Here is a 46738-nt window from a genome sequence, read left to right on the forward strand (position 1 = left end):
TTTCCAGCCTTGCATCTACAATGGGCATGGACTCGTTGACAACCCGGTTACAGCGCCCTACGATCTGCTGGATCACATCCTCCAGCTTCTCTTCTGACGTGAAGACCTTATTCCATCTGGTCAGTTTTCCTCCACGTTCCACAAAAATATGATCCGGACCATTTACCATGATCTCCGTAACACTTTCATCATCGATCAGTTCCTGCAGAACATCCAGCTTGCGCACAGAACAGAACAGCTCCTGTCTGAGCTCTACTTTCTCCTTCAGTGAAAGAAACAGTTCCCTTGCCTGAGTTAATATCAGTTCATCGATCACCCCCAGGATCTCATCATCGGACAGCTCTCTGGAAACATCCAGCTGTTCCATGAGCAGATCATACATTTTCCGGAATTTTTCTCTGTTCATGACCGCTCCTTTCTCAAAAGTTCACGGATATAATCTCCCAGTTCACTCCAGACCAGCTGTTCTACGTAAGCGTCAGAAGAGATCCTATCCATATGAAAGGGCAGATGCACCTTTTCTGTTTTTTCCAGGATCTTTTCTTTATTCCAGATACGCAGAAGATTTTCGAATTGTGTCACCTTACAGACAGAAAGTGTGTCATTCAAAACCGGCATATAGATTTTTCTGCACATTTCCAGAAGCCGGAAATCCTCATCTCCATTTTCTCCCATATCCAGGATCAGCACTTCATAGGAACTGTGAAGTACGATCTCCTGCAACAGCCGCTCCCAGTCTTCCCAGTCCACGGTCCGGATATCTGAAGGTGTTCTTACAGGCGGTATAAAATCCAGATTGTTTACTGTCTGGATCATTCCGTTCATTCTATGGATCAGGTTTTCATTTCCCTGGCGAACATAATAAAACAGATCACTCAGATTAGCCGGAAATTTTTTCCCAAGAAGTTCTTCAAAACCAGAATAGGATTCCAGATTCAGATAAAGAACGGCACGTTCTTTCGCCAGTATCTGTCCCAGCGCAAGTGCAAAGGATGTCTTCAGACACCTGCCAAGAGGAGAAAAAACACCGATGATCTCCATTGTCTTTTTCAACACAGGAAAAGTTACCGGATCAAGAGACTTCTCTTCTCCATAGCAGGCCATCACCTCCCTTATCACATCTGAGGAAGATTGATATTTATACACACTTGAATACTGATCCAGTTCCGGAGGATGCACACCCTCTGAAAGAATGATGATCTTTCCGATACCAAGGTCACGGACTTCTTTTCGCATTGCTTTATCGGAAATCAGCAGCAACTCAATATGATTTTCTTTTCCGTAGGCAATGAGACTTTCCGCCGTGGTAAATGCCTGGATCTCAAACGGAAGATTCTTTTTCTGGTTCAGATAATCCATAAAATTGAAAGCATAATCCACCTCCAGATCACAGACCGCAAATATGTTTTTCTTCAATACACACCTCCTGCATAAAGCACCGCACTCAAAAATATGGGTACCGTAAAATGAAAGTTCTCCGGAAAGCTCATCCCCTTTCTGTAATAAGGACGTATCTCACCGGTACAGTAAAACTCATTCATATACTGATATAAATAAAGGAATCGTCGGCGGATACCGCCTGTAGAAATAAGAATTGCCAGAGAAATGCCTGCACCTGCAAGCAAAGAATAAACAATACATTCCATAACTGTCCGCGGCCCCATGATCCCGCCAAGTGCGCACAGAAGCTTGATATCTCCGGCGCCGATCATATGGAATATAAAAAGGATTCCCAAAAGAAGCACCGGCACGGCCACTCCTGCCAGAAAGATCACTCCACCTTTCGGCCCGTTTTCTGTGATCTGGATCAGGAAACCGATCATAAAAGAAAAAAGGATCCATCCATTGTCTACAGATGCATCTTTAAGATCCATCCAGACCGCCATCGCAGATATCACCACGGATAATTCTCCATAAAGAAACATACACGCCCCCTTTCCTTCTTAAAATATATGTTTATTCAGTTATGATAAAAATGGGATTTCCCGCCTGACCTGGCGGTGATCGATACCAGAAGATCTCTGGTGAAATTAATTATAGAATTTCAGGAGCATTTTGTCCAGCATTTTCGTTCGACAAATTCTGACACGAATTTTGCTGTCATCTGCTCCTGAAATTCTTTTTATTTTTTATCGTTTTATCTTCTATGATCCTATCGAATCTTTACTCCGTCCTTGATCACTGCTTTCAGTTCCAGATCCTGATCCAGCAGTACCACATGAGCTTTTTTACCTGCTTCCAGAGATCCGTACTGTTCTTCCACACCAAGGCTTCTGGCCGGATTTATGGTCGCGCAGGCCACGGCTGTTTCCAGCGGAAGCTCCATCTTTTTAACAACTGTACGCATACAGTCCATCAGATTTGTGGCAGATCCTGCGATCGCACCGTCAGATACCAGCGTGGCAAGTCTTCCCACAACCTTAACATCCAGTCCGCCCAGTGTATACTGACCGTCCGGCATACCGGTAGCTCTCATACTGTCGCTGATCAGGATCATCCTGTCAGCTCCCATCATCTGAAAGGTAGCTCGAACAACAGACGGATGGATATGGATCCCGTCACAGATGATCTCTGCCATAACATCCTTACTATCAAAAACAGCACCTACGACACCTGGTGCACGATGCGTAAACGTAGGCATTGCGTTATACAGATGGACTGCATGGTTTGCCCCTGCTCTGCATGCTTCCATTGCTGTATCGTAATCTGCATTGGTATGTGCCAGAGAAACATTGACCCTTTCATGAACTTCTCGGATAAATTCTGCTGCATGCTCACTTTCTTCAGGTGCAATCCCTATAAATTTTACCAGACCTTCCGAGGCCTTTAAAAAACGGTCACAGATTTCCACATTACATGGCAGGATATTCCTCGCGTCCTGTGCCCCTTTTTTCGCCGGGCTGATAAAAGGCCCTTCCATATTGATCCCCAGAAAATCCGCCTTACGGCAGTCCTTTGTTTCTTTTTTATATTCTGCTGCTGTATGGAGGATCTGCTCCAGTTCCTCTACCGGTAAAGTCATAGTAGCCGGCGCGATCGCTGTAACTCCTACCGATGCCTCATATTCCGCGATCCTTCCGATCGCAGCCTTGTCTCCGTCGCAGAAATCATCTCCCTTGCATCCATGAAAATGCAGATCGATCAGTCCCGGAATGGCGTAGCAGCCTTTTCCGTCCAGAACATCCCCGTTAAGCTGCGGCGCATCCTTTTCTTCATAAACCTGTCGGATCTTATCCCCATCCAGGATAATCCCGCCTTTTACAAATGCTTTGTCCGGTGTAAAAACATACACATTATCAATGATCATAGTAAAACCTCCCAAAATCCCCATTTGTGATCATAAACAAAAAAGCAACCAGAAACATGTTCTGATTGCTTTCAGTTAATAGCCAGTACGGGAATCGAACCCGTGTTTCCGCCGTGAGAGGGCGGCGTCTTAGCCCCTTGACCAACTGGCCATATTCTTTTGTTTCTGCCGTTTGATTTCGTTTTTTGTTGTTTCCCTCAACCGACTTCGTTAGTATATAACACTTTCTTTCAAAATGCAAGTACTTTTTTTAATTTTTTTAAAAAATTTTCATGTTTTTCACGTTTATTCGTTTTTTACCCATTTTCCGGTATTTCGTACGCTTGACCACTGCTGGTGTAAGTGCTACTATCAAAGCACCAATACGAAAATAATCGACTGCGGATAATTATCCGCCCGGTATAACAGAAAGAAGGAATTGGATGACTCGCATTTTGTGTCTCGGAGACAGTATCACAGATTGCGGACGGCTTTTCTCCGCAGATCCTCTTGGAAAAGGATATGTGAAGCAGCTCTCCTGTCTGCTTCATAACACAGATCACCGATTTTCCATTGAAAACAGAGGTATTGATGGTTTCACCCTGGAACGGCTTCTTCAGAACACAGATTTCTGGCTGGAAAGCTCTGATCCGGATATTGTTACCGTCCTGATCGGGATCAATGATGTGGGGATCATGATGAACACCCGCCGTTCATCTGCACAACAGCAGGATCTGATGAACAAATTTGTCACCCGTTATGAGCTCCTTGCAAAAAAGCTATCCTGCACAAACTCCCGGAAACGAAAGCTCTATTTCCTGGAACCCTTTGTTTTTCCATGGCCACGCTGCTACGCTTCCTGGGCTCCCCTTCTTTCACAGATGTCCGTGCATATTAAAAAGATCAGTCAGGATCATGGAGCCGTTTTTCTCCCGCTGCAGAACGATCTGGATCAGGAAGCTGCACGGTCCGGGCCTGCATCAATAACTTCTGACGGTATCCATCTCACACCACAGGGGCATCAGATCCTGGCAGATAAACTTTATAAATTGATCATATCAGAAAGGTAATACTATGGAAACAACGATCAAAAAAATCGAAGATATGTCACTGAACGCATGGCCTTCCCATAAAATGGAACTTTATGACGGATGGATCTTACGTTTTTCTTATTTCTATACGCACAGGACCAACAGTGTGGAACAGTTCGGAACCTCCACACTTCCATGGCGCGAAAAAATCCCCTACTGCGAACAGGTCTATAAGCGTCTGGGAACTCCTGCGATCTTTAAGATCAGCCCCCTTGTATCCCCGGATTTTGACTATATGCTGGAAAACAGGGGCTATTCCGTTCAGCACATAACAAATGTTATGACTGTAGACCTGGATAGTGCCGTTCTGGATGCGCCTGTCACTGATGTGCTTTTTTCCGATGAAATTCCGGATTTCTGGATTCACAGCCTTTTTGACCTGAAAAGAACTACAAATCCGATTCATCGAAGCGTCGTTCCTTCCATGTACCGTGCCATTCTTAAGGAAACTGTCTGCGCTTCCATAACAAAAAACGGCGAGATCATTGCCACGGGTCTTGGAATCCTGGATCGCGACTACATCGGCATCTATGCCATTCATGTGCGTGAAGATTATCGCCGCAGAGGATATGCCCGTCAGATCTGTACCGGTCTTCTCAATGAGGGCAAAAAAAGAGGCGCCAGCCACGCCTATCTTCAAGTGGTAAAAAACAATGCTTCCGCAGAAAAGCTTTACAGCTCTCTTGGATTTCAGTATTTCTATACCTACTGGTTCCGTGTTCAGCCTGTAGGAACACGTTTTCAGTAAATGCATGGATTTTCCGTAAATCCCTGTAGAAATCAAAAAATCTTTTTGCTATAATACCCTTAATATGTATAAAATCTTTCCTGCCTTCATATACTGATCCTTATCAATCGATAAGGAGACTGATCCGATGAACGATCCGCAGGAAAAAAACACCCAAAATCCCTATCATATTTATTACGATAATTATCTGGATACCAATGCCTGTACTGAATGCACGGGTCTGATCAACCATGGAATCGACAGCCGTGAGCAATGGGATTCTTTCCGCCAGATTTTTAACTTTATACCGGCGTTGAAAAACCATGATCTTACAGATAAACAGGACTGACCGTTATCCCGGGTCGGAGGACACAAATGAAAAAAATGTCTGCTGCATGTATGATTCTCGGCCTTTCCCTTTTTGCGGGAGGCTGCAGCAATGATCAGATCGATGATCATATTATTTCTCTTCAGGATAAAATTTCAGACGTTACTGCTTCAGATTCCACAGAACAGGAAGATCAGGAGCCTTCCACGGAAGAACGTGTTTATATGGATGAGCTTACCGGCACACTGCTGGATTTTGACGGTACACACCTGACGATTTCCAGCAATGGAGAAACCTATGTATTTGATGTTTCCCAGACAAGACTTGAATGCAAATACGGCGTTGTATCCAGTGATCAGGTCAGTGTGATCTACCAGGGACAGCTTTCCGGAACTGATATCAGCACCATTTCCCCCATCAAAATAACCGACAAATATCATAATGAAACTCCTCTGGAGGACCGCACTTTAAAGGGCAAAGTGAAATCACTCACCTCCAATGCCCTTGTGATAGTCACAGAAAAGGGAAATACTGTAACCTTCCCTGTCACCGGTGTCAGACAATACTACAAAAAAGGCTTCAAGGCCGGCAAGTGGGTCTATGTCCATTTTCGCGGTAAATTCATCAACGAAACCCTCGTGGGTGACAAGCAGTATGACGGCAGTTTCACAAAAGTGATCAGTGTCTCCGATACGGATCCACTGAAAGTACCTGCAGCAACTCCTACTCCTTCCCCCGAACCGAAGAAAAAAGAGCAGCATCTCCGTGCAAAGATCGTAAATGTCAGCACCGGCACAATGACTGTCATTCCGCAGACCACAGGCTCGGAACTGACTGTTTCACTTTCCTCCGTTCCTGTATATTTCAAAGGAGGAATGGCTCCTGGATCTTATGTAAACATTATCTATACCGGTAAATTTAATGGTGAATCCACCAGCGGCATGAAGATCCGGGGAATCACCGGGGAGGATCCAGACATACTTTCAGTACGCAACATTACTTCTACTGTAACCGGCACGATCCTGGGCACAACCGCCAATACCGTGCTGCTCCAGACATACGACGGCGTAAAGATCCTCTGCAGCCGTGAAAACGTTCCGGACCTTTCCTCAAGCGGAATGGAAGAAGGTGCCGATCTCCGGGTTACTTTCAACCCTGCGAAATCACGCACCTCCAATATTTATACCTGTATTAAATTCGAAGACCCGTGACGGAAGATGGTACGGATCCTTTTTTCTCCATCTTCCATCCAGCTTCGTACTGCCTGCGTATCACCCAGTATATCAAAAAAAGCTCTGCTTTCATCCTGTACACCCTGGCCGTGAAGAACCTGATATGCACCGGCATCGCTTCCTACTGCCACATGAACCTTATTTTCAAAAGCTTTCTTCAGATTCTGCTCGCCTGTCTTTATAATAGATGCAAGGATCGTATCTTCAAATCTTCCGCAGCCTTTAAGATTCCGCACAGTTACAAGTGTCGGAACCCACACGCTTTCACTGTCTGCCAGTATGGAAATCGTCTCATCATCCATATAGTTTCCATGCTCAATACTGTCAACACCAGCCTCCACTGCTGCCTGTACGCCATAGCATCCATTTGTATGGCTCATCACGGCAAAGCCCTCTTCATGAGCAATATGTACCATTTCTTTCACATCCGTTGCTGAAAGCGGCGTTCCCGTAATTTTCCCGTGATCTGCAAAATCCAGAAGCCCTGTAGTCATGATCTTGATAAAATCCGCACCTTCAGCGGCAGCTTCCAGAACTCTTCTGTGATATTCCTTCATGTCTGAGAAGCTTTTTCCAACGATCTTCCCATAATGGCCTTCTTTATAAATAGCAAAAACCGGTGTGCGATAGTCAATTTCATATTCCGGAGCCAGTCTGGCAGCCCGTTTTGACACACCGTAATGATCTCCTCCGTCTCTCACAAAACGGATTCCTCTTTTCCGGTATTCCTCAAGATGAGCACGGATCAGAGCATCCCGGGGTCCGTTTTTCTGTGTCTCAACGGCTTTCCGGTAATCATAGCCATTGAGAAATATATGTGCATGACATTCTCCAAACATTTTCATCACTGCTCAAAAAAGTTTCGGATCTCTTTCTCAGATGCCTGCACCGACCCCTGTACAAAAAACGGCTTCCCGCCTCCGCGTCCATTTAATTTCTCATTCATTTCCTTTGTAAATCGGCGAAGATCTCCGTCTTTTTCACCCATTGCATACTTATAGCTTCCATCTGCATTTCTGGAAAAAACCGCACAGCAGCCCTGGCAGGTCTGCGTCACCGCATCTGCAAGCTTCCGCACACTGTCTGCATCCATTCCATCCATAAAGATGAGAACGCTTCCGCTTCCTGCATAACGCTCTGCCTCTTTCCGGCACATGTCGTCTACCAGCTGACCAACCTGTCCTTTCAAGCGGAAATTCTCTTCCTGAAGGCGTTCCACTGCCTGCGCAGTCTTATCCATTTTTGCAGAAAGCTTTACAGAAATCTGATGGTTCTGCTCGTTGATCATATTCAGATAATCCAGAACACGTTTTCCGCAGATCATCTCAATACGGACACCTTCACGGAATTTTTCCACGGAAAGGAGCTTCACCATTCCGATCTCTCCGGTATGTGTCACATGAGTTCCGCAGCAGGCACAGATATCCACCCCTGGAAATTCTACGATCCGCACCTGACCGGTAAGCTCTTTTTTGCTTCGGTAGTCGATTTTTTCCAGTTCCTCCGCTGTAGGATATATGATCTTTATCTGCGTATCTTCCCATATCTTTTGGTTTGTTTTCCGCTCGATCTCGGCAAGCTGTACCTCATCCAACGGGCCGTTCAGATCTATGGTAATGGTATCGCTCCCCATATGAAAGCCTACATTATCATATCCATAAGCCTCATGGATCAGTCCGCTCACCATGTGCTCACCGGAATGCTGCTGCATCAGATCAAACCTTCTTGCCCAGTCAATGCGTCCCTGTACTTCTGTTCCGGCTTCCATCGGCTGATCTGTATAATGGAGAAGTTCTCCCTCCTTTTCATGCACTTCCTTTACTTTCACATCGTTGAGATATCCGGTATCGCTTGGCTGTCCGCCGCCCTCCGGGTAAAAAGCACTCTCATCCAGAATGATATGAAAGCCTTTTTTGGCGTCTCTGCACTCCAGGACTTTGGCTGTAAATTCTTTTTTATATACATCTTCATAATATAAGCGTTTCGTCTCTGTCATTTGTCTCATCCTTTCTGCATTTCTGCTTTGACGACTTATAGTATAGACCAAATTTTCTCTCCCCGCTATATAAAAACGGCATTTATCCAATGATTTACATATTTTTCCATAAAAGCTGAAGTCTTTCCTTCAGGTTCCGCGTTATAATAAATGAAACGGGAAGAGAAGGGAGCTGATTGCATCACACGGGAAGAATATCTGGAATATCTGATACATACATACCAAAATTTAATATTTTCCATTTGTCTGAAATCGGTGGGCAATCCCTTTGACGCCGAGGATCTGACACAGGATGTTTTTCTTTCCGCCTACAAAAATCTCTCCCGTTTTGATGGCACCTACGAAAAAGCCTGGCTCAGCAAGATCGCAGTCAGAAAATGTCTGGATCATCTGAAAGCAGCCGGCAGACGTACCATTCCCACAGAGGATACCTATTTTGAACAGCTCCATGATAAAGAGTTTTCCCCGGAGGAGGCATTTCTGGACAAAGATTTCAAGGATAGGATCCGACATTTATGTTCAGCGCTGAAGAGTCCCTACAGGGAGGTTGCCATTGAGCATTTCTGCGAAGAAAAAACCGCCGCAGAAATTGCAAAGGCGCAGAATAAAAATATCAAAACAGTCCAGACGCAGATCTACCGGTCCAGATCTATGCTGAAGGCACTGCTGGAAAGGAGTGATTAGATGCACATACCACAGGATGAATTCCAGAAATTCCAGGACGGAACCATGAATACGGATGAAATGATCCGTTTTCTGGAGCATATGGATCAATGTGATTTCTGTCTGGATGAACTTCTTCAGAATGAGGATGCCGCTTCTGAGTATGCTCCATCCTATCTGAAGGATGAAATTCTGAAAAAGGCAGCTTCTCCGGAAGTTCAGGCTTCCAGAAAAATACATGAAACTGCTTATTGGATGAAGCTTCTCTGTGCAGGCTTACGGACTGCCGTAGGTATGGGTGTTGCGCTGATCATGCTTTTTTCTGTATCGCAGACAGATTTTACGGCTCTTCATCCTTCACCGGAAACAAAAGTTAAGATTTCTTCATCCCTTGACATTGGTTCCGGCCTGAATCAGCTTTCCAGAGAGGTAGGTTCCCAGCTCAGTGAACATTCTCAGAAGATCAGTAATAATCTGAATGATCTTACGAATAAAATTATAAACGGAGGCAAGTAAATTTATGAAAAAACAAAAACATGGTTTCTGGGTATTTATCTTTTCCCTGATCCCCGGTGCCGGGGAAATGTACATGGGATTTAAAAAACAGGGACTCAGCATTATGCTGCTGTTCTGGGGATCGATCGCACTGGCATCCATAACCGGCCTTGGATGGCTGGCCATGTTTCTCCCGGTAATATGGTTCTATAGTTTTTTTAATGTCCATAATCTGAAATCCCTGTCAGAAGAAGAATTCTACTCTGTAGAGGATAATTACATTCTTCACATGGATCAGTTTTCCGGTGATATGGGAAAATTCTTACAAAAGCATCAAAGTGCAGCTGCATGGGTCCTGATCCTGTTTGGTATCTGCATCCTGTGGAGTCGTTTCACAAGTCTTTTGTACCTCATTGTACCGACTAATATGGTCGACTATGTATACAATATCTGCAACAGCCTTCCGCAGATCGTCATTGCTGCAGGTATCATTGCTGCAGGTATTTATATTCTTACTCAGCAGAAAAAGAAACTGAAACAGGAAACCGAAACAAAAGAAGAGCATTACTGGGAACCCTATCGTCCATATCAGCAGCTGACAGAAAAGCCTGTTCATACTTCTGATAACTCCGACAAAGATACAGCATCTGAAGCTTCTTCCATTGCTGATCCGGAAAATACCGATTCTGATTCTGATTCATCCACAAAATAACAGAGAAAAAAAGATCCACTGTCAGCTTCCTGACAATGGATCTTTTTATATGATTTAAATTTACTGCTTATGTGTTACCTTAAGACGTGTCATTGCTCTCGCAAGAGCCAGCTGACTCCTGTGGTATTCCATAATACTCTGTTTCTGGCGAAGCTGCTCCTCTGCACGATCCTTCGCTTCCTGCGCACGACGGATATCGATTTCCTCGGGGCTTTCTACACTGAGACAGAACAGCTTGGCACGGTTATTGATCATCTCAACAAATCCGCTGCTCACAGCAAAAACATGTGTATTTCCATCTGCATCCTCAAAACGCATCTCACCTGGAATAATGGTTGCTACCACATTCGCATGATGAGCAAGAAATCCCTGCTCACCATCCACTGCCGGGATAATAAGCTTCTGAGCACGTCCTGCATAAGCCAGTTTATTGCTGGCATATATTTCCAGGCCAAATGTCTCACTCATAGCCGCTCCTTACTGCCGGTTCTCCTCGGCTTTTGCTTTTGCAATTACATCATCAATGGTTCCAACATTAAAGAATGCGTTCTCCGGATACTCATCCATTTCACCGTCAATGATTGCCTTGAAGCCACGGATCGTCTCTTTCAGCGGTACATATTTACCTTTGATACCGGTGAAGTTCTCAGCTACATGGAACGGCTGTGAAAGGAACTTCTGGATCTTTCTTGCACGAAATACTGTCTGCTTATCTTCCTCTGAGAGCTCCTCCATACCAAGAATAGCAATGATGTCCTGCAGCTCTTTATATTTCTGAAGAATCTCCTGTACTCTACGTGCAACCTCGTAATGTTCCTCACCAACAATATCTGCCTCCAGGATACGGGAAGTAGACTCAAGCGGATCTACAGCCGGATAAATACCCTGCTCAACGATCTTACGGGAAAGAACCGTTGTCGCATCCAGATGAGCAAATGTTGTTGCCGGAGCCGGGTCAGTCAGGTCATCGGCCGGTACATATACGGCCTGTACGGATGTAACGGATCCTTCCTTGGTAGATGCGATCCTCTCCTGAAGCTCACCCATCTCAGTTGCCAGTGTAGGCTGGTATCCTACTGCGGACGGCATACGTCCAAGCAGAGCGGAAACCTCAGATCCTGCCTGTACAAAACGGAAGATATTATCAATAAAAAGAAGTACGTCTCTGTGCTCCTGATCACGGAAATACTCTGCCATAGTAAGTCCGGTCTCCGCAACACGCATACGTGCTCCGGGCGGCTCGTTCATCTGTCCGAACACTAAGGCTGTCTTCTCAAGAACACCTGATTCCTTCATTTCTGTCCAAAGGTCATTACCCTCACGGGAACGCTCACCGACACCGGTGAAAATAGAATATCCACCATGCTCGGTAGCGATATTCTGGATCAGCTCCTGGATAAGGACTGTCTTACCAACACCGGCACCACCGAACAGACCGATCTTACCACCTTTTGCATATGGAGCAAGAAGATCGATAACCTTGATACCTGTTTCCAGGATCTCAACTGCCGGTTTCTGCTCTTCAAATGAAGGCGGATCACGATGGATGACCCAATGCTCCTCACCGTCCAGGGAATCACCGCCATCTACGGTATCTCCAAGAACGTTGAACAGACGACCAAGTGTTTTATCTCCAACCGGAACCTTGATACCGCTTCCGGTAGCTGTTACTTCTCTGTCTCGCTGCAGGCCCTCGCTGGCTCCCAGCATGATGCAGCGCACGATATTATTTCCAAGGTGCTGGGACACCTCCATAACGCATCTCTTACCGTTGTTCTCGACTTCAAGGGCATCCTTGATATCCGGAAGCTGTCCGTCTTCAAAAACAACGTCTACAACAGGTCCCATAACCTGTACGATCTTACCTTTATTCATAGTCATCACTTCCTTTTTTGTGCTTTAGCACCGCTGATAACCTCTGTGATCTCCTGCGTGATCGCAGCCTGACGTGCTCGATTATACTGAATGGAAAGATCCTTCAGCATCGCCCTCGCACTATCTGTAGAGGACTGCATTGCTGTCATTCTCGCACTGTTCTCACTGGCATATGCCTCTACAAGACATCCATAGATCACACCTGTAAGGTAGTTGGGGATCATAGTATCCAGAAGTACATCTGCAGACGGAGATAACACGATCTCCTCCTGATAAATATCTGCCGGAATCTGACCCACTTTAAAATCAGCCTTTTTCAGCGGTAAAAGCTGCATATTCACATTTTCCATTGCCATCGCATTCAGCATCTGTGTATAGACAATGTGAATTTCATCCAGCTCTCTTTCCAAAAACGCACGTACGATCTCATCTGTGATAAGGCGTGCTCTGTGCATAGTCGGCTTCTGCACGGTATAATGAAAACTGCCGTCCATATCCACATCTCTCTTGCCGAAATACTGACGCCCTACCATACCAAGGACATACAGCTTGTGATGTCCCGGTACCTCTTCCATGAAATCTTCTGTCATTTTCTGTACATTATGATTGTATGCACCAGCCATACCTTTATCACCTGTAATGACAATGGTACCTACCTTTCTTTCATCCTTCGGAACAAGATGACGCTCACTGAAGAAAGGATGCTGGATATCCGGCATATGACGGAGGATCCTGGCAATGGCGGCCTGCATATTATAGAAATATGGTTCCGTATCCTGCAGGATCTTCTTGGCCTTTTGCATCTTGGAAGAAGAAATCATGTACATCGCATTGGTGATCTTCATGGTGTCCTGAATGCTTTTCATACGAGTCTGTATTTCTTTTGCATTTGCCATATCAACACCTACCTGCTCTTATCTCTGAATTCTTCTGCCGCCTTTACGATTTTCTCTACAAGCTCATCAGAGAGCTGCTTTGTAGTCTCGATCTCTTTGCCGATCTCAGGATATACATTATCAAAGTACTCCAGAAGATCCTTCTGATATTTCTTGATCTCTTTCTTTTCTACATCTACCATCAGCTTGTGAGTCGCAACGCAGAGAGTAATTACCTGCTGATGAAGACTTAACGGGCTGCAGAGCGGCTGTTTCAGAAGCTCCATCAGACAGCTTCCGTATTTCAGCTGTGCAGTTGTAGCCTCATCCAGATCTGAACTGAACTGGGTGAACACTTCCATCTCTCTGTACTGTGCCAGGTCGATACGTACACTACCGGAAGCTTTCTTCATAGCCTTGGTCTGTGCAGCACCACCAACACGGGATACGGAAAGACCAACATTGACTGCCGGACGCATGCCTGAGAAGAACAGATCACTTTCCAGGAATATCTGACCATCTGTGATGGAAATTACGTTTGTAGGAATGTATGCAGATACATCACCGGCCTGTGTCTCGATGATCGGAAGTGCCGTAATGGATCCGCCGCCTGCCTCTTCACTCAGACGGCTGGAACGCTCCAGAAGTCTGGAATGAAGATAGAATACGTCACCAGGATATGCCTCACGTCCCGGAGAACGCTCAAGCAGAAGTGACAATGCACGATATGCCACTGCATGCTTGGAAAGATCATCATATACGATCAATACGTCTTTGCCCTGATACATGAAATACTCTGCAAGAGCAGTACCAGCGTAAGGAGCAATATACTGAAGCGGTGCACAGTCACTGGCTGTTGCGGAGAATACAGTTGTATACTCCATTGCACCGTATTTTTCAAGATTGGAAACTACCTTTGCAACGGTAGAAGCTTTCTGTCCGATGGCAACATAGATACAGATCACATCCTTACCTTTCTGGTTGATGATCGTATCTGTTGCGATGGATGTTTTACCTGTCTGTCTGTCGCCGATGATCAGCTCTCGCTGTCCACGGCCGATCGGAAACATGGAATCAATGGAAAGGATTCCTGTTTCCAGAGGTACAGTTACAGACTTACGATCGATGATTCCAGGAGCCGGGTTCTCGATCGGGCGGTATTCCTCTGCCTGGATCTCTCCCTTTCCATCAATAGGCTCACCAAGTGCGTTTACGATTCTTCCGATAAATTTATCACCTACCGGAATACCTGCCTGTTTGCCAGTTCTGGCAACCTTGGTGCCTTCCTTGATTCCTGTATCCTTTCCGAAAAGAATACATCCCATGCTGTTGGCACGGACATCCTGTACCATACCTTTCAGACCATTCTCGAAGGTCACAACCTCACCGTACATGGCATGATCGATACCATAAACAGTTGCGATGCCATCTCCCACGGAGATGACAGTGCCTACTTCCTGGTCCTTGCTGATTTCGTCATAGTTCTTTATTTCTTCCTTGAGAATCGAAATGATTTCATCTGGATTTATTGCACCCAATTCAATTTCACCTCCGGGTTAATTTCTGTTTCAGTTTCTTATAACGTCCGATGAGGCTCCAGTCGTACTCACGATCTCCTGCCCGGAGAACAAATCCACCTACAAGGCTTTTATCCTCTGTAAGGGTAAGTTCCACTTCTCTGGCAGAAAACTGGCTACGGAGAAACTCCTTCATCTTATTTTCCTGCTCTTCGGCAGGACGTGTTACATAAAGAAGCTCTGCCTTGAGAATTCCTTTCTGTTCCCGGCTGTAAGCATCATAAGCTTCAAGGATCTCTCCGATTCTGTCAATCTTCTGATACTTACACGTTACTTTAAGAAAACTCTTCATTTCCTGCGGAAAAATCCGCTCTATTACCTGTTCTTTTTCTTTGAGGGAAACAAGTGGATTTTCAAGCATTTTACCTATCTCAGGTGTATTCTTAAAAATCTTTCCTGTTTCGCAGATTGCCTCCCCCGGGACAGAAAGACCGTATAATGCTTTTGCATAATTAATGGACGTCTCTGTCATGAGGATCACCTGCTCCTTCTAAAAACTGGTCATATAGGGACATATCCTGTGCTTCGTCGTTCTTTTTTCCCATGATTCTGGATGCTGCATCCATTGCCAGCTCAGCCACTTTGCCTTCCATCGCTTTCATAGCAGCTTCCTGCTCAGTGCTGATGTCTCTTCTTGCTTTCTCAAGAATCTGGCCAGCCTGATCATTAGCTCTCTTCACGATGCTGTCTGCCTGTACTTTTGCCTCGTCCTTAGCCTGCTCTACAATACTGAAGGATTCCTCCTTCGCAGATTTCAGTGCATCCTCATACTGTCCTTTCAGCTGGTTTGCTTCAGTGGTTGTCTTCTCTGCTGAAGCAAACTGCTCATCGATCATGGCTTTTCTTTTCTCCATAACACCAATGATCGGGCCGAAAAGGAACTTCTTCATTAAAAGATAAAGAACGATCAGGTTTATAATAGTAAAGACAAGGTTGATATCAATTTTAATCACCTGGTCCACCTGCCTCTCTTAATCCTGAATTAGTATCTCGTCTTTACCTATTAGCCAAGCATGATGATGATCAGAAGACCGATTACGAAACCGTAAATAGCTGTTGCCTCTGCAAGAGCACATCCAAGAAGAAGTGCTTTACTGATCTTGCTCTCTGCCTCTGGCTGTCTTGCGATAGCTTCTACTGCTTTAGATGTTGCAAGACCGATACCAATACCTGCTCCAATACCTGTAAGAACTGCGATAGCTGCACCAATTGCGATTAACATAGTTTTTTCCTCCTGTAAAATACAATTTTTTTCATTTTTAGATCAAGCGGAGCTTCCGCTTCACTACTCAATTGCTTCCTTGATGAACAAGGATGTTAAAAATACAAATACATACGCCTGTATGAATCCATCGAAGAAATCAAAATACAGGCTGAATGGTATGGGAAGAATGGCCGGACAAACAAACTCCAGCAGCTTCATAACTACGAAGCTTCCCAGAACATTACCGAACAACCGCATGCAGAGAGATGTAGGCCTGATCGCTATTTCCAGAATGTTGATCGGAAGCATGATCGGAACCGGCTCCGCAAAGCTTTTCAGGAAACCCTTCAATCCCCTCTTATGAAAGCCTGCATACTCGATCAGAATAATGCTCATCAGCGCCAGCGCAATGGTAACATTCATGTCCTTCGTCGGTGGTGTAAAACCAAATACGCCTGCGATATTGGCTATTCCGATGTAGATTACGGTTGACATCAAATAAGGCACATACTGTTTGCCTTCTTCTCCAAGGATACCCATGAAGAAATCCTGAAGAAAACTTACCCCGGTTTCCAGAAGCAGCTGCTTCTTACCCGGATTTTCCACACTGAGATTCCGAACTAAGATCAGAGACAGAATCACAAGAACCGCCATGATGATCCATGTGACTACCACACATTCTGCAATTGGTATTCCACCAAACACCGGAATGGTAAAGGCTGTCTTACTGTTTAGCTCTTCTGCCAGTGTACTTGATAAATCTCCCGTTTTTCTCCCTCCTTTTCTCTTGGCGCTGATCGCATCTTTTTATAATTGGTATGACCACGCCTTGTAGTTGACTTTATTTTACTCCGCATTTCCAGAATGTCAATATTATTTTTGCCTGTTTTGTACAAAAAAGAATCTGTTTTTTATACAAAATACACAATTTATTTCAATTGACCTTAATCCGACTTTCTGCGTACAGATACCTCTCCATAAGAAAGCAGGGTTTCTGAACCATCCTGTTCTCTTACAAGAAGCCTTCCATCTGGTGCTATGGATTCTGCATAAGCTTCCCTTGTACACTGTCCGTCTGTGATCACGATCATGTTTCCAGGAATGATATTATTTTCTGTATATTCTCTGGAAAGTCCCGGAGTCTCCACTTCCATAAGAAGCTGATTGACGATCTCCGCCACAAGAATACTGCAGTTTATATGCTCTGCGTCCTTCCTGTTTTCAAACAATGCTCCAGCCGTTTCCTGTATATCTTCAGGAAACCCATCTTCCGGCATATACAGATTCAAACCAATTCCTACAACTGCAAACTCAATGTTCCCGCTTTCAAAGTCTGTAACAGCCTCTGTCAGTATCCCACACACTTTCTTATTATGAAGATACAGATCATTGACCCATTTGATTCCAAGGTCGATCCCGCAGATTTTCTTCACTGCACGGCACACTGCAGTTGCCGCCGCTGTAGTGATCAGGAGTCCTTCCTTCAGAGTCCGGTCCGGTCTTAGAACGATACTCATATAAAGTCCTGCATTTTCAGGAGAATAAAAACTTCGGCCTCTTCGGCCTCTTCCGCTTTTCTGTCTGCGCGCCAGTATCAGTGCACCATGACCTGCTTCTCCTGAAAATGCAGCCTCCTTGGCTGCCCGGTTTGTAGAATCCAGTTCTCTGTATATTTTTACAGGGACATCCGGATGATCGAGGTAAAGCCGTATTCCTTCTTCCGATAAACGGCTGCCTCCTCGAAGCACATAGCCTTTGTTTGGTCCAGCTTCTATGGTATATCCCTCTTCACGAAGGGATTTCACAGCTTTCCAGATGGCTGCCCTTGTGCAGTTTAGTTCTGCTGCTGCCGCCTCTCCGGATATCAGTTCATTCTCGTTCTGCTCCAGAAGCTTCAGCATTCTTGCTTTTACAGTCATATCTTCACCGTCCGTAATCTGCCTGAAATGGCAAAATTTATTCCCTCCTAAGAGTCGAAAGCATTATAGCACTTAAACATCGCAATGTCTATTATCTTTTTCACATATGCTATCTATATTATTTTTATATTTCAGTTACAGTTATTATATAATTTTTCTCATTTTTGTCTGTTTTCATTTATTTTTTTATATATTATTTCTGTTGAAAATCTGCAGACTCAGGAGTGAATTTTCCTGAATCTTTATTATATACAGATTTTCTTTATCATATATTTATCATTTGTAATTAGAAAGACTTTTCTCAAGAAATTCCCGGTACTTATCGCGAACCTCATCCGGTGACGCGATCACCGCATCCGGGCCAAGACTGGCTATCCAGCCAAAGAACTGGTCACTGATATTTACACGAACCAGTGTTTTGAAATGTTCAGGATCCTTCCTGTGTATCATAATATCTCTGCCAAACCGATCCAGCACCACCCCGACTAAGCGGTTATGTGCTTCCAGACATATGGTTTTCTCTTTTCCGCCAAACATCCCGAAGGTCCTGGATGTCAGCTCCCCTATATCATAATTCTCAAAAAATTCTCTGCCGCATCGCACTTCCTTCTCTATACGGATCTGCTGGAGCTTATCTACCAGATACTGCTTAACCCTTCCACACTTCTCGTCGTAAGTGATCAGATAATACTCCTCATTCTGCCATACAAGTCCCCAGGGACTGACCGAATATCGTTCCCCCTCATTCTCCGGATACAGCTTCTTCTCCACAGTCCATTCACAATACTGAAAAGAAATCTGCCTGTCCTCAGTTAATGCACGCTGGATCATATCAATACTGTAATACACATTCTCGTTTATAGTCCGGATACTGTTCTCTGCAAATCCCTGTCGCCGCAGCTGTCTGGACTCATAAACACTGGCAAGGCTCTCCAGCTTCCTGATCAGCTGTCGGGATTTCCCATTGGTGATACATCTGGAGGACTGTACTGCATCCACCAGAAGTCTCAGCTCCGGAAGCTCAAATTCCCGGCTGGCAAGATAAAAACCGGCCGGGTGCTCCCGCCGGTTCAGGATATCCATTCCAAAATTCCGCAGGGTTTCAATATCATCATAGACAGTCTTACGCTCTGCACTGATTCCCAGACTATTCAGATAGGAGATCAGCTCCTTCACAGACATCGGATGCTCTTCGTCCGTCTGTTCCAGAAAAATGCGCATCAGATATAAAATTTTAATCTTCTGGTTAAAGACCCTTGGCATCCTCTCTCCCTCCGTTCTATTACTTGTCTGTCAGTGATGCCACCACTGCAAAATATAATACCATGAATGACAATACAACGGCAACGATATCTGCTCCACGGAAATCAAAATTAAACAGCATTGCCCCGCCAAGCATGATCTCCATTGTAAGAAGTGCGCCCAGTACCATTGCCATTCCTGAGGAAAGCTTCTGTCTGCCGCAATGTCCGTTCTCAGCATCCACATATCTTCCTTCTGCCAATACTGCCTTCCTGCTGCTCTCTGTATTCCACATAAGATCCATCCTCCCTGTCCTATGTTCGTCTCACGATTTATCGAACATATTTTCCAAACATATTTTCTGTATGTTTGCATTATAGCTCATTTTTAGTCCAATAAAACGGTATAAATATGGTTTTTTCGAACATTTGTTTATTTTATACAAAAATATGTTCGTCTTTAAGATCCACAAAAAAGAATGTTGCATCCGGCACTTCTGTTGCATCCGAAGTAAAATCATCTCCGGTTTCCTTTTCTGTGATTATTGTTCACTCCGTTCTCAGTAACTACTTTTCGTGAACTGCCCAGGATATTCTGCCCAAAGAAAAAAGCCTGCCATATATGACAGACCTTTCACACATTTTTATTCTTCTATGGATTTAACTTTTACACCGATAAGTGAATATTCACATCATTCCAGCAAACACCGATGCGCCGACAACCGTAAGCAATCCGGCAACTGCAATGGCAAGGCTGCTCATGGCTCCTTCTACCGGTCCAAGCTCCATGGCTTTGGCAGTTCCGATGGCATGGGCAGATGTTCCAAGTCCAAGGCCCTTTGCGATCGGCTCCTCGATCTTTGCGATCTTGTAGACAACCTCTGCGATCATATTTCCCAGAACTCCTGTGATGATGATCACGGCAACGGTGATGGTCACGATACCGCCAAGCTCCTCGGAAACGCCCATTCCGATGGCAGTTGTGATAGACTTCGGAAGCATAGTGACATATTCCTGATGATCAAAGCCAAACAATTTCGCCATAAGCAGAACACTGCAAAGCCCGGCCAGCGTTCCGGAAAAGATTCCGGCAGCCACTGCCTTGAGATTTTTTTTCAGCAGATGGATCTGCTCATAAAGGGGCACTGCCAGACAGACCGTTGCCGGGGTCAGCAGATAGCTGATATATTTTCCACCTTCATTGTAATCATCATAATCAATATGGAAGAGCAAAAGAACACCGATAACACAGATGATGGAGATCAAAAGCGGATTAAAGATCGCCATTTTAAACTTTTTTTTCAGGATCAGACCGATCTCATAGGCGATCAGACTTATCATTGCTCCGAAAAATGCGGAGTTTTTTATGAATTCCATCATTTTTCAGTTCCTCTCTTTCCCATACGAATCACTCCCTGTGTTACTTTTCCTGTTACGACCATTACGATCACCGTGCTGATAAACGTCATGATGAGAACCGGTACACAGATCGGTTTCAGAGTGCTCCAGGCTGTGATCAGTCCCACACCTGCCGGTACAAACATCACCGGCATGATCTCAACCAGAAAATCTGCCGCACCTTTGACCTGATCCAGCTTCAGAATACCTGTGAGCAAAGCCACCAGCATAATGATCAGTCCATAGACACTGGCCGGTACCGGAAGTGGAAGAAAGGTTTTCAGTAATTCTCCAATGACGGAAATCAACAGGATGATGCTAAACTGCTGCACATGCTTCATGTTGCATCCCTCCTGATTCATGTAAAGCGCATATTCACACTCTGCGCTCAAACGAATTTTGCAAAAGTGGTAAGACCACTTTTGTTTTAAACGTTTTCTAATTATACGCTACAAATCCAAAATTACAAGGATTGTATCCAATAAAATACAAAAAATCCTTTTATGCATCAGCGTATTCCAGTAATCCCCAGAAACATATCCGCGCAAAAGGATCTTTAAACAAAATTTTTATCATTTTCCGGAATTCTCCGCCAAAATAATTTTTTCCACCTGATATTTTCCATCCTCTACAGTCATCACCGCCATGGTAACCTCCCCGCCAAAGCGGCTTCTTCCACAGCTTCCCGGATTCAGCCACAGTCTGTCATCGATTATCTTCTCAAAATATTTGTGAGTATGCCCGAAGATGACCACCTGGGTGTCCCCCAGCTCCCACGCAACGTCTTTTTTGTTATGGACCATAAAAAATTTCACGCCGCCAATGGTAAAGCTTAGACTGGTGCGGAGATTTTCCGCCCAGTCTTTATCATTATTTCCACGGACCACATAGAGATTCCCCATGGAACGCAGTACATCCAGGATCTCGTCTTTATTGACATCTCCGGCATGGAGGATATACTTACAGTCTTTTAAGGTTTCCAGTACCTCAGGCCGCAAAAGGCCGTGAGTGTCTGATATGATGCCTATTTTTTCTTTCATGATCTCTACCCTGCTCCAATCCTTTATCATTATCGCCTTTTACCTTTTGCAGCTCACGCTATGACCGGCAATACTCTTCACAATACATAAATATTTAACAGCTGCTTCTTTTCACACCATTTCAGAAATTTTCTTAATTGGATCAAGCCGATATTCGCAACCCCGCAGAGGACTTACCTGATTCGCTTAAAACAATTCTATTTTTCCATATTCTCCGTCAGATCCCGGTTTCCGCACCACTTCTCCTGCACGGAGCCGCCGGATGCCTTCCGCCAGAACTTCTCCGCCGGCTTTTCGGATATCTTCCGGCGGAACCTCTCTCAATATGGTAAATTCCGCACCCAGTCTTTCAAGCAGCGCCTCGTACTGTCCCTGAACTTTTTTGCTTGCCGTGGAAAATCCCATGCAGGCGGAGATCACCTCAGGCAGCGGCATCAGGCTTTCATAAGGACGGCCGCTTTCCGGCATGGCCGCTGAACTCTCATCACGGTCAGATAACTGCAGGATCCGGTGATCCACACCCATGGTCAGCTTCTTTCCGCAGACCGGGCAGATACCGTTATACATTTCTGCTTCTTTCGGGCTCAAGCACACGCCGCATTTCCGGTGCCCGTCAAAATGATACTTTCCTTCTTCCGGAAAAAATTCAATCGTCCCTTCAAGACCTTTTCCGTTCTGCACTGCATCCCACAATCCCTGATAGGAAAGCTCTATATCCAGAAGATCCGCTTCCCTTCCCAGCTTCGACGGTGAATGTGCATCCGAATGGGACACCAGCTGATAGCCATCCAGCGCCGAGATCTGCCAGTTCATCGCCGGATCTGAAGAAAGTCCTGTCTCCAGTGCATGGATGTAAGGTGTCAGTTCTTCAAAACATTCTTCTATGGTGTCAAATCCGGACTTTGCCCCAAACAGGGAAAAATGTGGGGTCCAGATATGCGCGGGGATATAGATACCCTCCTCACTGACCTCCAGCATCATTTCCAGAAGATCATGACAGGGCAGCCCCAAAATAGGACGTCCGTCTGAATGGATATTTCCAATCTTTTCCAGCCTTGCGGCAAAAGCATCTGCCTCATCGAATCCCGGAAGCAGGATCAGGCTGTGCACCTTCCTGGTTTTTCCGCCTTTTTTATAGATGGAACTGATCTCACCGGACAATACAAACCTGAGTGCTTTTCCAGGATAGCGTGCCGCCTCCGGCAAAACATATTCATCTTTCAGCCGGAACAGTCCCTGTTCCGCAGGGATCAGCTTCGTCTTCAACTCCTGCCGCCAGATGGGATGTGTCATATCTCCGGTTCCAAGGAGTGTGATCCCTTTTTTCCGCGCCCAGAGATCCAGCATCTCCGGCGTGCCATCTTTGCTGGTTGCCATGGAATATCTGGAATGTATGTGCAAGTCTGCGATCTGTTTCAAAATTTTTCCTCCTGTATTAAACCTATATTATTCACGGCATAGCCGTGAATAATATAGGTTACATTTACACAATTATTTCAATATGTGACATGTAGTATGCCTTTTTTACAGATCAGATATCTTTATAATAAGCCGGTGAGATCACGTCATACTCCCTACAGGAGCATCCGTTCTCATAGCTGTCACAGCAGTCACAGTTGGAACAATACATATGCGCGTCATTAATATAAAATAAACCGCCGTACTGCATGGAAGTGCGCTGATTCTTGGATTTCTTTTTGCTGTTGTCGTAGTAGGCTCCGTTGGGGATCATCATATTCTCCGGGGAGAAGCTGCTGAAATCAAAGAAATGGGATTCCGTACCATGATGTGGTACCTTGATACACCAGTAATGCTCATGAAGCGGAATCCTGCCATCATAGTTTTCTGCGATCATCCTCATGTACTGTGGCTGTACATCTCCGGTAAACAGAAGGTTCAGCTCTCCGTCTCCGGTATTCTGAAATGCCAGACTGATCTTGTGACGGAACTGACGCAGAAAATGCCCCTGTTTTTCCGCACTTTCCAGAAGTGCCTGAAATTCTTCGGTTGCCTGTAATTCACGGAATTTCTTTTCCAGCTTTTCCGGTTTGAGGCGACGTGCTCTCTCTTTTTCGGCCTCTTCCGGAGTCTCTGCTGTATCCTCAGCTGCTGCGCCTGTACTTTCCATTATAAGCTCCAGCTTCTCCTGCGTATATCCTTCGTTTTCCCCACCAGGCTCTGCCTGTCCTGTCAAAGAGCGCTCGGATTCCTCTGTATCCTCTTCCACCAAAGATGCCTCAGACAGTGGAGCAGATTTCGGCTCTGCTTCCGGCGTCTCCTCTGTCATGGACAAAAACAGCTGACGTACCTCCTCCGCAATGTTCACAAGCTCGGTCATTGCATTTTCATGATTCTCGATCAGGGAATTAAATACATCCTCCGTTTCCCGGCTGACTTCACTGAGATCCGGCCAGAGTGCCGTATATTTTCCCTCAAACTCTGAGCCTCTGGATAAAAGGTCGATCTTTACCTTTCTGGCGCAAAGAGCTTCTGCAAGGGCAAAAAGGCTGACACGTCTTCCGGGAAGGCTGGCCTTTTTTGTCACATCCGCAAGAAGCAGAAGCGCCAGTGTGTATTTCATTTCCGGACCGGAAAATACATCCGGAAGATAGATCTTTTCAAATTCGTAGGCATCTCTTCGATAACGCATCATATAAAGCAATCCGGAAACATGGTCCGGATGAAAATGTGTCAGAAGCAGATTTTTTTTGCGGATAGTAGTAAGGTCTGAGATGATCACATCAAAGACCTCTCTCCGTGGCCGCCCTTCGATCTTGCTGTTGGCTGCCCCGAAATCCACAAGCAGGCTGCTTTTTCTGTCACGGATACAGAAACAGTCCCCGAACCCCACATTGTACATTCGTATTCTCATTTATTTTTCCTCTGGTTTCTTATTCAGCTGACCTTTGTTTCTGCAGCTGACTCTTCTTTTTTCTTCTGTTGCTGTCTTCATTTCTCAGAACCAGATCTGCATATCATACCAGGTTGCTCCGCCATGACAGGAATCTGCCACACCCAGCTTCTTCAGTCCGTGGCTCTCATAGAATGGGATCATATGCTCCTTGCAGGTAAGGATCAGGGCTTTTTTTCCACGCTCTTTCGCAAGCTCCTTGAAATATTCCACAAGCTCTCCGGCGATCCCCTGATGACGGTATTCCGGGATCACATTCAGTCCGAATACAGTCTGGATCTCCCCGTCCTTTCTGTGAAGAGTGATATCATGATAAAATTCGTCCGGAAGTACCGGTTTATCTGTGGTTCCTCCGTTGATAAATCCTACGATCTGATCGTTCTTTACCGCTACTACAAAGTTCTCCGGGAATGCTTCCATACGGTTCACAACGTCCTCATGGCTTGCTGCTTCCGCAGGTGGGAAACAGATTGCCTCGATTTCTGCCAGACGGTCTGCCTCCTTTGGATCTGCCAGTCTGATCTGTAAATTTTCTGCCATTTTTTGTGGTCTCCTCTATATTATTTATTCCGTTTTCATTCGGTTTTGGTTCTTTTTTAATTATATCGGGTGAGGGAAAATGCGTCAACGTGTAACATACAAAAAAGCCCTCAGTATTCGCACTACTGAGGACTTCGTTCTTTTGTTTTTATCTGTCATTATCACAGCACCGACCGGATCAGCTGCTCCGTATACTCTGTCTTCGGATGCTCAATGATCTCTTCCGGTGTCCCTTCCTCTTCCACATGTCCGTCATGCATCACGATCACCCGGTCGCAGAACAGCTGGACAAGGGCCAGGTCATGGCAGATAAAAAGAAAGGATAGCTGGTTTTCTTTTTTTAACTTCTGAAGCAGCTCCATGATCTGTTTCTGCACAGTCACATCCAGGGCGCTGGTTGCTTCATCACAGATCAGCACTCTGGGTTCCACAGCCAGAGCTCTGGCAATGGCCGCTCTCTGGCACTCCCCTCCGCTGACCTGATGGGGATACCGATCTGCATATTCCGGAGTCAGTCCGCAGGTAAGCAGAAGCTTTTCCACACGGTTCCTGATTTCCTTTTTACTTATCCCCATATTCCGGAGACTTTCCCCGATTCCGTCCCCAAGAGTGCATCTGGGGTCAAAGGATTCTGCCGGTGTCTGAAAAATCATCTGCATTTCCCGGTAGATTTCCCGGAGATTTTTTCCCCTTGCATGTGTGATATCCTTTTCCATGAGAAAAATTTCTCCGGCGGTGGGTTCTGTCAGATGTGTGATCATCTTCGCCACAGTGCTTTTTCCTGAGCCGGATTCACCTACGATTCCTAATACTTCCCCCGTTTTCAGAGAAAAGCTTACGTCTTCTACAGCCGTGAAGGATTTTTTACCGGTGGTGAAGCTTTTTTTCAAATGACGTACTTCCAGAATGTTTTTATTTTCTGTCATCATCTGCCTCCATTTCCGGTACCTGTACGTTTCAGACGAGGTACCGAACTCATAAGCTCTTTTGTATAGGGATCCTCCGGATCTGTCAGAACCTGAGCTGTTTTTCCGTATTCCCTCACCTTTCCGTTTTTCAGTACCAGAACCTTATCTGCCATTTTTTCCACCACACCGATGTTGTGTGTGACAACGATCATGGCTGTTCCGTATTCCTCACGCATCAGCAGCATTTCCTCAACTACCTGTTTCTGTATGGTTACATCCAGGGCACTGGTAGGCTCATCTGCCAGAAGAAGCGACGGATTCTGCAGCATGGAAATACAGATTCCCACACGCTGATTCATACCGCCGGACAATTCAAATGGGTAGCTTTGCAAAACACGTTCCCCATCCTTGAGGCCAATCTTAGCCATCATCCGGACGGCGCGCTCCGCACACTCTTTACGACTGATCCTTTCATGCTCCCGCATACTCTCATAAATCTGATCGCCCACGGTGCGGATGGGACAAAGGGCTGCTCCTGAATCCTGAAAGACCATGGCGATCTCAGGACCCAGAAGTCTGCGTAATTCTTTTTCCGGCATATCCACCACATTTTTTCCTTTGTACCAGATATCTCCTTCTGTCACCATGCCTTCGTTTCCCAGAAGTCCCATGATTGCCTTGATGATGGTACTTTTTCCGCTTCCGGATTCACCTACCACCCCCAGGATCTCCCCTTTATTCAGTTTCAGATCCACATCATGTACAACCGGTTCTCCGTTGTAGCAGATCGTCACATGCTCAAGCTTCAACAATGATTCCATCTTATTTCACTTCCAGATCTGCCGTGATCTCGTAATAATCACATGGATGAGCAGTCAGCCCTGATACATTTGACTTTGACACAAGCCCCATGTTCAGATGAGAAACAAAGAAATACGCATCATCATCCAGAATGGTCTGCTGTGCTTCCACAGCAAGCTTACCTCTCTCATCTGTATCAAAGGTCTCATGCAGCTTCGCTACGATATCATCAAGATCCGAATTGCTGTATTTGCCATAATTTTTGGCAGCGTCAGATACAACTGTACTTGTGAAGAAATATTCCGGATCACCGGTAGGTGCAGTTGTAAGCGAGCTTACATATACATCAAATTCTCCGTTCTTCGCATACGTCGCATGATCTGCTGTATTGTTAACATTGACCTCAATTCCGATGTCCTTTAAAGTGGACTGTGCATATTCTGCAAGCTTAGGCTGTTCCAGACGGGTTGGATAGGTCAGCCATGTGATGGACAGCTTCTTTCCGTCCTTATCTGCATAGCCATCTCCATCCGTATCTGTCCATCCGGATTCTTCCAGAAGCTTTTTCGCCTCTTCCGGATCATAGGACGATGCCTTTACTGCATCGTTTCCATAGGAAAAGCTGCTTGGGAAGGCTCCCACTGCCGGAACACCTCGTCCCTCCATGATCACACTGCAGAAGCCGTCCTTATCGATTCCCATCTCAATGGCTTTTCTCACATTCTGATCCTGCATCAGTTCAGACTTCATATTAAACTGTCCGAAGAAACATCTGCTTGTTGCTACAGAGCTGATCTGATAGTCCGGATTTCCATCAAAAAGCGCATAGTTATCATACTGAAGTCCATAGGTTCCCTGTATATCGCCTGTCTGTAATGCTGCTGTCAGGGCACTTCCGTCTGAGAAGGATTTTACGATAACGTTGTCTACCTTTACATCTCCGCCCCAGTAATCCTCATTTTTTACCAGCTTAATCTCTGTTGGAGATACCTCTGTTGCAACATAAGGGCCTGTTCCTGCCACATTTGCAGAGCCGCCCTCTCCCTGTACGCCATAATCCATATCAATGATAGCACCATATGGATCACCGAGATAATTGATCAGTGCCGGACATGGTTCGGAAGTATGGATCGTTACTGTCATTCCATCTGCTTCGATCTTATCGATCTTCATATCGTAAGGTGCACGGTCATGGTTTGCGATCAGATCCTCCAGGCACTCCTTTACCGCTTCTCCGTCCATGGTTCTTCCGCTGGAAAATTTCACACCGTCACGAAGAGTGATCTTTACTGTATTGTCGTCTGTAAATTCATAGTCTGTAGCAAGCCATGGCTCTAACTCCATGTTGTCATTGTACTTAAACAGTGTTTCTCCTACGCCATAACGAAGACAGCTCCATCCGGAATAATTGTCGTGAGGGTTTAATCCTGCATCTCCCATTTCTTCACTGTATCCGGTAGTTCCGTAAACAAAGGTAGTTCCTTCACTCTTTTCTTTGCTTTTTGCTGCTGCCGGAACTCCTGTCATGCTCATGACCATTGCCGCTGCAAGCACTGCTGCCAGAATCTTTTTCTTCATAATCTCTGCTCTCACTTTCTGTGTTATGTTTATTTATAAGTGCCTGTTATCCTCTTCTCCTGTTTCGTTCTTTCGGATCCATATAATCCCGGATCGTATCTCCCAGAAGATTAAAGATCATTACCGTAATAAAAATCGCCATTCCCGGCGCAAGTACCATCCACGGTGAAATCTGCAGCATACTTCTTCCATCGTTGATCATACTTCCCCATTCTGCCATTGGAGGCTTTACCCCAAGCCCGAGAAAGGAAAGTCCTGCCAGCTCCATCATCATGGTTCCGATGTCAAGAACTGACGTAACAAGTATGGGGCCTGCAATATTTGGAAGGATATGTTTGAGCAGAAGCTTTCCTGTACTGCTTCCGGAAAGCTTTGCCGCCATAAGATATGCAGAGTCCTTCTGAGTCAGCGTAAGCCCTCTGGCAAGTCTTGCAAACTTCGGCCAGCTGATCACCGCCAGGGCAATGATCGCATTTTGGATACCGCCTCCCAGAACACCTGCTACTGCCAGGGCAAATACCAGTCCCGGGAAAGCCAGGAACAGATCGGAGATACGCATCAGAACGGTATCGGCTTTGCCGCCCTTCCAGCCACAGAAAATACCAATAGCCGTTCCCACCACAGTGATCACCGCAACCAGGAGCAGCGTTGCATAAATACTGGTCGTGCTTCCTATGATCACACGGGAAAGCATATCTCTCCCATAACGGTCTGTCCCGAGCAGATGCTCCGGTCCCGGCGGTTTCTGGGCAAGTGCCAGATCCTGGGCATAAGGATCATAAGGACAGAGATATTTTGCAAATGCCGCTACAAACAGAAGCAATGCTGTGAGCACAAGAAAAAAGACAAGCTTTGCTTTTGTATGATTTTTCCGGATCTTCTGTTTCCGGACTGTGATATTATTTTTTCCACTCATGCTCTGTCACCTCCAAGTCGTACTCTCGGATCCAGATAGTGGTAAATAATATCTGTCACCAGATTTACCAGAACATAAATGACCGCCATCCATGCCACATAGGCCTGGATGATCGGATAGTCACGCATGGTGATCGCATCTACCGCCAGTTTTCCGACACCATCCCACATAAAGATATTTTCCACAATGGCAGTTCCTCCCAGAAGATTGCCGATGGACAGCGCCAGCAGTGTGATGATCGTCAGCATGGAAGCCTTCATTACACTCTTCCAGATGATCACACGACTGCGGATCCCTCTTGCCCGGGCTCCGGTCACATAATCCTTATTCAGTTCTTCCAGAACCGTGGCACGCACCTGTCTGGTATATTTTGCAGCCATGGAGATCGCCAGTGTCAGTGTCGGCAGAATAATACTCTGTCCGAGATCTGCATTTGTGACTACCGGCAAAACGCCCAGCCTGATGGACAGAAAATACATCAGCACCATGGCAGCAAAAAAATTCGGCATGGAATTGCCGATAAAGCTTAAAAGTCTTATCAGATAATCTACCCATTTGTTGTGCTTTACTGCTGACAGGATTCCCAACGGGATCGCAAGAACAATTGTAAGAAGGATCGATGACAGAGTCAGCATCATCGTTGCCGGAAGCTTTGAAATAAAGGTTTCATAGACATCTCTGTGAGACACATAGCTCTCTCCCATATCTCCGGTTGCCATTCCCGCAAACCAGGTAGCATATTGTACAAGGAATGGTTTATCAAGGCCATATTCCGCCTTTGCATTGTCAATGACCTCCTGGGATACTGCAGAGCCTGCATTTTCATACATATAGGTTACTGCATCTCCGCCGGCAAGCCGCATCATGGCAAAAGAAAGAAATGTGATCCCGATCAGGACCGGGATCAGCTGCAGCAACCGTTTTATTATATATTTTCTCATATTTTCCTCTCCGCACTTTGTTTCTCAGTATTTCGAATAACAAAAGTTTAACAACACGGCTGTTCTGCCACAACCCCGGCGGGGGGATTTTTCACATTCCATTTTGTCATACATATGTATTCCATTATGCTCTTATATTCTCACACAGTGACATGCGGATAATTCTTTCCAGCCCTCTCCAAGCGACTGTAGCTCTTCATACTCGATCAGCCTTCGTTTTCTCTCTTCCAGCGGATCCGGGATATGGATCGCAGAAAGCAGGGACTGTGTATAAGGATGCTGCGGATTCTCAAAAAGCTCTTTTGTAGGTGCCATTTCTACCAGCTTTCCGTTTTTCATCACACCTGTTGTATCGCTTAAAAAACGTACCATTGACAGATCATGGGCAATAAAAAGAAAAGAAAATCTTTTTTCCTGCTGAAGCTTTTTAAAAAGCATGACGATCTGTGCCTGGATAGAAATATCCAACGATGCGATCGGTTCATCCGCAATGATAAGACGTGGTTCCATGAGAAGGCTTCTTCCTATGGCAACTCTCTGTCTCTGTCCGCCGGAAAGCTCTCCCGGCTTTTTCGACAGAATGCTTTCATCCAGTCCTGTCTCCTTCAGGATTTCCCGAAGCCTGTTTTCCAGCATTTCTCTGTCACGGATCCTGCGGCTGATCTTTACAGGCTCCAGCATGATCTGCCGTATGCTCATTCGGGGATTCAGTGCAGCGCCCGAATCCTGAAAGATCATCTGGATCTCAGTCTGCATTTTCTTCCGCATTCCGAAAGGATCCTTTTTATCCGGCACTCTTTCTCCCTGATAAAAGATCTCCCCGCCTGTAGGCCGGTAGATTCCTGCAAGCGTTCTGGCTGTCGTGGATTTCCCGCAGCCGGTCTCACCCACCAGCGCCATGATCTCACCTTCCCGGATACTGAAGGAAACATCATCCACTGCATGGATCGTATAATCGGAACGGATACGGAAATGCTGCTTCAGATTTCTGGCTTCGATCAGTACAGGCGCCTGTTTCTGTTCTGTTTTCTGTAAAAATGACGCTTCCTTTTTATCCGGTTTCTGTTTACGGCCGCTGTTTTCCTGTAATCTGTCCTTCAAAATGGAGGGCATTTCTATTTTTGGAGCTCTTTCATCCAGAAGCCATGTGGCTGCATAATGCGTATCACTGACTTTAAACATCGGAGGAGTCTGTTCATAATCGATTGCCAGCGCCTGGGGATTTCGAACGGCAAACGCATCTCCCGGCGGAGGATCCAAAAGAGAGGGCGGCATTCCGGGGATCGGATTCAGCTCCCCTTTTTCACCTGCAAATACAGGCAGAGAAGACAAAAGTCCCCAGGTATAAGGATGCCGGGGATCATAATAAACCTCTTCCGCTGTCCCGATCTCAATGATCTTTCCTGCATACATAACTGCAACTCTGTCTGCGATCCTTGCAACAGCTCCAAGATCATGAGATATGAACACAATACTGATCCCTGTTTTTTCTCTCAGCTCAAGAAGCAGATCCAGAATCTTTGCTTCCACGGTTGCATCCAGTGCTGTAGTCGCCTCATCGGCAAATAATATTTCCGGATCACAGGCCAGTGCAATAGCCAGAACACAACGCTGACGCATTCCACCGGAAAAAAAATGAGGCTGCAGGCCATAGCGCTGTTCTGCATCCGGAATTCCTACCAGCTTCAGCATTTCCACAGCTTTTTTTCTGGCCTCATCCCTGGATACTTTCTGATTTTTGATGATAGCCTCTGTGATCTGTTTGCCAACAGGAATCGTTGGATTCAGCGTCAGCATAGGGTCCTGGAACACCATGCTTACCTTACTTCCGCACAGCTTTTCCATTTTTTTTCTCTTATAAGCTGTGATATTCTCTCCGCAGAGACTGATCTCTCCGCTTTTTACATGTGCATTCGGTGGCAGAAGCTTCATCACACTACGGCACATAACGGTTTTTCCACATCCGGACTCACCTACGATACAAAGTATCTCTCCTTTTTTTACCGTGAGATCAACATTCCGGACGGCCTGTACCTCGCCGTCCGGTGTGTCAAAGCTTACCGAATAGTTTTTTAATTCCAAAACGGTTTCCTGCATGATCTTTTCCTTATTTTGTAATGGTCCAGTCTTCAATATTCCACATAACACCTACGGAATGATGTCCCAGAACACGTGTGGTATCCAGTCCGTCAAGTCCGGAAACGCCTACATAATCTCCCTGGAGATAAGCAACCAGAAGGATTCCAGGTGCCTCGGCGTATGCCTTTTCGAATTCACTGTAAGCCTCTTTTCTGGCTTCCTCAGTCTCACCGTGACGGCCTTCCTCAAGATATTTGTCCACATCTGCATTGGAATAATGCATGTTATTTCCACTTGCGTCGGTTACAAAGTTTACATATGCCATATCCGGGTCAAACTGTGTTGAATAACCTGCAAGGAATCCATTGTATCCTGCATCCCAGTCAAATTTGGTAACAAGCTTTACTTCCATTTCCACGCCAGCCTGCTTCAGCATATCAGACATGACATTGGCAATATCCACACGCTCTTCTTCGTAATCACGTACCTGGATGGTAAAGTGGAATTTCTGTCCGTTCCTCTCATAGATCCCATCATCACCTTTTTTCCATCCCAGCTCTTCCATCTTCTTTGCAAAGGTATCCAGATCATAGGAGTAGATATTAGCTTCCTTATCTGTTCCGAGAGGATTTCTCTGGATCGGGCTGTATGCCGCCTCTCCCTGTCCTGCAAGAACACCTGCAATAATGGAATCCTTATCCAGCGCATAATTCAGAACGCCGATGGAATCTCCGTTTTCCTTCCAGAAATCTGTGCTCATATCCATGGCAGCTCCACGGTAATCTGCTGTGGTGAACTCCCAGTAATTATATCCGTCCTTATCCTTGAACTGAGAAGCATAGTTGGAATTCAGCCATGCAAGATCCGCCTCGCCGGACTGGAGCATGGTTGCCTTTGCAGTCTCATCCGATACTGTACGGTATACAACGGTTTCAATATTCGGAACCTTTCCGTAATAATCTTCATTTCGTTTCAGTGTGATCATTCCGCCGGTAGCATCCCAGTCTTCAAATTTATAACGGCCTGTTCCCACCGGATTCTGATTAAAGGATGTAGTATTCACATCCTCTCCTTCCAGAAGATGCTCAGGAAGGATTCCCATGGTAAAGTAATCCAGCATGGCAGCATCATACTGATCCAGTGTAAAGATCACAGTCTGATCATCCGGTGCCTCAATACCTGTAATGTCCTGGTAATTGCTGGTGATGCTGGCTCCCAGAGTTTCATCCTCTGTAAGCTCCTTATAGGTGTATACAACATCCTCTGCATTGAAATCTTCTCCATCATGCCACTTAACACCATCTCGAAGCTTAAAAGTATAGGTATTGGTATCCTTGTCAAAGGTATAGCTCTCTGCAAGATCCTCTACCGGCTTTCCATTGGCATCATATTTCATCAGTCCTGAAAAAATAAGATCCGGAAGCTCATCATGGTTATTCAGAAGGGGATTGATCGTACTTTCTGACTCACCTGCATATACCAGAGTTTTGTTTTCTTCTGCCGCAGCTACGGTTACCACACTGCCTGCAGTTGCTCCTGTACATGCTGCGGTCACTGCTGCCAGTGTTATCGCCGCATATTTTCTTCCATAGTTGTTTCCTGTTCTCTTTTTCATTCTGTTTTCCTCATCTTTCCTTATTTTCAAACCGGTTATCCACACTTCGGAATGTTTTATCACGGTTTGCGTCCAAATATTTTTTCTGACTGCATCAGAGATTGCTGTAATGATTATTTACCTCACTTCTCACAAAGCTTCCCATACTGGTAATGCACATTAAAGTAATGACCAGAAAAACTCCCGGGATCACGATCACCCACCAGGTATTCATGATCAGTGCTTTATTTGCCAGCGAGAGCATACTTCCCCAGGAAACTACATCTGCCGGAAGCCCAAGGCCAAGAAAGCTTAAAGTAGATTCCATGGTAATACAGCTGCTTATCGAAGAGATCACCACAAACATGATCGCCGAAACAAAATTCGGTATCAGATGGTGATACATCACATATCCAAAACTTCCTCCGCAAAGTCTTGCATACATCACATAATCACTGTTCCTTATCTGCCGCACTTCACTTCTTACAATACGTGCCAGTGCAAACCACCCGGTAATGCCGATGATCACAGATATGCTGATCACATCATTGGCCTGAATAACCGCAGACAGGATCAGGATCAGCAGAAGGGTCGGAATACTTCCGCACATTTCCGTAAAGCGCATCATAACCGAATCCACCTTTGGACCTGCTGTTCCGCTGATGCATCCGTAGGTAACACCAACCAGGGTAATGATCGCCGCACCCAGAAGTCCGATCACCAGAGAAACCCTTCCGCCATACCAGATCAGTGAATAAATATCTCTTCCAAGCGAATCCGTTCCAAAGATAAATTCTTTTCCCGGCGGTGTATTCAGATTCTGAAGATAAAAACCTGAGGGATCATGATTTGCCACAACATTCGCAAATACACAGCCCAAAACGATCAGAAAAAGCAGGAACAGGGAAAATACCGGTTTCCCCTTCAGCCTTTCCCGAAATGTTTTTTTCCGTTTTTCAGATTCATGCTGCTTCCACCCGGCACCAACTACCTGAAAAAGCTCAGCTTCTGAAAGCTTCCGGTCAGCTACCATACCCTCACCTCCGAATCCTTCATTCTTGGATCGATCTCTTCATTGACAGTCTGTGCAACAAAGCTGCTTAAAAATACGATAAATCCCGTGATCAGCACATCGATCATCAGCAGATTATAATCATGATATTTTGCAGATTCCACTGCAAGGTTTCCAATTCCCGCATAATTGAAAACAGCCTCCACAGTTACAGTCCCACCGGTTACATGGGGTACCGAAACTGCCATGATACTCACGATCGTCGGCATTACATTTCGAAGACAATGCTTCCACAGGATCTTTCTTTTGGAAAATCCCTTGGATCTGGCAAGAAGTACATAATCCTTCCGCACCTCATCCAGGAATTTGTTGCGTATCATATATGCGTAATACCAGAGATGGCTGAAGATCATTACTACCAGCGGAAGGATCATATGCTTCATACGATTGCCGATACTATCTGACATTCCTACATCATAGGCACCGCTGCTTGGGAACCATCCAAGATTTACACTGAAGATCAGGATCAGTACCACACCAAGCCAGAAAGCCGGCACATAATAGGCTGCTGTTCCGATCTTGCAGATCAGCCGGTCGATCCACTGATCCTCATGGAGCGTACAGAATATGGCGATCAGAACTGCCAGTATAAAGATCACAATATAAGCAATTCCTCCCAGCACCAGAGTATTTCCGATCAGCGGTCTGATCACATTCATAACCGGCTGCCTGTATTTCAGCGACAATCCGAAATCACCATGGGCTACATTGGTAAACCACCTTACATACTGTACCCCGATTCCCTGATCCAGTCCTAGTCTCGTTCTGGCCGCAGCCACTTCCTCACTGGTCATCATTTCCAGGGAATCTCCGTAAAAGGACTGCAGGGGATCTCCCGGTGCCAGTCTCGCCAGCCAAAACACCACCACAGACAGCAGAAACATAACCACAGCAAGCAGAAGGATCCGTTTCAGGATCCGGATGACGAGTTTATTTTCTTTGTTCATAATTTTCCTTTCCCACTGCCCTTTACAGTTCAGACAGACATTCGCATTCCGCCCTGCTGCATTCTCATGAACACAAATCACTCCACGATTTGTGTTCATATTTCAAAAGCAGTTATGACATCCAAAATCATAACTGCTTTTGAAAGGGTCGTGTTATTATTCGACAAAACATTTGTATGCACAAATAGGAGTGCGCGGAGGTTATGTGCATCACAGTGTTTTTATATACAGCACGCGGAGTGTGCTGCTGATATTATTTTATCATTTAACAGATTTCGGACAACCCCGGTACGGGGATATTGGACAGTCGGGTTTTGCATGGATATGTATTCCATATAAAAAACGGGACTTTTCTGTATCAGGAGCCTGTGTCCCGTGCAGAAAAATCCCGTCTGGTCTTTTGCTTTATTCTTTTATCACTTCCCGGAAATCTGAAGCCTTTCCTTCACGAATCCCAGAAAATCCTTTCCCTGTTCACTGAGCTCTTCACCTCTCCGACAGATGCACCCGTAAACAAGTTTCTGGCCTTCTCCCGGAAATGTATATTTCACGGAGGAATATCCCGGATCACGGCCGGAAAGATCCGCACCACTGATATTACACAGCTCTCCGGAGCCAAGAAGACGTTCCACGATATAATCACTGTTTGTTACGACTACAGTCTCTGCCTCCACTGCGGAATGACCGTTTTCCTCTACAAGGTTCCGGTAATTATCCGGGGAAAATTCATCGGGAAATCTCTGGATCAGCCTGAGCTGGGACATATTAAAATCTCCCTCATCTGCTGTATCTGCTTTCCCTTTCCCGGTATAAATATTTACCTCGGTTTCCGTCAGCTGCTCAAATTCCAGGTAATTCCGGGAAAGAAAATACTGGAACGCTGCCAGCTGATTCTGCATCACATAGGCGAATCCCATATCATCCTGTCTGGCTTTCACACGTTTTATGATCTCATGGGTGTCTGCTGCGTAAACCTGATAATGAAGATCATCGCACTTATGTGCTTCATAATACGTTACGAAGGTATCCGCAAACCAGGAGCTGGGATGAAAGCATACACACAGGCTGCTTTTTGCAAGTGGCTGTGCCTGCATTTCCAGTTCATCTATATTTTCCAGGATCCTCTGCACATGGATAAATGCACGCTCTCCTTCCGGTGTCAGCTCTATGCCCTTTGCATGACGGACAAACAGCTGGGTACGCATATCGTCTTCCATGGAACGGATCACCTTGCTTACATTGGACTGGGTAGTAAAAAGCAGCTCTGCGGCCTGGCTGAAAGAACCTGTTTTTGCGCAGGCCGCAAAATACTGGATCTGTTTGATATTCAGCATAACCTTACCCCTGTTTCTTTGCAAAGATCAAAAACATCGGGGTCGAATTGTAAAACTCATCTTTTTCGATATAAATACGCTTACTGATTCCAAGGTCAAAGGAAAATTCTTCCACGCCCATGCGTCCCAGTGTTTCCAGATCCCAGGCCGGGCGCAGGAAAGAACTGATCGGAAGCTGACGCTTGATATCCTCGCACTCCTGCATTAGTTCATCCTGGATCTGATGATGGGCATGATTTTCCGGAAGATCTGCAGTATCCGCAAAATCTGCTGCTCCATAGTTAGCGTCCAGGTTGATCATCACTCCGCCAGATTTCAGCACACGGAACCATTCCTGGTAAGCGTGTTCCGCATCCGGCAGTGTCCAGGTAAGGTTTCGGGATACGATCACATCAAATTCCTCATCCGGAAAATCCGGAGCTTCTGCATCCATCACCATAAACCGGCAGTCTGCTTTTTCTTCCTCAGCCAGCTCCTTTGCATGAGTGATCATATCCGGCGTCAGATCGATCCCGATTACCTGATGGCCCTCCTTTGCAAGAAGAATGGTAAAAAATCCGGTTCCGCAGCCTACATCCAGGATCCTGAGATTCTTTTTCTCCGGCAGATACTTCTTAAGCTCAGCCATCCAGCGGCCTGCAAGTGCACTGTGAAGCTCTGCTCTTCTCTGTTCCAGAAAGCTGTCGCTGCGCCTGGTCCAGTACTGAGCGATCCTTGTTTTCCGCTCATCTTTTTCTCTTACGATATTTCCGTAGGTGATCACAGGGCCGCCTTCCACAACCTGAAGGCTTGATACCTGATAAAGGATCACACCATCCATGTCTGCACGACAGATTTCCTGGACATTTCCCTCATAATCACGGATCTCTCCGAGATACTCATCCTGATGAACGATATCGCCTGGTTTCTTGACCGGGTACCAGAGACCGTTGACACTGGCGCACTGATATCGGACATCATCCATTTTCAGCGGATAGTAGGTGCTGTGAGAACGGATTCCGTTGTAAGCTCCAATGCTGCAGAGAATGTTTCGCACATCGCGGCGCATGGAGTCTACTTCTTCACGCTCCCAGGTTCCCATGCAGCCACGTTCCAGAAGGACTGCCGGAATGTCACAGGTACTTGCCGCGTAATTGTAGGCGCCGCCTGTGCTTACATTTGACTGTACCATATATGGGACATCAACCTGCTCTGCCATTTTTCGGGAGGCTTCCACAATCTCCGGCTTTGCAACGCCTGCAAAATATACATACGGAGTCAGTTCCTCGTAATCGTCACCGCCGTGAAGGTCGATATAATAATCTGCTTTTTTGATCAGGGATTCTGTGATGGCTGCTGCCAGGCGCTCCATTCTTGTGCCATCTTTTTTGCCAGGGAAAACACGGTTCAGATTTTTTCCGTCTTCCCAGCTGATGCTGCCTGCTCGCTTCTCAAAGTCTTGCCTGTTCAGCACTTTTACCAGAACCAGCTGTCCGTTAACTTTTTCCGGATTCAGTTTTTTTGACAGCTCGATCAGGGTCTGGATCCCCACATATTCTCCTGCATGAAGTCCAGCTGTGACAAGGACGGTTTTTCCCGGATTTTTTCCACGGATAATGGTTGCCGGAAGAGTAAATTCTCCATCTCCGAGCTCAAGAAATCCTTCTGTTTTTTCTCCTGCCGCAACCGGAAGATTCAGGAAATGATCCGGTTTCACACCGGTTACCATAAACATTGGTGTGGACTGATAATTCAGTCTCTCTTCCTCACTCCAGACCGTTTTCCATATTTCTGTGTCTGTGCGGATTCCAAGAAGTCCTGCTTCTCTGAGAGTTTTTACGTCCCAACGGGGACGGCTGATCTTTGACAGCGGTACCTGGAGGGCAATCCGTTCCATGCGCTCAATATCTGTACAGAGATAGTGATCATCCAGGCTGTTGTTTTCCACATTTTTCCGGTCGTTTTCGTAGGCCTTACGCTGTTCTTCCTCATAAAGATAGCCGTACCAGTTGGCATCAAAATTCAGAAGCCTTCCTCCTGCCTTCAGTACACGGACCCACTCCCTGTAGGCAACATCAGGATGCTCCAGATTCCAGGTAAGATTTCGTGAAATGACCACGTCAAAGGTATTATCCTCAAAATCCAGCTTCTGTGCATCCATCCTCCAAAAACGGATGTTCCGGCAAAGGTCTCCCGCATTTTCCTTTGCCTTTTCCAGCATTCCTTCCGTATAATCTACTGCATCTACATGATATCCGGCTTCTGCCAGGATCACAGGAAAAAATCCGGGACCTGTTCCGATATCCAGGATACGGATCTCTTCCTTGGGCTTGTCCGGAAACTGACTGGTCAGTACCTTAAGCCATGCGTTTTTCTGCGTTCCCGCAAGCTCTTTATGATTCACTTCGGAGTACCCTTCTGTACGGGTGCTCCAGTAAGATTCGATTTCATCGAGAAGTTTTTCCACGTTGATTCCTCCGCACTTTTCTATTCACGTGAGGGAAATCAGGTCCCCCACAGGTCACGTTTAATGTACCAAATTGTCAGGGTATTAACAAGCCCCTGGGGGGGATTCCCCACATTGCTCTGCCGATAAAATTTCCGAATGCCAAACACTGCTTCCGTACTCCTGTCCACCTTGTAATTCTCCGAATGCTGTGGTATCATCCTGGCTGTAGTAGTTCAGTAATATAACCGAAATTGAAAGGATGGTTCATATACAAATGACAACACAGGAACTGGCCTATGAAGTTATCAGCCGTTTAAAAAAGGAATATCCTGATGCAGACTGTACACTGGATTATGATGATGCCTGGAAGCTTCTTGTAAGTGTCCGTCTGGCAGCTCAGTGTACCGATGCCCGGGTCAATGTAGTAGTTCAGGATCTCTATGCAAAATACCCGGATGTGGCAGCCCTGGCAGCTGCAGAGCCGGAAGCGATCGAAGCCATTGTACGTCCCTGCGGCCTTGGAAAAAGCAAAGCCCGGGATATCAGCGCCTGTATGCGCATTCTCCACGAACAGTATCACGACAAGGTACCAGAAGACTTTAACGCACTTCTGAAGCTTCCCGGTGTGGGCCGAAAAAGCGCAAACCTGATCATGGGTGACGTATTCGGCAGGCCTGCCATTGTAACAGATACTCACTGTATCCGCCTTTCCAACCGCATCGGCCTTGTCCATGACATGAAGGATCCGAAAAAGGTGGAAATGGCTCTCTGGAAGATCATCCCTCCGGAAGAAGGCAATGATCTCTGCCACCGTCTTGTCAATCATGGAAGAGAAGTCTGTACAGCGCGGACAAAACCTTACTGTGACCGCTGCTGTCTCAATGATATCTGCGAAAAAAATGGGATTTGAATGTATGCAGTTCAATAAACCTTCAGACCCCGGAAAGGAAAAACATAATGAATTTCAAAAAACTGGAAAATAATCTCCTGGACATGATCCAGGAACAACAGGTAAAGATCGGATACATGAGCGGAGTCACCCGTTTTTATTATCCGCTGCAGTCTCTGAACCGCCTTCTTGGCACAGAGCTTACGGAAGAAGAAATGCAGCATGCAATGGAAGAATTCTCAGATTATGCCTGTGACCGTCTTGGAAAAGTAACGGCTTCTTCCAAAAACGGACGTTTCTGCATCACCCTGCCGCCTCAGGCCTCGGACTACGTTCACGAAAACCGAAAGCCAAGTGAATTTCTGGTACGCTTTATAGGCACAGTTGCCCGTCATGGCTGTACTCTGGATGAAGTGATGGACGTTTTTCATGCTTATTCCGACCATGTACACGTGGAAAAAACAACCGGAACCGGATTTGATTATCTTGTATATTTCGAAGACGGGATCCCAGATGACTACCGGTATTGTCTGTCCCTGGAGGGTGAGCATATGATCTATCATAAGTTTACACCGGAGGACTATGAAGATTTCGGATTCTGATCTTAGAACACCGGACAAGTTTCCACCCACTGCTTATTGCTTTTCGCAACCCTGCAGGAGATTTCCTGGATTTGATTAAAAAACCGCCGGTCTGCAGACAGATCGTAAAGCGGACATTCGCAATCCGCTTCGCTACTTGCTCATGAACGCAGTCGCTTCGCGATCTGCGTTCAAAAAATCCTCTGCAGATCGACGGTTGTTTTTATTTTCTATGCCCGGAACTTCTTCTGCATCTCCCGCACCATATCTTTCCTCTTAAACAGAAACAGCCATACCAGCATCAGGAAACTGACGCATATGCAGATCAGCGACGGATACAGCACCGTCACCACACCGGCAGCCAACAGGATCACAGGAATCACTCCTCCGAAAGCTCCTGCTTCCAGAAGATAGATCATATACTCCGCCACCTCCAGCTTCTGTACCGCAGTGATCACCCACATGGAGCAGATCACAGCAAGCGCAGCCAGAGGAAGCAGATAATCCACAGACCAGCCACGCCAGCCGGTAAACACATCCCAAAGCACTCCTGCAACAGCTGCGATCACCAGCTGCCACATCTCATTCTTCAGAAGATTCCTCCGCTTCACATAAGCCACTGAAACCATCAGCCAGGTGCAGAACGCCCCTGCAGTCACAAACCAGGCCCAGCCTATATGACCATCCAGCAGATAATCGATCAGATTGCATACCACAGCCAGCACAATACACAGAAACGTAAAGCTTTCAAAAAGCTTCATCTGCTGCTTCTGCTCCTCTTTCTGTCCCGGAAGATCATTCTCCCGAATTGTACAGGACACCTGCTCATTTTTCAGTCTCTCCACAAAATTCCGCTCAATATTTCCATTGGGGATCTTGGACGTAAAACTTAAAACCATCTCATCTCCAAAAGAACAGGAACACAGCTGCAGACTATCCGTGCTTGCAAAAAGTCCGAATCTCTGAATATATTTCCGATATTCCTCCGGCATCCGGATGATCCCCACATTGGAATAGATCGCCGTGATTGACCTTCCTCCCAGAGTTGTCCCGGCAAGAAGAAACGGGGTTTTGATCTCCAGTGGTACCAGACGCAGGATCGGATTCTTCTCCAGGCTTACCAGATCATTCAGCTTTGCTTCGATCACGTCCTTACTCAGTTCCTTTGCAAACTGCTCCTTTACGGATTTCAAAATATCCTCAAAGGCTGTATCAGACTGAAAATAACAGCTGATCTCAATCCATCCGAAAAAATTTGCCATAGACCGGGATGGAAAATAATTTCTCAAATTTACCGGGATCATCAGACCAATGGGCTTTTTCGCCTGATTCTGAGGCACTTCTTCATGGATCGCCCAGATAAGCGCTGCCGTAAGAAAAACCGTGATCGACACACCGGCCGCTTTTGCACGGGCGTGGATCTCTTTTACCGGAATACAGACTTCCGTAATACTCATATCTTCCTGCCTGAGCTTCTCACCTTTTAGCTGGAAGGCAGGCTTCTTGGACTCTCTCTTTCTTGGCGCATCGGAGGAATAATACTGAGAAAAGCTGTCCTCCTCCATATCCCTGCCCGTAATGTTCTCATCCGGAAAAAGCTCCGGAAACTCTGCGGATGGGTGCGTCTCCTGAAGATAATTTTTCACCAGCTCCATCAGAAAATGCATGGCTCCCGTTCCATCCGTCAGCGCATGAAATACCTCGAAATTGATCCTGTTCTTATAGTAACTCACCCGAAAAAGAAGCGTTTTTTTGTCCGGAATATAAAGTCCGCTGCAGGGTGCACCTGCTTCTTTCTTTACCACTGCCGGAATATCACGTCTCTCGAGATAAAACCAGAACAGTCCCTTTCTTAAAACTGCACGGAAAAGAGGATATTTTTCCAGTGTCCTCTCCAGGGCTTCCTGCAGTGTTTCTTCTTTTATCTCTTCTTTCAGTTCACAGTAAAAACGAAATACCCTGGTGTCATTCTTTCCTGTCACCGCCGGGAACGCCAGCGCCGCGTTGTCAAGTTTTCTCCACTGTGCATATTCGTTCTTCATGATGCTTTCCTTCTTCCTGTTCCTCTGTTTCCAGAAAACGATTTACATATGCAAAGCTCTCCTGCACATGCAGAAATTTGATTCCCAGTGCAAAATACCCATGAAACGCACCTGCGATCCTGTGCACTTCCACACGATTTCCCGCTTCCTTCAGCTTTTCACCAAATGCCTCTCCTTCATCCCGAAGAGGATCGAACTCAGCGGTAAGTATCAGTGTATCCGGCATATTTCGAAGATCCTTCTCCAGGATCGGCGCAAAATATGGATTCCTCCTGTCTTCCGAACAACTCTCATAGAGTTTCAGATAATCTTCCATCTTCTCTGCTGTGAGAAGATAGCCGGTTCCGTTTGTTTTTACGGATTCAAAGGGAGAGTCTTCCGTATAACAGTTGTTCAGTGCCGGGTAAATAAGGATCTGTTTTTTCGGAAAAAATTCTCCGCGGTCTCTGGCCATCATACATACAGCCGCTGCCAGATTTCCGCCTGCACTATCTCCCATAATGGTGATACGATCCGGATCCGTATTCAGAAGAAAACGATTGGTGTAAAAAATCTTCGCAGCTGCATAACAATCCATCAGTCCCACCGGGAAACGGTATTCCGGTGCCAGCCTGTATTCAACAGACGCCACGATCTGACCGGTAGACTGTGCCATTCTGGCACAAACCCGCTGATAATTCTCTACACTTTCCGTAACCCAGCCACCGCCATGGAAAAACAGGATCACCGGTGGTTTTTTTCCGGAGGCGGCACCGTTTTCCATGTCCTCTTCTGTTGGAAAAAACAGACGGATCGGCACTTTATAGTCTCCGTTATAAACTTCCGCATCCAGTGTCCTGTAAAAGATCCTCATAGGATCCATCTTCTTAAGATCTGCCAGCTTTCTGGAAGCCTCCACTTCGATCCCGCCATAGGAAAGAGCATGGAGCACTGTCCGCACGGCACGTGGCATAGCAGTTTCTCTCCCGGTCGGAATGCCCGGAACTATGATCGGGCGGCTTCTTCTGTTTTCTTTTCTTGTATAGATATATTTTGTTTCTGTTCCATATCTTCCAGGAATGCAGACTTGTTTCACGCAGGTACGCCTGTAGGCAATCCTCTTCAAAATCTCATGATCTGTACGGATGATCACTTCCGTTCCCTTATAGCCCCGGATATAATATCTGTTTTCTTTCTTTTTTATACGTGGTTGTCTCAATCGCAGTAAATATTTTCTGATTACTTTTTCCTCCGTGGATTTTTCCTTTATTTTCACCTATGATAGCATCCGCAGTCTATGAGTACAAGTCATAGTAAAAAATATACTGCTGCATGATCCCACGCATTCCTCTGTATCTGCGGTTGGGAAATCCTCTTTTGTAATGCACGTCCATGACCTGACGGATGTGGGTATCTATGGGAAAAGCATCCATATGATGCAGTGCAAACAGGCAGATACACTCAGCTACCTTTTCTCCCACACCACAGAGCTTCATCAGCTCCTTCTTTGCCTGATGGTAACGCATATCATAGATTTTTTCCAGAGAGATCTGGCCGGATGCAATGGTCCTGGCCGTTACTGCGATATATTTTGCCCGGTATCCCAGACCGCATCCTCTTAACTCCTCTTCCGTTGCCTGACTCAGCGCCTCTACAGTCGGAAAAGCGTAGTATTCCACACCTGCAGATGAAATTTTCCGCTCTCCGTATTTCCGGCAGATGGTTTCGATACATTTGCGGATACGCTTGATATTGTTCTGCTGAGATATCAGAAACGTAACGATCATTTCCCAGAGATCCTGTCTTAATATCCGTATCCCGTCTCCTGCTTTTATTGCGGCGCCCAGATATTTATCCCGTGGATTAGCCGCATTCATGTAAGCTTCATAATCCGTATCCAGATCAAAATAAAGCACCCAGTAACAGATAAACTCCTCCTGAGAGCAGCAAAATTCCACCACTCCGTCTTCCTGATGCATTTCCAGATACTGGTCTCCCGCCACCATGGAAAAATGTCCGTCTCCAAGCTTTTTCATCCGGAAACACTGTCCGGAATCGCATATTTTATCAAGGCTGAAATGTTCCAGTTCTACTGTGATCATGTCTGTTCCTCTCGTAAATATTTTTCCTTATATAATGTTCTGTATTCTCTTGGTGTCATCCGGTACCGTTCCCGGAATACCCGGTTAAAAGTCCTCTGACTTTCAAATCCCGCATTCATACAGATATCCGTAATACTTTCATCACTACATTCCAGATGGATCGTCACATAATTCAGTCGCTGCTCATTGAGAAACTGATTGAAATTCCGGTGAAAGGTTCCGGAAAAAACTCTGGACAATGTGAACCTGCTGATGCCCAGATCTCTGGCCATCCGATCCAGAGACATCTCCCTCCTCCATATGATAAAGCTCCTGTCCCATACCAAGCTCCAGAGTTCCCTCTGTGATATAGATAAACTCTATGGAGTTATGAAGATGGGGTGAAGCATGGGCTGAGGTCCGCAGATGAATATGGAGATTCTTCTTTTTTTCTTCGTACACTGGAAACATAGATTTTTCTCTCCGCAATATTTGACTACTTTTTCTGTGTTTTTGGCACGTAATATTTCCGAGAGTTTATTATAATGCATTTGTAAGTTAAAGAAAAGAGGAGGAAAACAAAATGAAAAAAATCATAGAATTTATCAAATATGCGATCAAATGCTACATGGAGATCAATGCAAGAAATCCATACTTCCGCTAAGAAGATCCACAATAATATCTGAGGTCACGGATATTTTGTGTGGACCATGCGCATGAAAAAGCTGAATAAGGGTCAATAAATGACTTGTGCGAAAATAATATCACCTGGCATCATGAAGTATCTCCAAAGCCCGTTTATATCTTCCATGCAGCCGTGATATCTGTTCAGCAGACATATTTTCGCAGTCAGAAAGACGTGTTACATCAGAATTGTGGAGCAGATCAGCCTGCTTCACTTTTTTTGCGATCGGATTTTTCCGAAGATTCCGGATATAATCGAAATAATTCATATTCTTATCTCTTGTAAGACAACGTAATGCCTCCACAACCTCTTCCGGAAATTTTCCGGTAAGATCCTCAAATGTGATCTCTGTATCTTCTATCACATCGTGCAGAAGTGCCGTACATACACTGAGTTCATCATCCATTTGCTCTGCTACATGAAATGGATGAAAGATATAAGGTGTCCCGCTTCGATCTGTCTGTCCATGATGTGCCTCGTATGCCACCTTCATAGCTTTTTTCGTCAAAGCTGTATAAATCATAGCTGTGCCCCCCGTCAGGTCTTTCGAACCCCCGTTCATACTCTGTATTACACAGTATAGCATCTATATTTCCTACATACAAGGATAAAAAGTTTTATATATCTATCATTTTTACTTATATACGACAATTTTCTGATTATAATATCCTCAAAACTCTGCTGTTCTTGTTACTTTTCACTGGTAATGTTCCGCGAGGTGTTTTTTGTGAGCGAAGGTCACAGAAAACCCGAGACATACCGCGCGAATTTAT

Annotated in this window: 48 protein-coding genes, 1 tRNA gene and 1 pseudogene (1 of these 50 running past the window's edge); 9 read left to right on the forward strand and 41 right to left on the reverse strand. The window is 45.7% G+C overall.

The genetic code is table 11. The features are described 5' to 3' along the window. The 5 genes from LKD46_RS12415 to LKD46_RS12435 all read right to left on the reverse strand — a co-directional run. Positions 1–406, reverse strand: the 5' portion of a protein-coding gene (locus LKD46_RS12415; RefSeq protein ID WP_059086210.1) for a TadA family conjugal transfer-associated ATPase. Its footprint begins 785 nt before the window's first position; the window shows 406 of its 1191 coding nt (coding positions 1–406); its start codon is at positions 404–406; its stop codon lies off the left edge, out of view. Further along, complete coding sequence (locus LKD46_RS12420) at positions 403–1416, reverse strand: P-loop NTPase family protein (RefSeq protein WP_021652830.1); 1014 nt, start codon at positions 1414–1416, stop codon at positions 403–405. Before LKD46_RS12420 ends, LKD46_RS12415 begins: the two co-directional genes overlap by 4 nt. Continuing rightward, the gene (locus LKD46_RS12425) at positions 1413–1925 is read right to left on the reverse strand and encodes a prepilin peptidase (protein WP_021652829.1); all 513 of its coding nucleotides are present in this window, start codon (positions 1923–1925) and stop codon (positions 1413–1415) included. Before LKD46_RS12425 ends, LKD46_RS12420 begins: the two co-directional genes overlap by 4 nt. A gap of 227 nt (positions 1926–2152) precedes the next feature. Beyond that, positions 2153–3307 carry an N-acetylglucosamine-6-phosphate deacetylase gene (gene nagA, locus LKD46_RS12430; protein ID WP_015525592.1) on the reverse strand — a complete coding sequence of 385 codons (1155 nt, stop codon included), beginning with the start codon at positions 3305–3307 and terminating at the stop codon, positions 2153–2155. A gap of 79 nt (positions 3308–3386) precedes the next feature. Next, positions 3387–3458 (reverse strand) — tRNA-Glu (locus LKD46_RS12435). 271 nt (positions 3459–3729) lie between these two features. On the opposite strand from LKD46_RS12435, the gene LKD46_RS12440 reads away from it, so the two are divergent. The 4 genes from LKD46_RS12440 to LKD46_RS12455 all read left to right on the forward strand — a co-directional run bounded on the left by LKD46_RS12440 (position 3730) and on the right by LKD46_RS12455 (position 6643). Then, on the forward strand, positions 3730–4356 hold the full coding sequence (locus LKD46_RS12440) for an SGNH/GDSL hydrolase family protein (protein WP_021652827.1): 627 nt from the start codon (positions 3730–3732) through the stop codon (positions 4354–4356). A gap of 4 nt (positions 4357–4360) precedes the next feature. Then, positions 4361–5125 (forward strand): GNAT family N-acetyltransferase, encoded by a 765-nt coding sequence (locus LKD46_RS12445; RefSeq protein ID WP_118514048.1) that lies wholly within the window; start codon positions 4361–4363, stop codon positions 5123–5125. Between the two features lie 127 nt (positions 5126–5252). After that, on the forward strand, positions 5253–5453 hold the full coding sequence (locus LKD46_RS12450) for a hypothetical protein (protein WP_118368474.1): 201 nt from the start codon (positions 5253–5255) through the stop codon (positions 5451–5453). A gap of 26 nt (positions 5454–5479) precedes the next feature. Further along, on the forward strand, positions 5480–6643 hold the full coding sequence (locus LKD46_RS12455; protein WP_227574184.1) for a hypothetical protein: 1164 nt from the start codon (positions 5480–5482) through the stop codon (positions 6641–6643). On the opposite strand, the gene LKD46_RS12460 is transcribed toward LKD46_RS12455, so the two are convergent. Both LKD46_RS12460 and LKD46_RS12465 read right to left on the reverse strand, forming a co-directional pair. After that, entirely contained in the window at positions 6613–7503 is an 891-nt protein-coding gene (locus tag LKD46_RS12460) for an amidohydrolase family protein (RefSeq protein ID WP_138276648.1), read from the reverse strand. The two genes, LKD46_RS12455 and LKD46_RS12460, sit on opposite strands and share 31 nt — an antisense overlap. Before the next feature lie 5 nt (positions 7504–7508). Further along, positions 7509–8660, reverse strand: a complete 1152-nt coding sequence (locus LKD46_RS12465) for an alanyl-tRNA editing protein (protein WP_227574185.1) — start codon at positions 8658–8660, stop codon at positions 7509–7511. 150 nt (positions 8661–8810) lie between these two features. On the opposite strand from LKD46_RS12465, the gene LKD46_RS12470 reads away from it, so the two are divergent. The 3 genes from LKD46_RS12470 to LKD46_RS12480 are packed head-to-tail and all read left to right on the forward strand — an operon-like array spanning position 8811 to position 10530. Continuing rightward, complete coding sequence (locus LKD46_RS12470; RefSeq protein WP_118607847.1) at positions 8811–9344, forward strand: RNA polymerase sigma factor; 534 nt, start codon at positions 8811–8813, stop codon at positions 9342–9344. Next, the gene (locus LKD46_RS12475) at positions 9345–9839 is read left to right on the forward strand and encodes a hypothetical protein (RefSeq protein ID WP_227574186.1); all 495 of its coding nucleotides are present in this window, start codon (positions 9345–9347) and stop codon (positions 9837–9839) included. A gap of 4 nt (positions 9840–9843) precedes the next feature. Continuing rightward, on the forward strand, positions 9844–10530 hold the full coding sequence (locus LKD46_RS12480) for a hypothetical protein (protein ID WP_227574187.1): 687 nt from the start codon (positions 9844–9846) through the stop codon (positions 10528–10530). A 60-nt stretch (positions 10531–10590) separates the two neighbouring features. Here the strand turns inward: LKD46_RS12480 and atpC are convergent, their stop codons facing one another. The 28 genes and pseudogenes from atpC to LKD46_RS12625 form a co-directional block, all read right to left on the reverse strand. After that, the gene (gene atpC / locus LKD46_RS12485; RefSeq protein WP_118368480.1) at positions 10591–10998 is read right to left on the reverse strand and encodes an ATP synthase F1 subunit epsilon; all 408 of its coding nucleotides are present in this window, start codon (positions 10996–10998) and stop codon (positions 10591–10593) included. 9 nt (positions 10999–11007) lie between these two features. Next, positions 11008–12405, reverse strand: a complete 1398-nt coding sequence (gene atpD / locus LKD46_RS12490) for a F0F1 ATP synthase subunit beta (protein WP_118062354.1) — start codon at positions 12403–12405, stop codon at positions 11008–11010. 5 nt (positions 12406–12410) lie between these two features. Then, positions 12411–13301 (reverse strand): ATP synthase F1 subunit gamma, encoded by an 891-nt coding sequence (gene atpG / locus LKD46_RS12495; RefSeq protein WP_118368481.1) that lies wholly within the window; start codon positions 13299–13301, stop codon positions 12411–12413. A gap of 8 nt (positions 13302–13309) precedes the next feature. Continuing rightward, positions 13310–14818: a F0F1 ATP synthase subunit alpha gene (atpA, locus tag LKD46_RS12500; RefSeq protein WP_021652816.1), complete on the reverse strand. Its 1509-nt coding sequence runs from the start codon at positions 14816–14818 to the stop codon at positions 13310–13312. A 7-nt stretch (positions 14819–14825) separates the two neighbouring features. Further along, complete coding sequence (gene atpH / locus LKD46_RS12505) at positions 14826–15329, reverse strand: ATP synthase F1 subunit delta (RefSeq protein ID WP_118368482.1); 504 nt, start codon at positions 15327–15329, stop codon at positions 14826–14828. Further along, positions 15310–15810 (reverse strand): F0F1 ATP synthase subunit B, encoded by a 501-nt coding sequence (gene atpF / locus LKD46_RS12510; protein WP_022427145.1) that lies wholly within the window; start codon positions 15808–15810, stop codon positions 15310–15312. Before atpF ends, atpH begins: the two co-directional genes overlap by 20 nt. A gap of 50 nt (positions 15811–15860) precedes the next feature. Next, a complete protein-coding gene (gene atpE / locus LKD46_RS12515) occupies positions 15861–16079 on the reverse strand; it encodes an ATP synthase F0 subunit C (protein WP_021652814.1) in 219 nt (72 codons plus the stop codon). Positions 16080–16142: 63 nt separating this feature from the next. Further along, on the reverse strand, positions 16143–16808 hold the full coding sequence (locus LKD46_RS12520) for a F0F1 ATP synthase subunit A (RefSeq protein WP_227574203.1): 666 nt from the start codon (positions 16806–16808) through the stop codon (positions 16143–16145). 197 nt (positions 16809–17005) lie between these two features. Beyond that, positions 17006–17980 (reverse strand): biotin--[acetyl-CoA-carboxylase] ligase, encoded by a 975-nt coding sequence (locus LKD46_RS12525; protein ID WP_227574188.1) that lies wholly within the window; start codon positions 17978–17980, stop codon positions 17006–17008. A gap of 276 nt (positions 17981–18256) precedes the next feature. Then, a complete protein-coding gene (locus LKD46_RS12530; protein ID WP_227574189.1) occupies positions 18257–19243 on the reverse strand; it encodes a helix-turn-helix transcriptional regulator in 987 nt (328 codons plus the stop codon). 19 nt (positions 19244–19262) lie between these two features. Beyond that, a complete protein-coding gene (locus LKD46_RS12535) occupies positions 19263–19517 on the reverse strand; it encodes a hypothetical protein (RefSeq protein ID WP_118607850.1) in 255 nt (84 codons plus the stop codon). Between the two features lie 391 nt (positions 19518–19908). Then, complete coding sequence (locus LKD46_RS12540; RefSeq protein ID WP_173754011.1) at positions 19909–20601, reverse strand: LrgB family protein; 693 nt, start codon at positions 20599–20601, stop codon at positions 19909–19911. Next, complete coding sequence (locus LKD46_RS12545) at positions 20598–20960, reverse strand: CidA/LrgA family protein (protein ID WP_118514074.1); 363 nt, start codon at positions 20958–20960, stop codon at positions 20598–20600. Before LKD46_RS12545 ends, LKD46_RS12540 begins: the two co-directional genes overlap by 4 nt. A gap of 231 nt (positions 20961–21191) precedes the next feature. Beyond that, complete coding sequence (locus LKD46_RS12550; RefSeq protein ID WP_227574190.1) at positions 21192–21659, reverse strand: metallophosphoesterase family protein; 468 nt, start codon at positions 21657–21659, stop codon at positions 21192–21194. A gap of 189 nt (positions 21660–21848) precedes the next feature. Then, positions 21849–23036: pseudogene (locus tag LKD46_RS12555) on the reverse strand (endonuclease Q family protein); the annotation flags it as partial. A 154-nt stretch (positions 23037–23190) separates the two neighbouring features. Further along, positions 23191–24531 (reverse strand): MBL fold metallo-hydrolase, encoded by a 1341-nt coding sequence (locus LKD46_RS12560; RefSeq protein WP_227574191.1) that lies wholly within the window; start codon positions 24529–24531, stop codon positions 23191–23193. A gap of 84 nt (positions 24532–24615) precedes the next feature. After that, positions 24616–25110, reverse strand: a complete 495-nt coding sequence (locus LKD46_RS12565) for a GNAT family N-acetyltransferase (protein ID WP_227574192.1) — start codon at positions 25108–25110, stop codon at positions 24616–24618. A 161-nt stretch (positions 25111–25271) separates the two neighbouring features. Then, entirely contained in the window at positions 25272–26036 is a 765-nt protein-coding gene (locus LKD46_RS12570) for an ABC transporter ATP-binding protein (protein WP_227574193.1), read from the reverse strand. Further along, positions 26036–26839 (reverse strand): ABC transporter ATP-binding protein, encoded by an 804-nt coding sequence (locus tag LKD46_RS12575; RefSeq protein WP_227574194.1) that lies wholly within the window; start codon positions 26837–26839, stop codon positions 26036–26038. The genes LKD46_RS12570 and LKD46_RS12575 overlap by 1 nt, the downstream gene beginning before the upstream one ends. Before the next feature lies 1 nt (position 26840). Then, positions 26841–28397 (reverse strand): ABC transporter substrate-binding protein, encoded by a 1557-nt coding sequence (locus tag LKD46_RS12580; protein ID WP_227574195.1) that lies wholly within the window; start codon positions 28395–28397, stop codon positions 26841–26843. Positions 28398–28443: 46 nt separating this feature from the next. Next, a complete protein-coding gene (nikC, locus tag LKD46_RS12585) occupies positions 28444–29313 on the reverse strand; it encodes a nickel transporter permease (protein WP_110102741.1) in 870 nt (289 codons plus the stop codon). After that, on the reverse strand, positions 29310–30254 hold the full coding sequence (gene nikB / locus LKD46_RS12590; RefSeq protein WP_118607856.1) for a nickel ABC transporter permease: 945 nt from the start codon (positions 30252–30254) through the stop codon (positions 29310–29312). The genes nikC and nikB overlap by 4 nt, the downstream gene beginning before the upstream one ends. A gap of 132 nt (positions 30255–30386) precedes the next feature. Further along, positions 30387–32336, reverse strand: coding sequence for a dipeptide ABC transporter ATP-binding protein (locus LKD46_RS16605; protein WP_270485909.1), 1950 nt, complete (start codon positions 32334–32336; stop codon positions 30387–30389). A gap of 25 nt (positions 32337–32361) precedes the next feature. Then, on the reverse strand, positions 32362–33948 hold the full coding sequence (locus tag LKD46_RS12605) for an ABC transporter substrate-binding protein (protein WP_227574196.1): 1587 nt from the start codon (positions 33946–33948) through the stop codon (positions 32362–32364). Positions 33949–34042: 94 nt separating this feature from the next. Then, positions 34043–34960, reverse strand: a complete 918-nt coding sequence (locus LKD46_RS12610) for an ABC transporter permease (RefSeq protein ID WP_227574197.1) — start codon at positions 34958–34960, stop codon at positions 34043–34045. Next, a complete protein-coding gene (locus tag LKD46_RS12615) occupies positions 34954–35946 on the reverse strand; it encodes an ABC transporter permease (RefSeq protein WP_227574198.1) in 993 nt (330 codons plus the stop codon). Before LKD46_RS12615 ends, LKD46_RS12610 begins: the two co-directional genes overlap by 7 nt. 416 nt (positions 35947–36362) lie before the next feature. Continuing rightward, positions 36363–37280, reverse strand: coding sequence for a LysR family transcriptional regulator (locus LKD46_RS12620; RefSeq protein ID WP_227574199.1), 918 nt, complete (start codon positions 37278–37280; stop codon positions 36363–36365). A 4-nt stretch (positions 37281–37284) separates the two neighbouring features. Next, positions 37285–39726: a methyltransferase domain-containing protein gene (locus LKD46_RS12625; protein ID WP_227574200.1), complete on the reverse strand. Its 2442-nt coding sequence runs from the start codon at positions 39724–39726 to the stop codon at positions 37285–37287. Between the two features lie 256 nt (positions 39727–39982). Between LKD46_RS12625 and LKD46_RS12630 the strand changes: the two genes are divergently transcribed. Together LKD46_RS12630 and LKD46_RS12635 are read left to right on the forward strand one after the other, a co-directional pair. Then, positions 39983–40618: an endonuclease III domain-containing protein gene (locus tag LKD46_RS12630; RefSeq protein ID WP_138276663.1), complete on the forward strand. Its 636-nt coding sequence runs from the start codon at positions 39983–39985 to the stop codon at positions 40616–40618. Between the two features lie 47 nt (positions 40619–40665). Continuing rightward, positions 40666–41199, forward strand: coding sequence for a DUF3877 family protein (locus LKD46_RS12635; RefSeq protein ID WP_118514100.1), 534 nt, complete (start codon positions 40666–40668; stop codon positions 41197–41199). Between the two features lie 209 nt (positions 41200–41408). Here LKD46_RS12635 and LKD46_RS12640 read toward each other — a convergent pair whose 3' ends face one another. The 6 genes from LKD46_RS12640 to LKD46_RS12660 all read right to left on the reverse strand — a co-directional run bounded on the left by LKD46_RS12640 (position 41409) and on the right by LKD46_RS12660 (position 46488). After that, entirely contained in the window at positions 41409–43220 is a 1812-nt protein-coding gene (locus LKD46_RS12640) for a DUF6320 domain-containing protein (RefSeq protein WP_227574201.1), read from the reverse strand. Continuing rightward, positions 43186–44418 (reverse strand): alpha/beta hydrolase, encoded by a 1233-nt coding sequence (locus tag LKD46_RS12645; protein WP_331465974.1) that lies wholly within the window; start codon positions 44416–44418, stop codon positions 43186–43188. Before LKD46_RS12645 ends, LKD46_RS12640 begins: the two co-directional genes overlap by 35 nt. 76 nt (positions 44419–44494) lie before the next feature. Beyond that, entirely contained in the window at positions 44495–45301 is an 807-nt protein-coding gene (locus tag LKD46_RS12650; RefSeq protein ID WP_118514104.1) for a DNA-3-methyladenine glycosylase family protein, read from the reverse strand. Further along, the gene (locus LKD46_RS16915) at positions 45298–45588 is read right to left on the reverse strand and encodes a helix-turn-helix transcriptional regulator (RefSeq protein WP_330575552.1); all 291 of its coding nucleotides are present in this window, start codon (positions 45586–45588) and stop codon (positions 45298–45300) included. The genes LKD46_RS12650 and LKD46_RS16915 overlap by 4 nt, the downstream gene beginning before the upstream one ends. Then, entirely contained in the window at positions 45485–45751 is a 267-nt protein-coding gene (locus tag LKD46_RS16920; protein WP_330612735.1) for a cupin domain-containing protein, read from the reverse strand. Before LKD46_RS16920 ends, LKD46_RS16915 begins: the two co-directional genes overlap by 104 nt. A 293-nt stretch (positions 45752–46044) precedes the next feature. After that, positions 46045–46488, reverse strand: coding sequence for an HD domain-containing protein (locus LKD46_RS12660; protein WP_227574202.1), 444 nt, complete (start codon positions 46486–46488; stop codon positions 46045–46047). Positions 46489–46738: the final 250 nt, after the last annotated feature.

Source organism: Blautia fusiformis (genome assembly GCF_020686995.1).
GTDB lineage: Bacteria > Bacillota > Clostridia > Lachnospirales > Lachnospiraceae > Blautia_A > Blautia_A fusiformis.

Bases quoted from the DNA above. Each gene is read 5' to 3' on its own strand.
- nagA (WP_015525592.1), bottom strand. From the start codon at position 3,307: ATGATCATTGATAATGTGTATGTTTTTACACCGGACAAAGCATTTGTA.
- LKD46_RS12570 (WP_227574193.1), bottom strand. From the start codon at position 26,036: ATGACAGAAAATAAAAACATTCTGGAAGTACGTCATTTGAAAAAAAGC.
- LKD46_RS12440 (WP_021652827.1), top strand. From the start codon at position 3,730: ATGACTCGCATTTTGTGTCTCGGAGACAGTATCACAGATTGCGGACGG.
- LKD46_RS12550 (WP_227574190.1), bottom strand. From the start codon at position 21,659: ATGAAAGAAAAAATAGGCATCATATCAGACACTCACGGCCTTTTGCGG.
- LKD46_RS12630 (WP_138276663.1), top strand. From the start codon at position 39,983: ATGACAACACAGGAACTGGCCTATGAAGTTATCAGCCGTTTAAAAAAG.
- atpE (WP_021652814.1), bottom strand. From the start codon at position 16,079: ATGTTAATCGCAATTGGTGCAGCTATCGCAGTTCTTACAGGTATTGGA.
- LKD46_RS12445 (WP_118514048.1), top strand. From the start codon at position 4,361: ATGGAAACAACGATCAAAAAAATCGAAGATATGTCACTGAACGCATGG.
- LKD46_RS12525 (WP_227574188.1), bottom strand. From the start codon at position 17,980: ATGACTGTAAAAGCAAGAATGCTGAAGCTTCTGGAGCAGAACGAGAAT.
- LKD46_RS12640 (WP_227574201.1), bottom strand. From the start codon at position 43,220: ATGAAGAACGAATATGCACAGTGGAGAAAACTTGACAACGCGGCGCTG.
- atpC (WP_118368480.1), bottom strand. From the start codon at position 10,998: ATGAGTGAGACATTTGGCCTGGAAATATATGCCAGCAATAAACTGGCT.
- LKD46_RS12535 (WP_118607850.1), bottom strand. From the start codon at position 19,517: ATGTGGAATACAGAGAGCAGCAGGAAGGCAGTATTGGCAGAAGGAAGA.
- LKD46_RS12475 (WP_227574186.1), top strand. From the start codon at position 9,345: ATGCACATACCACAGGATGAATTCCAGAAATTCCAGGACGGAACCATG.
- LKD46_RS12480 (WP_227574187.1), top strand. From the start codon at position 9,844: ATGAAAAAACAAAAACATGGTTTCTGGGTATTTATCTTTTCCCTGATC.
- LKD46_RS12560 (WP_227574191.1), bottom strand. From the start codon at position 24,531: ATGAGAATACGAATGTACAATGTGGGGTTCGGGGACTGTTTCTGTATC.
- atpD (WP_118062354.1), bottom strand. From the start codon at position 12,405: ATGAATAAAGGTAAGATCGTACAGGTTATGGGACCTGTTGTAGACGTT.
- LKD46_RS12615 (WP_227574198.1), bottom strand. From the start codon at position 35,946: ATGAACAAAGAAAATAAACTCGTCATCCGGATCCTGAAACGGATCCTT.
- LKD46_RS12455 (WP_227574184.1), top strand. From the start codon at position 5,480: ATGAAAAAAATGTCTGCTGCATGTATGATTCTCGGCCTTTCCCTTTTT.
- LKD46_RS12660 (WP_227574202.1), bottom strand. From the start codon at position 46,488: ATGATTTATACAGCTTTGACGAAAAAAGCTATGAAGGTGGCATACGAG.
- LKD46_RS12530 (WP_227574189.1), bottom strand. From the start codon at position 19,243: ATGCCAAGGGTCTTTAACCAGAAGATTAAAATTTTATATCTGATGCGC.
- LKD46_RS12635 (WP_118514100.1), top strand. From the start codon at position 40,666: ATGAATTTCAAAAAACTGGAAAATAATCTCCTGGACATGATCCAGGAA.
- LKD46_RS16915 (WP_330575552.1), bottom strand. From the start codon at position 45,588: ATGTCTCTGGATCGGATGGCCAGAGATCTGGGCATCAGCAGGTTCACA.
- LKD46_RS12470 (WP_118607847.1), top strand. From the start codon at position 8,811: ATGAAACGGGAAGAGAAGGGAGCTGATTGCATCACACGGGAAGAATAT.
- LKD46_RS12460 (WP_138276648.1), bottom strand. From the start codon at position 7,503: ATGTTTGGAGAATGTCATGCACATATATTTCTCAATGGCTATGATTAC.
- LKD46_RS12565 (WP_227574192.1), bottom strand. From the start codon at position 25,110: ATGGCAGAAAATTTACAGATCAGACTGGCAGATCCAAAGGAGGCAGAC.
- LKD46_RS12545 (WP_118514074.1), bottom strand. From the start codon at position 20,960: ATGAAGCATGTGCAGCAGTTTAGCATCATCCTGTTGATTTCCGTCATT.
- LKD46_RS12605 (WP_227574196.1), bottom strand. From the start codon at position 33,948: ATGAAAAAGAGAACAGGAAACAACTATGGAAGAAAATATGCGGCGATA.
- LKD46_RS12610 (WP_227574197.1), bottom strand. From the start codon at position 34,960: ATGGTAGCTGACCGGAAGCTTTCAGAAGCTGAGCTTTTTCAGGTAGTT.
- LKD46_RS12450 (WP_118368474.1), top strand. From the start codon at position 5,253: ATGAACGATCCGCAGGAAAAAAACACCCAAAATCCCTATCATATTTAT.
- LKD46_RS12650 (WP_118514104.1), bottom strand. From the start codon at position 45,301: ATGATCACAGTAGAACTGGAACATTTCAGCCTTGATAAAATATGCGAT.
- atpG (WP_118368481.1), bottom strand. From the start codon at position 13,301: ATGGCAAATGCAAAAGAAATACAGACTCGTATGAAAAGCATTCAGGAC.
- LKD46_RS12580 (WP_227574195.1), bottom strand. From the start codon at position 28,397: ATGAAGAAAAAGATTCTGGCAGCAGTGCTTGCAGCGGCAATGGTCATG.
- LKD46_RS12575 (WP_227574194.1), bottom strand. From the start codon at position 26,839: ATGGAATCATTGTTGAAGCTTGAGCATGTGACGATCTGCTACAACGGA.
- nikB (WP_118607856.1), bottom strand. From the start codon at position 30,254: ATGAGAAAATATATAATAAAACGGTTGCTGCAGCTGATCCCGGTCCTG.
- LKD46_RS12425 (WP_021652829.1), bottom strand. From the start codon at position 1,925: ATGTTTCTTTATGGAGAATTATCCGTGGTGATATCTGCGATGGCGGTC.
- LKD46_RS16920 (WP_330612735.1), bottom strand. From the start codon at position 45,751: ATGTTTCCAGTGTACGAAGAAAAAAAGAAGAATCTCCATATTCATCTG.
- nikC (WP_110102741.1), bottom strand. From the start codon at position 29,313: ATGAGTGGAAAAAATAATATCACAGTCCGGAAACAGAAGATCCGGAAA.
- LKD46_RS12465 (WP_227574185.1), bottom strand. From the start codon at position 8,660: ATGACAGAGACGAAACGCTTATATTATGAAGATGTATATAAAAAAGAA.
- LKD46_RS12540 (WP_173754011.1), bottom strand. From the start codon at position 20,601: ATGATGGAATTCATAAAAAACTCCGCATTTTTCGGAGCAATGATAAGT.
- atpH (WP_118368482.1), bottom strand. From the start codon at position 15,329: ATGACAGAGACGTCCATTAATTATGCAAAAGCATTATACGGTCTTTCT.
- LKD46_RS12620 (WP_227574199.1), bottom strand. From the start codon at position 37,280: ATGCTGAATATCAAACAGATCCAGTATTTTGCGGCCTGCGCAAAAACA.